Annotated in this window: 51 protein-coding genes, 2 tRNA genes and 1 other RNA gene (1 of these 54 running past the window's edge); 27 read left to right on the forward strand and 27 right to left on the reverse strand. The window is 29.5% G+C overall.

Going from position 1 to position 57,671, the window contains the following annotated elements; all coding sequences use genetic code 11:
* The first annotated feature begins 457 nt into the window (after positions 1-457).
* Positions 458-622, forward strand: coding sequence for a hypothetical protein (locus tag FZC35_RS02890; protein WP_172619024.1), 165 nt, complete (start codon positions 458-460; stop codon positions 620-622).
* Between the two features lie 289 nt (positions 623-911).
* Here the strand turns inward: FZC35_RS02890 and FZC35_RS01990 are convergent, their stop codons facing one another.
* The 4 genes from FZC35_RS01990 to FZC35_RS02005 all read right to left on the reverse strand — a co-directional run bounded on the left by FZC35_RS01990 (position 912) and on the right by FZC35_RS02005 (position 6,773).
* On the reverse strand, positions 912-2,771 hold the full coding sequence (locus FZC35_RS01990) for a hypothetical protein (RefSeq protein WP_148980982.1): 1,860 nt from the start codon (positions 2,769-2,771) through the stop codon (positions 912-914).
* 296 nt (positions 2,772-3,067) lie between these two features.
* On the reverse strand, positions 3,068-4,195 hold the full coding sequence (gene dnaJ, locus FZC35_RS01995; protein WP_148980983.1) for a molecular chaperone DnaJ: 1,128 nt from the start codon (positions 4,193-4,195) through the stop codon (positions 3,068-3,070).
* 18 nt (positions 4,196-4,213) lie between these two features.
* Positions 4,214-6,124 (reverse strand): molecular chaperone DnaK, encoded by a 1,911-nt coding sequence (gene dnaK / locus FZC35_RS02000; RefSeq protein ID WP_148980984.1) that lies wholly within the window; start codon positions 6,122-6,124, stop codon positions 4,214-4,216.
* A gap of 73 nt (positions 6,125-6,197) precedes the next feature.
* Positions 6,198-6,773 (reverse strand): nucleotide exchange factor GrpE, encoded by a 576-nt coding sequence (locus tag FZC35_RS02005; protein ID WP_148980985.1) that lies wholly within the window; start codon positions 6,771-6,773, stop codon positions 6,198-6,200.
* A gap of 159 nt (positions 6,774-6,932) precedes the next feature.
* Here FZC35_RS02005 and ybeY point away from each other — a divergent pair, with 159 nt between their 5' ends.
* Entirely contained in the window at positions 6,933-7,424 is a 492-nt protein-coding gene (gene ybeY / locus FZC35_RS02010; protein ID WP_148980986.1) for an rRNA maturation RNase YbeY, read from the forward strand.
* 400 nt (positions 7,425-7,824) lie between these two features.
* Here ybeY and FZC35_RS02015 read toward each other — a convergent pair whose 3' ends face one another.
* Positions 7,825-10,092, reverse strand: coding sequence for a hypothetical protein (locus tag FZC35_RS02015; protein ID WP_148980987.1), 2,268 nt, complete (start codon positions 10,090-10,092; stop codon positions 7,825-7,827).
* A 762-nt stretch (positions 10,093-10,854) separates the two neighbouring features.
* Positions 10,855-12,111, reverse strand: coding sequence for a M23 family metallopeptidase (locus FZC35_RS02020; RefSeq protein WP_148980988.1), 1,257 nt, complete (start codon positions 12,109-12,111; stop codon positions 10,855-10,857).
* A gap of 205 nt (positions 12,112-12,316) precedes the next feature.
* Between FZC35_RS02020 and FZC35_RS02025 the strand changes: the two genes are divergently transcribed.
* Entirely contained in the window at positions 12,317-14,149 is a 1,833-nt protein-coding gene (locus FZC35_RS02025) for a hypothetical protein (RefSeq protein WP_148980989.1), read from the forward strand.
* Positions 14,150-14,640: 491 nt separating this feature from the next.
* Here the strand turns inward: FZC35_RS02025 and FZC35_RS02030 are convergent, their stop codons facing one another.
* The 3 genes from FZC35_RS02030 to FZC35_RS02040 all read right to left on the reverse strand — a co-directional run bounded on the left by FZC35_RS02030 (position 14,641) and on the right by FZC35_RS02040 (position 17,590).
* A complete protein-coding gene (locus FZC35_RS02030) occupies positions 14,641-15,129 on the reverse strand; it encodes a GyrI-like domain-containing protein (RefSeq protein ID WP_148980990.1) in 489 nt (162 codons plus the stop codon).
* 73 nt (positions 15,130-15,202) lie between these two features.
* A complete protein-coding gene (locus tag FZC35_RS02035; protein ID WP_148980991.1) occupies positions 15,203-16,012 on the reverse strand; it encodes an enoyl-ACP reductase FabI in 810 nt (269 codons plus the stop codon).
* Positions 16,013-16,171: 159 nt separating this feature from the next.
* Positions 16,172-17,590, reverse strand: a complete 1,419-nt coding sequence (locus tag FZC35_RS02040) for a S49 family peptidase (protein ID WP_172619025.1) — start codon at positions 17,588-17,590, stop codon at positions 16,172-16,174.
* A gap of 221 nt (positions 17,591-17,811) precedes the next feature.
* Here FZC35_RS02040 and FZC35_RS02045 point away from each other — a divergent pair, with 221 nt between their 5' ends.
* Positions 17,812-18,279: a hypothetical protein gene (locus FZC35_RS02045; protein WP_148980993.1), complete on the forward strand. Its 468-nt coding sequence runs from the start codon at positions 17,812-17,814 to the stop codon at positions 18,277-18,279.
* A gap of 52 nt (positions 18,280-18,331) precedes the next feature.
* On the opposite strand, the gene FZC35_RS02050 is transcribed toward FZC35_RS02045, so the two are convergent.
* Together FZC35_RS02050 and FZC35_RS02055 are read right to left on the reverse strand one after the other, a co-directional pair.
* Positions 18,332-19,066 (reverse strand): ComF family protein, encoded by a 735-nt coding sequence (locus FZC35_RS02050; RefSeq protein WP_148980994.1) that lies wholly within the window; start codon positions 19,064-19,066, stop codon positions 18,332-18,334.
* A complete protein-coding gene (locus FZC35_RS02055; protein WP_148980995.1) occupies positions 19,067-19,705 on the reverse strand; it encodes a triose-phosphate isomerase in 639 nt (212 codons plus the stop codon).
* Positions 19,706-19,853: 148 nt separating this feature from the next.
* Here FZC35_RS02055 and dapF point away from each other — a divergent pair, with 148 nt between their 5' ends.
* Together dapF and FZC35_RS02065 are read left to right on the forward strand one after the other, a co-directional pair.
* Positions 19,854-20,552 carry a diaminopimelate epimerase gene (gene dapF, locus FZC35_RS02060; RefSeq protein ID WP_148980996.1) on the forward strand — a complete coding sequence of 233 codons (699 nt, stop codon included), beginning with the start codon at positions 19,854-19,856 and terminating at the stop codon, positions 20,550-20,552.
* 102 nt (positions 20,553-20,654) lie between these two features.
* Positions 20,655-22,220: a leucine-rich repeat domain-containing protein gene (locus FZC35_RS02065; RefSeq protein ID WP_148980997.1), complete on the forward strand. Its 1,566-nt coding sequence runs from the start codon at positions 20,655-20,657 to the stop codon at positions 22,218-22,220.
* Positions 22,221-22,353: 133 nt separating this feature from the next.
* Here FZC35_RS02065 and FZC35_RS02070 read toward each other — a convergent pair whose 3' ends face one another.
* Positions 22,354-23,082, reverse strand: coding sequence for a 2,3,4,5-tetrahydropyridine-2,6-dicarboxylate N-succinyltransferase (locus FZC35_RS02070; RefSeq protein ID WP_148980998.1), 729 nt, complete (start codon positions 23,080-23,082; stop codon positions 22,354-22,356).
* Between the two features lie 120 nt (positions 23,083-23,202).
* Between FZC35_RS02070 and FZC35_RS02075 the strand changes: the two genes are divergently transcribed.
* Both FZC35_RS02075 and FZC35_RS02080 read left to right on the forward strand, forming a co-directional pair.
* A complete protein-coding gene (locus FZC35_RS02075; protein ID WP_148980999.1) occupies positions 23,203-23,655 on the forward strand; it encodes a hypothetical protein in 453 nt (150 codons plus the stop codon).
* A gap of 145 nt (positions 23,656-23,800) precedes the next feature.
* Complete coding sequence (locus FZC35_RS02080) at positions 23,801-24,991, forward strand: leucine-rich repeat domain-containing protein (RefSeq protein WP_148981000.1); 1,191 nt, start codon at positions 23,801-23,803, stop codon at positions 24,989-24,991.
* Positions 24,992-25,080: 89 nt separating this feature from the next.
* Here FZC35_RS02080 and murJ read toward each other — a convergent pair whose 3' ends face one another.
* Both murJ and FZC35_RS02090 read right to left on the reverse strand, forming a co-directional pair.
* Positions 25,081-26,406 (reverse strand): murein biosynthesis integral membrane protein MurJ, encoded by a 1,326-nt coding sequence (gene murJ / locus FZC35_RS02085; RefSeq protein ID WP_148981001.1) that lies wholly within the window; start codon positions 26,404-26,406, stop codon positions 25,081-25,083.
* A complete protein-coding gene (locus tag FZC35_RS02090) occupies positions 26,406-26,939 on the reverse strand; it encodes a peroxiredoxin (RefSeq protein WP_148981002.1) in 534 nt (177 codons plus the stop codon). Before FZC35_RS02090 ends, murJ begins: the two co-directional genes overlap by 1 nt.
* A 131-nt stretch (positions 26,940-27,070) precedes the next feature.
* Here FZC35_RS02090 and FZC35_RS02095 point away from each other — a divergent pair, with 131 nt between their 5' ends.
* Positions 27,071-28,006, forward strand: a complete 936-nt coding sequence (locus FZC35_RS02095; protein WP_172619026.1) for a leucine-rich repeat domain-containing protein — start codon at positions 27,071-27,073, stop codon at positions 28,004-28,006.
* Between the two features lie 77 nt (positions 28,007-28,083).
* Positions 28,084-29,349, forward strand: coding sequence for a leucine-rich repeat domain-containing protein (locus FZC35_RS02100; RefSeq protein ID WP_148981004.1), 1,266 nt, complete (start codon positions 28,084-28,086; stop codon positions 29,347-29,349).
* A 556-nt stretch (positions 29,350-29,905) separates the two neighbouring features.
* Here FZC35_RS02100 and FZC35_RS02105 read toward each other — a convergent pair.
* The 5 genes from FZC35_RS02105 to FZC35_RS02125 all read right to left on the reverse strand — a co-directional run bounded on the left by FZC35_RS02105 (position 29,906) and on the right by FZC35_RS02125 (position 35,646).
* Positions 29,906-30,745, reverse strand: coding sequence for an acetyl-CoA carboxylase carboxyltransferase subunit beta (locus FZC35_RS02105; RefSeq protein WP_148981005.1), 840 nt, complete (start codon positions 30,743-30,745; stop codon positions 29,906-29,908).
* 244 nt (positions 30,746-30,989) lie between these two features.
* Positions 30,990-32,141: a leucine-rich repeat domain-containing protein gene (locus FZC35_RS02110; RefSeq protein WP_148981006.1), complete on the reverse strand. Its 1,152-nt coding sequence runs from the start codon at positions 32,139-32,141 to the stop codon at positions 30,990-30,992.
* A gap of 219 nt (positions 32,142-32,360) precedes the next feature.
* The gene (locus FZC35_RS02115) at positions 32,361-33,878 is read right to left on the reverse strand and encodes a cysteine desulfurase (protein ID WP_148981007.1); all 1,518 of its coding nucleotides are present in this window, start codon (positions 33,876-33,878) and stop codon (positions 32,361-32,363) included.
* Positions 33,879-33,889: 11 nt separating this feature from the next.
* Positions 33,890-35,236 carry a cyclic nucleotide-binding domain-containing protein gene (locus FZC35_RS02120; protein WP_148981008.1) on the reverse strand — a complete coding sequence of 449 codons (1,347 nt, stop codon included), beginning with the start codon at positions 35,234-35,236 and terminating at the stop codon, positions 33,890-33,892.
* A gap of 98 nt (positions 35,237-35,334) precedes the next feature.
* Complete coding sequence (locus tag FZC35_RS02125; protein ID WP_148981009.1) at positions 35,335-35,646, reverse strand: hypothetical protein; 312 nt, start codon at positions 35,644-35,646, stop codon at positions 35,335-35,337.
* 351 nt (positions 35,647-35,997) lie between these two features.
* On the opposite strand from FZC35_RS02125, the gene murB reads away from it, so the two are divergent.
* From murB to FZC35_RS02155, 6 genes are all read left to right on the forward strand, one after another.
* Positions 35,998-36,819 carry a UDP-N-acetylmuramate dehydrogenase gene (gene murB, locus FZC35_RS02130; protein ID WP_148981010.1) on the forward strand — a complete coding sequence of 274 codons (822 nt, stop codon included), beginning with the start codon at positions 35,998-36,000 and terminating at the stop codon, positions 36,817-36,819.
* 105 nt (positions 36,820-36,924) lie between these two features.
* On the forward strand, positions 36,925-37,815 hold the full coding sequence (locus tag FZC35_RS02135) for a TspO/MBR family protein (protein WP_172619027.1): 891 nt from the start codon (positions 36,925-36,927) through the stop codon (positions 37,813-37,815).
* Positions 37,816-38,231: 416 nt separating this feature from the next.
* On the forward strand, positions 38,232-38,792 hold the full coding sequence (locus FZC35_RS02140; protein ID WP_148981012.1) for a hypothetical protein: 561 nt from the start codon (positions 38,232-38,234) through the stop codon (positions 38,790-38,792).
* Positions 38,793-38,839: 47 nt separating this feature from the next.
* A complete protein-coding gene (locus tag FZC35_RS02145; protein ID WP_148981013.1) occupies positions 38,840-40,027 on the forward strand; it encodes a leucine-rich repeat domain-containing protein in 1,188 nt (395 codons plus the stop codon).
* A 311-nt stretch (positions 40,028-40,338) separates the two neighbouring features.
* Positions 40,339-41,214 (forward strand): leucine-rich repeat domain-containing protein, encoded by an 876-nt coding sequence (locus FZC35_RS02150; RefSeq protein WP_148981014.1) that lies wholly within the window; start codon positions 40,339-40,341, stop codon positions 41,212-41,214.
* Between the two features lie 67 nt (positions 41,215-41,281).
* Entirely contained in the window at positions 41,282-41,611 is a 330-nt protein-coding gene (locus tag FZC35_RS02155; protein ID WP_148981015.1) for a hypothetical protein, read from the forward strand.
* A gap of 69 nt (positions 41,612-41,680) precedes the next feature.
* Here FZC35_RS02155 and FZC35_RS02160 read toward each other — a convergent pair whose 3' ends face one another.
* Positions 41,681-43,435: a DNA translocase FtsK gene (locus FZC35_RS02160; RefSeq protein ID WP_148981016.1), complete on the reverse strand. Its 1,755-nt coding sequence runs from the start codon at positions 43,433-43,435 to the stop codon at positions 41,681-41,683.
* 1 nt (position 43,436) lies between these two features.
* The gene (locus FZC35_RS02165) at positions 43,437-44,069 is read right to left on the reverse strand and encodes a hypothetical protein (RefSeq protein ID WP_148981017.1); all 633 of its coding nucleotides are present in this window, start codon (positions 44,067-44,069) and stop codon (positions 43,437-43,439) included.
* A 61-nt stretch (positions 44,070-44,130) separates the two neighbouring features.
* On the opposite strand from FZC35_RS02165, the gene FZC35_RS02170 reads away from it, so the two are divergent.
* The 6 genes from FZC35_RS02170 (at position 44,131) to FZC35_RS02195 (ending at position 48,599) form a co-directional block, all read left to right on the forward strand.
* Positions 44,131-44,454, forward strand: coding sequence for a ribosome-binding factor A (locus FZC35_RS02170; protein WP_148981018.1), 324 nt, complete (start codon positions 44,131-44,133; stop codon positions 44,452-44,454).
* A gap of 85 nt (positions 44,455-44,539) precedes the next feature.
* Complete coding sequence (locus FZC35_RS02175; protein WP_148981019.1) at positions 44,540-44,725, forward strand: hypothetical protein; 186 nt, start codon at positions 44,540-44,542, stop codon at positions 44,723-44,725.
* Positions 44,726-44,894: 169 nt separating this feature from the next.
* Positions 44,895-45,764: a D-alanine--D-alanine ligase family protein gene (locus FZC35_RS02180; RefSeq protein WP_172619030.1), complete on the forward strand. Its 870-nt coding sequence runs from the start codon at positions 44,895-44,897 to the stop codon at positions 45,762-45,764.
* Positions 45,765-45,925: 161 nt separating this feature from the next.
* Positions 45,926-46,313, forward strand: an RNA gene (gene rnpB / locus FZC35_RS02185) — RNase P RNA component class A.
* 360 nt (positions 46,314-46,673) lie between these two features.
* Positions 46,674-47,162, forward strand: coding sequence for a 50S ribosomal protein L9 (rplI, locus tag FZC35_RS02190; RefSeq protein ID WP_148981021.1), 489 nt, complete (start codon positions 46,674-46,676; stop codon positions 47,160-47,162).
* A 42-nt stretch (positions 47,163-47,204) separates the two neighbouring features.
* Positions 47,205-48,599 carry a replicative DNA helicase gene (locus FZC35_RS02195; protein WP_148981022.1) on the forward strand — a complete coding sequence of 465 codons (1,395 nt, stop codon included), beginning with the start codon at positions 47,205-47,207 and terminating at the stop codon, positions 48,597-48,599.
* Here the strand turns inward: FZC35_RS02195 and FZC35_RS02915 are convergent.
* From FZC35_RS02915 to FZC35_RS02210, 4 genes are all read right to left on the reverse strand, one after another.
* The gene (locus FZC35_RS02915) at positions 48,596-48,976 is read right to left on the reverse strand and encodes a hypothetical protein (RefSeq protein ID WP_216362640.1); all 381 of its coding nucleotides are present in this window, start codon (positions 48,974-48,976) and stop codon (positions 48,596-48,598) included. The genes FZC35_RS02195 and FZC35_RS02915 overlap by 4 nt on opposite strands.
* A 434-nt stretch (positions 48,977-49,410) precedes the next feature.
* Positions 49,411-49,707 (reverse strand): hypothetical protein, encoded by a 297-nt coding sequence (locus FZC35_RS02205; protein WP_216362641.1) that lies wholly within the window; start codon positions 49,705-49,707, stop codon positions 49,411-49,413.
* Positions 49,685-49,915, reverse strand: coding sequence for a hypothetical protein (locus tag FZC35_RS02920; RefSeq protein WP_216362642.1), 231 nt, complete (start codon positions 49,913-49,915; stop codon positions 49,685-49,687). The genes FZC35_RS02205 and FZC35_RS02920 overlap by 23 nt, the downstream gene beginning before the upstream one ends.
* Before the next feature lie 21 nt (positions 49,916-49,936).
* The gene (locus FZC35_RS02210) at positions 49,937-50,566 is read right to left on the reverse strand and encodes a hypothetical protein (protein ID WP_172619031.1); all 630 of its coding nucleotides are present in this window, start codon (positions 50,564-50,566) and stop codon (positions 49,937-49,939) included.
* A 339-nt stretch (positions 50,567-50,905) separates the two neighbouring features.
* On the opposite strand from FZC35_RS02210, the gene FZC35_RS02215 reads away from it, so the two are divergent.
* A tRNA-Asn gene (locus FZC35_RS02215) sits at positions 50,906-50,977 on the forward strand.
* 140 nt (positions 50,978-51,117) lie between these two features.
* Here FZC35_RS02215 and FZC35_RS02220 read toward each other — a convergent pair.
* Positions 51,118-51,864 (reverse strand): hypothetical protein, encoded by a 747-nt coding sequence (locus FZC35_RS02220; RefSeq protein WP_148981024.1) that lies wholly within the window; start codon positions 51,862-51,864, stop codon positions 51,118-51,120.
* Between the two features lie 106 nt (positions 51,865-51,970).
* Between FZC35_RS02220 and FZC35_RS02225 the strand changes: the two genes are divergently transcribed.
* The 4 genes from FZC35_RS02225 (at position 51,971) to rpsI (ending at position 55,133) form a co-directional block, all read left to right on the forward strand.
* Positions 51,971-52,044: transfer RNA gene (locus FZC35_RS02225), tRNA-Arg, on the forward strand.
* Positions 52,045-52,095: 51 nt separating this feature from the next.
* Positions 52,096-53,889 carry an ATP-dependent zinc metalloprotease FtsH gene (ftsH, locus tag FZC35_RS02230; RefSeq protein WP_148981025.1) on the forward strand — a complete coding sequence of 598 codons (1,794 nt, stop codon included), beginning with the start codon at positions 52,096-52,098 and terminating at the stop codon, positions 53,887-53,889.
* 222 nt (positions 53,890-54,111) lie between these two features.
* Positions 54,112-54,591: a 50S ribosomal protein L13 gene (gene rplM, locus FZC35_RS02235; protein ID WP_148981026.1), complete on the forward strand. Its 480-nt coding sequence runs from the start codon at positions 54,112-54,114 to the stop codon at positions 54,589-54,591.
* A gap of 5 nt (positions 54,592-54,596) precedes the next feature.
* A complete protein-coding gene (rpsI, locus tag FZC35_RS02240; RefSeq protein ID WP_148981027.1) occupies positions 54,597-55,133 on the forward strand; it encodes a 30S ribosomal protein S9 in 537 nt (178 codons plus the stop codon).
* A 1,585-nt stretch (positions 55,134-56,718) separates the two neighbouring features.
* On the opposite strand, the gene FZC35_RS02245 is transcribed toward rpsI, so the two are convergent.
* Positions 56,719-57,671, reverse strand: the end of a protein-coding gene (locus FZC35_RS02245; RefSeq protein ID WP_148981028.1) for a KH domain-containing protein. Its footprint extends 1,222 nt past the window's final position; the window shows 953 of its 2,175 coding nt (coding positions 1,223-2,175); its start codon lies beyond the right edge, outside the window; its stop codon occupies positions 56,719-56,721.

The raw sequence follows: 57,671 nt of genomic DNA on the forward strand, positions 1-57,671 counted from the left end.
TGCTTTATCTCAATTTCACTACAACCTACTGTTTTTTAACTCATAATTTTACATATATCAATTTAATACATGCTTACATTAAACTCATTAATATCAAACTGCAAAATCTAAGTTAGAGCTTATGGAGAATTGCAGATATATAATTTTACTTCGAACTATTGCGATAGAGGTTATTTTTGCGCTTGTGAGCGTTGCTGTGTATGCATTATTCCCTGAACTTGCTGATGATGCACTGGAGATTGTGGTTGCGTTGGAAATTGGGATTGACTAGGATTCTGTTGCATCATTTGTTGCTGAGGTTGCATCATTGGAGGCTGTTGATGCTGTACATGATGCTGATGTTGATTTAGTTGTGGCGCTGGAGCTGCATATGGGTGTTGCGCTGGAGACTGTGGTTGCGTTGGAAATTGGGATTGATTAGAATTCTGTTGCATCATTTGTTGCTGAGGTTGCATCATTGGAGGCTGTTGATGCTGCACATGATACTGATGTTGATTTAGTTGTGGCGCTGGAGCTGCATATGGGTGTTGCGCTGGAGACTGTGGTTGCGGAATCATCTGATTTGGTTGTGCATGTTGATGATTCTGCGATTGTGGTTGCGTTGGAGCTTGGGATTGACTAGGATTCTGTTGCATCACTTGTTGCTGTTGAGGAGCTATATATTGCGGTTGTGGCATCATTGCAACTGCATACTGCTGATGAGCTTGCTGCTGTGTTGGAACTTGGGATTGATTAGAATTCTGTTGCATCATTTGTTGCTGAGGTTGCATCATTGGAGGCTGTTGATGCTGTACATGATGCTGATGTTGATTTAGCTGTGGCGCTGGAGGCTGTGGTTGAGCTTGCAGTTGTTGATATTGATGAGGTTGAGCTTGTTGAACCCCTATTTGATACTGTTGCTGCACTTGAACTTAAGATTGCTGTTGCATTTGACTCTGTTGAGTTGCTTCGCTTCCTATATTCATTCCTCCTGCAAAAAGATCAACCAATCCTTCTTGAGCAGGTTGCGAATTCAATTCTTGACGCTGACTTTGCTCTGATTGTGATGCAGAATCATCTCTTTTGCTCACTTCTGAAGATACATCTTCAACTTTCCATGCAAATGATCTTTCGATATGATTTTTCAAATTATTAGTTGAAATCCAATATGAGCATGATGAATTGCCTCCATCGCGCCCATAACTTGTCAATTGATTCGTAGAAAAATTAAACCTACCATTTGTTGATCCATCGCTTGTTGATCCATCGCTTGTTGATCCATCGCTTGTTGATCCATCGCTTGTTGATCTATCATTTGTCATTTTATTCAATTCTGCTAATCTTTCTATGATTTTTTTGCTATATTTATCTGTTGGATATTTATCTAAATTGTTTGTAACTTTGCCCACAACATATGCACTAGGAGCTTGGACTCTTTCTCCATGCCCATTCGAAGAAATGATTAATGCAGGTTTAAACAAGCTAATCGCAGAACATAATGAGCTATCTGCTCCATGATGTGGCGCAATAATAACTATGTGATGATTGTCTTTATTGAATTGCATTTCACTATTCATAACTGAATTAAAATTATTGCCAACAATTTGATGCAAAATGCTAGATCTGATTTTACCTTGCAATTCATCTTCAAAATGCACGTTAAGGGTTCCAATTTCAGACATCATTGCTATTCCTTTACTTTTTGCTTCACCTATCTTGCTCTGTTTTCCCAAATCTCTCTGTTGAGGCTTATATTCTTTTATAATATCTTCTACATTTTTTACAAATTCTTCACATGATTCCTTGTGAAACTCTTTGTTTATCAGCATTTGCGCAATTGCGTTGTTATCTGCATCTCCTGTGCATAGCACTGATACATATTGATCTTGATCAGGAGAGATTTTATGCGTAAATGAGATTAATGGACTAACAACATTTTGCTCATCTATATCTGCATATCTTGTATTAGCTGAAACAATATTTACATATCCAGCTAATACGCTATTAACTTCATCAAAAAGACCTAAATAACCTGAATCGCATCCTCTAGTGAAATTTTTTAAACTGTTTGCATTTTTAGCCAAATCAAATAATTCAGTCAAATTACCACTAAAGAATTGTGGGCTTTCTCCTGCAGCATTTTGCCAGAAATATGGCTCTGCAACAGGAATATCTCCTGTATTTATCAAATCTTCAGCTCTTTCTATAGAAGTAGGATCTACGCTAGGAACACGAATGGATCCAGGTCTAGTTTGGCTCAAAGATTTTTTAAAAGACCCCTCAATTCCAGTTTCTTTGCTCCAATCACCAAATGCAAATACTGCAATTTTGATATCGCCTTTGAACTTTCTATCATCCGTAGCGCTATAATATTTACTCTTTGTTACCACTGCTGCACTTGTTGAATTTTTAGGATATAAAATATGATGCAAGATATTAAAATGATCCATATCTGGGTGAGAAAGAAATATAGTCAAATAATCAAGCTCTTTCAGTTTCTCATGAACATTCTCACATAAATCTGGATATTCCTGATCATTAGCTTTAAAACCATTATGTGTTTTATTCAATCTTGCAGGATATTCACTGCTTCCGCAGTCATACATATATCCAACTTTTTGACTGAGAGAAAAAGCCTCTCCGCTATCATCTTTTCTATCACGATCAATTAAATCATAAATCATGATATTGCAGTTGCCCTGCCCTACATCCATGATCCCGAAGTGACTTTCCTCGACTTCAAATACACAAAATATTTTAGAAATACATAGTAAGAGTAATTTTTTATTCATATTATTCCTTTGAAACTTGTTTTACATTTAAAAAAGAAATATATCAATGCTCTAATGAATTATGAAAATATATAAATAAATGCTTTTTACTTTACCTCAATTCAGATTCAATTAATTTTTATTTATAAGAATTTAAAGTCATGTATTTTTATTTATCACGTTTTAAACTAAATTCACTTTTATTTAAAAATTTATTTAATAAGATTTTAAGTTATTTGATTAAATTGCATTTAACTATACTATTTCTGAAAATGACCTCTCTATAAATCAAATTTGCAAAATCTCTCAACGAATTATTAAGAAGCCCATTTATTGAACATTTTTTTTATATTCTCAAAAGAGCTAGCTCCATCTTCTCCATTAGATGTCAAACTTTCTAATTCACTCAAAGCTTTCCATAATTTCAATTGCTCATTGCTCATTGTTTTTTTATTCGGAATTCTAATTAAAACTTTCACATACAAATCGCCTTTGTATCTTCCAGAAATCATACCATGTTGTGGTATTTTTAATTTCTCTCCATATTGAATTCCTGAAGGGATCTGGACAGTAATTTTCTTATTGCTAATAGATTGTATTTCAACGGACCCTCCATTAACAGCTTGAGCAGGAGAAACATTAACAGCGCAATAAAGGTCTGATTTTACCCTAGTGAATATAGAATGATTTAGAACATTTATTCTCACATATAGATCTCCAGGACCTGCTTTTCCATCATTTCCTTCTCCAATTATACGAATTTCCTGTTTATCCAAAACTCCTTGAGGAATATTGATATCTATTTCTTTGTCTCTTTGCACATTTCCAGCACCAGAACAACTTTTACATTTGCTCTTTATGCGTTTTCCAGCTCCACCACAACTACTGCAAGATTGTTGAAGATTCATAAATCCATGCCTGACAAAAAAAGTTCCTTTACCATGACATTGAGCACAAGTTACTGGAGGCTCTGTAGATCCAACACCTTTGCAAGTATCGCATTTAGCTAACTTAGGAATTTTGATTCGTGCTTGATATCCATTATAAGCTTGATCAAGAGAAATATCTAATTCAAAGCTTAAATCTCTACCTTTTTGAGAAGCAGAGCTTTTACGCCCTCCTCCTCCAAAAAAGCTTGAGAACATATCTCCAATATCCATATCTCCGAAATCAAATGAGAATCCATCAGATCCACCGCCTGCAAATCCATCAGTTGATCCAGTAAAATCATATTGCTTTCTTTTGTTTTCATCTTTTAAAGTGTCATATGCTTCTGTGATTTCTTTAAATTTATCTTCAGCTTCTTTTTTTTCTTTCTGCGTGAATTTCTTTCCCGAAAATTTATCAGGATGGTATTTCATAGCTAAAGATCTGTAAGATTTTGTGATCTCTTTTTGAGTTGATGTTTTGGAAACACCTAATATATCATAATAATTTTTGCTCATAATTTCCTTTAATTATATTCAGTCTTTTTTATCATCTTCGTTAGTTGTGTATTCAGCATCTCTAACACTTTCCTGCTCAGACTCTTTATTTGCCTCTTCTTTGCTTTCTCCTTCTTTGTTGTTTTTTTCTTGAGAAGCCTTGTACGCAATTTCTCCTAATTTCATTGCATCATTAGAAAGAGCAGCGATTGAATCTTCTATAACTTTCAAATCATCTGAATCTTTTTTGCTCTTCAAATCATCCAAAGAAGCTTCAATTTTCTTTCTTGTTTCTTCGTCAAGCTCAGCTCCGTGATCTTTCAAAGCCTTTTCTGTGCTTGTGATTAATGTTTCAGCTTTATTTTTAATTTCAATTAATTTAACTTTTTGCTTATCATCTTCAGCATGCTGCTCTGCTTCTTTAATTTTTTTCTCAATCTCTTCATCAGACAATCCACCAGAATCTTTAATAGAAATTTTATGCTCTTTATTTGTTGCTTTGTCTTTTGCAGAGACATGCACAACTCCATCAACATCAATTTCAAATGTAACCTCTATTTGAGGGATCCCTCTTGGCGCTGGAGCAATTCCTGAAAAATCAAATTGACCAAGCAATTTATTGTCAGCAGCCATAGATCTTTCACCTTGCAAAACTCTAATTGTTACAGAAGTCTGACTATCTATAGCAGTAGAGAATACTTGAGATTTCTTTGTAGGAATAGTTGTGTTTCTATCAATTAATTTAGAGCAAATTCCACCTTCTGTCTCAATTCCCAATGACAAAGGAGTAACATCAAGTAATAAGATATCCTTTACATCTCCTTGCAAAACACCACCTTGAATTGCAGCTCCACTAGCAACAACTTCATCAGGATTAATTCCTTGATGTGGTTTTTTGTTAAAAATTTCTTGAACTTTTTCTGCAATCTTAGGCATGCGTGTCATACCACCAACCAAAAGAACATCATCAATTTCACTAGAAGAAATTCCAGCATCAGATAATGCCATCTTGCATGGATTTACTGTTCTTTCAATCAATTTTTCCACTAAAGATTCAAGCTTTGATCTTGTTACTGTAATGTTAAGATGCTTAGGACCAGATGCATCAGCAGTAATAAATGGCAAATTCACATCAACTTGCATAGAAGCTGAAAGTGAGATTTTTGTTTTCTCTGCTTCAATTTTTAATCTTTGCAAAGCTATCTTATCTTTTTTCAAATCAATTCCATCTGACTTTAAGAATTCGCTAGCTAAGTAATTTACAATCTCTTGATCGAAATCTTCACCACCCAAGAATGTATCTCCATTAGTTGATAAAACTTCAAAAACTCCATCATTAATTTCTAGAATGGAAACATCGAAAGTTCCTCCACCAAGGTCATATACAGCAACCTTTCCATTCTTTTTCTTTTCTAAGCCATATGCTAATGCAGCTGCAGTTGGCTCATTAATGATTCTTTTTACATCTAATCCAGCAATTTTTCCTGCTGTAATAGTAGCATTACGTTGCGCATCATTGAAATAAGCAGGCACAGTAATGACAGCTTCAGTTACAGTTGTTCCTAAGTATTTCTCTGCATCAGATTTTAGTTTTTGTAATACAATAGCACTGATTTCTTCAGGTCTGTATGTTTTTCCATCAACTTCAACACATGCATCTCCATTGCAATCAACAATTTTGTAAGAGCTTAAATTAGCGTGATCTTTAGTTGTTTTATCATCGTAACGACGACCAATTAATCTTTTCACAGAATAAAAAGTGTTTGATACATTTGTAACAGCTTGTCTCATGGCTTCAGCACCTACAAGTCTATTTGCATCTTTAAAAGCAACAATAGAAGGAGTTGTTCTTCCGCCTTCGCTATTAGGCACAATGACAACTTTCCCACCTTCAAGAACCGCAACACACGAGTTGGTAGTTCCAAGATCTATTCCAATAATTTTGTTCATTTAATCTCCCTTCTTAATAAAATGATAATTAATACCAATCTATTAAATTATATATTTAATAAAGCTACTTAAATTAGCCATTAATTCCAGATGAAACAGAAACTCTAGAGTGCCTCAAAACTTCATCTTTAATCATGTATCCATTAGATTTCACTTCAATGATTTTATTTTTCTCATATTCAGAGTTATTTTCTTCAATAATTTCATGCTTTTGAGGATCAAAATCATCTCCAACATTAATCAATTGCTGAGTAACACCCTTACTTTCAAGCAAAGAAAGTGTTTGCTTGTAAATCATTTGAATTCCCATATGGATATTCTTATCAGATTCAGCAGCTCTTAGAGCTAACTCTAAATTGTCCACAATTTCTAATACTGACAACATAAAATTGTTGACAACATGTTTAGCTCTGCTTTCTATGTATTCAGGCATCTTCTCGCTAAGACGTTTTTGCTCAGCTAAAGCAGAAGCCCAATCATTTCTCAGTTTTTTCTCGGAAGATTCTAATTCTTCAATTCTAGACTCTTTTTTCTCAATTAAAGATTCATGTTCCTTAACTGCGCCAGACAATTCTTTGGCATAATTAACCAAATTCTCATCACTTGAATCGAAATTCTCTTTCTCAAAATCTATCTCTCGAACAGACATTCAACCTCCGAAATTAAAATGCATCTAGCAAAACACTAGATATTAGAATCATATCATGAGCAACAAAATCTGTCAAATTAAATGAAATTTAAGACTATTAATATAAGTGAAAAAATAACAAACATTTAGCTTAATATAGTTATATGATAATATGCTTTTATGTCAATTGAAATCAAGCCAGTACCGAAATTTGCGAAGTATTGGAAAATAAACACAAGAAATATTCCTCATACACTGGAAACTGCAGCTGTATATTCTGCTAAAAAGGCAATTGGATTCAGAAGAAATATGCATAATCAAGAAGTATACTTGACTATTCATTGTGTAAGCCCAAGATATATGAAGTATTTAAGTAAAAAACATAGAAATAAAAATACTCTCACTAATGTGCTATCTTTTCCTGCAGATATGTTGCCTGGAGATGTAGAGGGACCTCGTGTTTTAGGGGATATTTTTCTATGTAACGATGTAATTAAGGCAGAAGCTGAAGAAGCTGAGAAAAGTTTCGAGGCGCATTTCCTGCATTTAGTTGCGCACGGCACATTACACCTAATAGGATACGATCATGAAGAGGAAAATGACGCATTGGTTATGGAAGATGTTGAGAAAAAAATCATGAAATCATTCAACATTGCAAATCCATACGCATAGCCCTAGTTGATTTATAAATTTACACAATTGTATTTTCAGCATTTACACAATTGTATTTTCAGCATATTATAATTTCTATTACAAATAATAATATTCATATACCTCATAAATACGATTTTATATACAAATTATATGTTTAAAATCTATGCGAACAGATGATTAATTCAATAAATATTACATTTTCTAGCGCATAATAATTTGCATTTATAATTAAATCTTATGCGACTTCAATATAATAATATTAATCCTAATTTCATTCATATGAATTACATTTTCTGAATATAAAATAGCTATTCAAATCATAAATAGCATATTTCAAATCCATATAAACTTATACAGCAAATCTATATGTTTGATTTTTGAATAGTTCTTTTTGAGTGATTTTGACAAAAGTTTATTTTTAACTGACTTGAGGTGGTTGAGATATTATTTCAACACCTTCGGGCTGTTGACTTCCTGCTCGCGCACCATCATGAAGCAATGCACTAGCATCATTTGCAACTAGGACTGGCTGCATTGATGATGAAACTTGTGAATGAGTATCATTTGCAGCTAGAGCTGATTGCTGCGATAATAAAATATTTTGTATATGATCATTCGCTGCAACAGCCATAATCGCACTTGCGCTCACAACACAGCGCGTTGCAAGAAGATCTCCTTCTGTAGAGCATGAATATATCTGCCCTCTCAAAACATCAACATCCAGAAACTCTTGAGAGCCAGAAAATGCATTATACATTGCTAATGGGTTTCTTTCTTCTGAACATGCAATCCTAAGAGATCCATGATCATTTGTAGAGAAAAGCCATATAGAGCAAGGTCTTTTTTCTCCTTCATCTCCCTTTTTCTGATAAACTGTTATTTTTTTACCCCAAGTAATTTCATCTATATCCTTAACACTATACTGACTTTCAAAGGTAATTTGACTATTTCCTTTAAAAAACTCACCAACAAAATCTAGGCGTGGATTAAAAGCATTGGTCAAATTCTTAAAGAAATTAGCATGTATATGAGGCTGCTGACCTCCATGACCATTTGACACATAAAGAATATTTGCACAAAATAATCTAGCTAAACTAATTGCAACTTGCCATTGTTCTTCAGATCCGTGATGAGGAGCAACTAATGCAACTTTGTCATTTTTGAATCTGCTTGCCACGGAATCAATAATATTTTTTCTGTAATCTGCTCTTGTTACAGGGTGAGATGCAATTCTTTTTCCCTCGTCTGCAAAAAATTTCATTCTTTCGAACATATCATTTCCACTTGCAGGGTCATTTAATTTTTTCATTTTCTCACATAATTCCAACGCTTCTTTCTCATATTTCATTGTTATCAATCCTTGCAACATATCAGAAAAAGTTGAGTCCTCTGCATCTCCAGCGCAAATTACTGAATAAGCTTTAGATGATCCATCAACTGTTCCTGTAAATGATATTATTGGACTTTGCGCATTTGGATTTCCTGTAGTATTCATGGACCAAATGTAAATATGATCTTTTAATTCTTTAATTATCGCATCAAATCCTGAAATAAAACTTTTTTCTGCAACAAATTTACTAAACATAGATTTAATATCTCCTGAGAAGAATTCCGGTAAATTAAATTCTTGTTTTTGAGCAAATGGCTCAATCAAAATATGAGATCTATATTTCAAGCATTTTAGTATTTGCCCTGCTACACCTGATACCTTTCCCCCTGAATCACTCTTACGCCAATCTCCACATAAAATAGACATAATCTTACAATTTTTAAAATCTTCCGCACTATCATTATGCTTATCAGATCTGGATCTAGAGTTACACTCACATCCAAACAATTTGCTTATAAAACTAATATGATCTCCTTCTGGATGAGATAAAATTATAAATAAATAATCCAAATTTTGCAGTTTTACTCTCAAATTATGTGCCATAGTAGAAATGGAATGAGATTGATTTGACTTGTCAGATTCTTGCTCTTCTTTCACTAAACTTTGATGATAAATATACCAAGATATTTTTTTAAGCAATTCTTTTTTGTCTTTGTCAGATAACTTATCAAATTTCTCTCTATTTACTTCTTTCAAAATAGGAAAATACTGATGAATTTTTTTGCATTTAAGCATTGCTTCAATCAATTTCTCGCCTACTTCTTTGATTTCTTTTTTAATGTTATTCTCACATTCATCTTTACCTAATCTCCATCTTGTATAATCTGCGCTAATTTCTTTATTACCCCATTCTTTCATTTTATTTTCCCACTCTTCTATCAAGCACAAGAGCTCTCCAATTTTTCCTCTACGTATAGTTTCAATTTTATTTTGCCGCCCTTTTATCTTAAATTCTACTTCAATTTCTTTATTAACAAACTCCAAAATCCCTTTGCTTGCTTCATCTTCACCCAATTTCGTTCCCAAATTCTTAGAATATTCAGTTTTTCCACAGTCATATAGGAATGCAACTGTTTTTCTCTCAATTACATCGCACATGCCAAGCAACACCTTGCTTCCATCTTCTCCTATTGAATCAATTATTGGCTTTCTGAACTTTGCATCAATAACATACTTCATAATCTGGCAATTACCCTGCCCGACGTCCTCGATTGAGAAATCATATTCAACTATCCCAGCGTATATATTCAGAAAGGTAGCTAAATATATAAATGGAATCCTAAAAAACTTATACATAACTTTATTTCTACACTAAAAATGATTAGCATAATAGCTTCTTGTGCATTTTTGATACTTATTTCTGTTTTTGCTATTTTTGCTATATATTATTTGTCGATCTCTATAGTTTTTCGCTTCACTATAAATACAATAATTTAACTAATCTTCTAATAATCTTATAATAAAGAAATTCATAAATTTTTTAAAAGATTCATTGCTTCTAAGATTTTTGCGATTTAATTACCAAGCGCTTCCATTGGAATTTTTTATGATTTAATTGCTAAGCATTTCTATTAGAATTTTTTTAGCTTTTTCTTCTCCTATTCTTTTGTTATTTAATAGTTGAGCGCTTCTGTTAGAATTGAAAATAATAAGATATTTCCACGAAAAATTCAATTGGAATTATTAAAGAAACTTCTTATCAAATTTTGCTTTAAATTATTAATCACATCGTGCCATTTCTGCTAAAATAAAATTTACGCTATTTTTCCTAAAATAAAATATTTGCATGAAAATTATATGAAAAATATTAATTATAACAATGCCAATAATGCTTACCTACTTTTCTTTAATTAATACTATGTTTTCATTTTTTTAGCACTTTTCTTTTGAGTTCTATATTTTGCTTTTAAATTATATCATTTTTAGTTTTTTTTATATTTTTTGATATATTTCTTTCAATATGCCTTTTTAATATATTGTCATATTTTTTAGCGCTTTATTTTAGTAATTTTCACCATGTTTTTTAAATAATACTTTGCTTGATTTGGATTTCTTTGATTATTTTAGTGTTTTATAAACTGCATGACATTTTTGTACTTTTCTCATTTCCGCATCTTTCATTTTTTTGTAAAATGATTTTATCGAATGAGGATGAACAAACTTTCCATTTACTTTAATTTCATAATGAAGGTGAGGAGCTGTAGCCATCCCTGTTTTGCCAACATATCCAATTATCTCGCCTTGTTTTACTTTTTGATTTCTTTTTACAATCAGTTTAGTCATATGACCATATCCAGTTGCAATTTTTTTATTATATGCATTATGAACAACTTCCACGTAATTTCCATATCCAGCACAGGCTTGAGATTTTGATATAACTCCATCAGCTGGAGAATAAATTGGAGACCCCATTGGCATTCCATAATCTATTCCAGTGTGCATTTTTCTAACCTTCAAAATTGGGTGAATTCTCCATCCATAATTAGATGTAACCTTTCCTCCATTTATTGGCCTTTTCATTACAGTTATATCATTGTAAGAATAATTCTCATTTAGATTGTATATTTTGTTTTCCATAGAAAGAATTGATTCAATTTTTCCATTTTTTCTATGCAACTCTATAAAAGCAATTTTTGGTGCCTTGCCTGATTGCGCATGACAAGAATATCCAACATATATATTAGAAATACCAATGGTTGATTTATTAGCTTTTTGCAAAGTATTTAAAATTTCTTTTACCATAGGATTCGGCAAATTTTTTGATAGAGAAACTGATAGATTGCCATTAATTTTGCTTTGATATATTTCCCTGGAATCTTTTTGCATCCATTCTGTCATAATATCTCCATGATTTGATTTTAGATAAATTTTAAATCCTCGACCAGAAATATAACATTCGTCAAACTCATATGACCCATTTCTCTCAAAAACTTTTGTTGAAATATTAGCATTATAAAGCCATGAAGATGGGATCACTTCATTAATTTTTTTAGTAATTTTAGAGACTTGATCAAGGGATAATCCTTCTTTAGACAAAGAAATCGACAGACCTTCATTTTCTATTTTATGTTTAATTAACACACTTCTTGAGGGAGCAATTACTTCATGAATAATCGATGTTTTCTGCGGAACATGAAGAAATTTTAAAAATAATACACACCCACCTAAGAACATACAAATTCTGAATAAAGATATCAGCTCAAGAAAAACATAAGTAAAATTAAGTGCAAAAGGAATAAATCTAACAAAGCCAGCAACATATCTGCTCCAAAAACTAATTTCATCTACGAAAAATTTTACTACAATAGATACCACGAAAGTATATTACCATTTTTTAACTATTAATCTCTAGTGATTATATTGCCGAATGCAATTCATTTGAGCTAACTATTTTATTAAAATAATATATTTTATTCAAAATGCGAAAATAATTTTCATAAATTTCTATAAACCTATAAAATTGCATAAAAAATACATAAAAAGCTATACTACTAATCATTTTTGATGTAGAAGTAAAATTATGTATAAGTTTTTTAGGATTCCATTTATATATTTAGCTACCTTTCTGAATATATACGCTGGGATAATTGAATATGATTTCTCAATCGAGGACGTCGGGCAGGGTAATTGCCAGATTATGAAGTATGTTGTGGAATTAAGCACAGTGTCAGAATTTGGGGATAGTCATGGGAAAAAGCAATTTAAAAAAGAAGATGGAAAAGTTGTAGAATCAAGTGAGCAGAAGCAATTTGAAAGGAAAATTGAGAGAAAAACAGTTGCATTCCTATATGATTGTGGAAAAGTAGAATTTTCTAAGAATTTGGGAACGAAGTTGGATGAAGAAACATATAAACTTGCAGAAGAATTGAATAGCAAATTTAAAGAATTGAATAAACAAAAATTCGAATTAAAATCTAATGAAGATAAGATGACCAAAGCAGATAATAAGGGGAATTCATCAAAGAACGATGGAACTCCAACTAAAGATTATGCTAGATGGAGTAAAAATATAAAGCAAAATGAAGAAAAAATTAAAGAAATAAATAAAGAAATTAAAAAGCTTTCAAAAAATCTTTTTGCATGCAAAAAAATTCATCAGTATTTTCCCATTTTGAAAGAAGTAAATAGAGAGAAATTTGATAAGTTATCTGACAAAGACAAAAAAGAATTGCTTGGAAAAGTATGCAAATACATCAATGACCAAAATTTAGTGAAAGAAGAGCAAGAATCTGACAAGACAAATCAACCTTATTCAATTAATACTATGGCGCATAATTTGAGAGCAAAGTTGCAAAACTTGGACTATTTATTTGTAATTTTATCTCATCCAGATAAGGATCATATAAACTTTATAAGCAAATTATTTGGATGTGAATGCGCTGCAAACGCAAACGCAGATGATATTGACAAGCACAGCGATTCAAAATATCTGAAAGATTGCAAGATTATGTCTATTCTTTGCGGATATTGGCGTAAAGGTGATGAAAATTCAGATGAAGGCAAAGAAGATAATTCTAATGTTATGAAGCAGGCATTAGGATGTCTTAAAAAAAGATCTCATATTTTGATTGAGCCATTTATTACAAAGCAAAAAAACTCTCATTTACCGAAATTTTTCTCTGGAGATATTGAATCTATGTTTAATAAATTTGTTGCAAAAAAAAGTTTGATTTCAGGATTTGATGCGATAATTAAAGAATTAAAAGATCATATTTACATTTGGTCCATGAATACTCCAGGAAATCCAAATGCGCAAAGTCCAATAATATCATTTACAGGAAAAGTGGATGGAGAATCTGATGAGCAAGCTTATTCAGTAATTTGCGCTGGAGATGCAGAAGATTCAACTTATTCAAATATGGTAACAGAATTAGCAATAAGAGAGCAGAAAAATATAAGATCTGTTCTTGATCTAATAGAAAGCAAATTTGGAGATAGCAGAATTGCATTAGTTGCCCCTCATCACGGATCTGAAGAGCAGTGGCAGATTACTTTTAATCTAGCAAAATTGTTTCAAGCAAACATTCTTTACATATCAAATGGACACGGAGGAATGTATCCCCATATAAATCCAAATTTCTTCAAGAATTTAACTGCTGCGTTTAAAGTATGGCCTGAATCCAGCGAAAAATTCTTCTTAGGAGATTGTCAAATTTCTTTTGAAAGCCAATATAATGCTAGAACCATAAATGCAATTAACGAAGGAAAAGAAGTTGATGGGGAAAATGAAGGAAAGAAAATAACTGTTTATAAGCAAAAAGGTAAAAAGGGAGATAAAAAAGATTGCCCACCATGGCTTTTCTCTACAAATGATCATGGATCTCTTAGAATTGTACGCCATTCGCGTTCATAATAAGGTTTGTGATAAGCTGTTATTTAGAATTGCAATGCATCTTTCTAAATTAAAAATATATTTCTATATTTCTTATTAGAATTTCATAACCTTTGTTCGTTTTTATTTTCTTGTTAATATATAAAATTTTTCATTTTTTAATAGGAGTTTTAAATTACGCAATTTTTTTGTAGCAAATTTAACTTTTTCTAATAGGACCTTCAACTTAAATTTATTTTAATGGAAAATTATCATTATAAAGCTGAAGCAAATTAATTCAATCATTAATTCAATTATTTGTATTTATTCTAGATCAATATTTCACAATTAGAGAAAGAAGTCGCTCAATTGGTATAAACACTACACAGCTGAAATGAGAAATTCATACTTCAATAAATAAAAAGGCAATTTAAATTTCAATATAGATTATTCAAATTTTATAATGATTCATTTTATTGCTATTGTGCAATTTTATAATTATGCATATATATTATTAATTCCGATGCAATGTATTATTTAATTCCAATGTAAATATTAAAACCTTCTTTTTCTATAGCTTCAGGTGTTTTGTCATAAATTTCGAAATCTGCAACAAAACTTCTCTCTCCACCAAGCGAATTAGAATCCATGCTCCAAATTTCCTTCCAAGCATTTATACATATCTCTGGCATTTTTCCTGGAGCAACTTCAAATTTGACATATTTTTGTTGAGGAATTGTATGTGTTTTTAGAGTAGAATCAACATTATCAAAAGAAATTACTTCTTCTCCAACAAAGTAAGTGTATTCTCCATTATGATCACCTTCATAATCAGCATACACACAATACATTGCTCCTGGATTTTTTCTATTGGAAATCTTTTCGTTAATATTATTACTAAAATACTTATTTATAGTTGGCATTATTTTTCCTGTATCTGGATTCATTTCTGCTGCATTGTTTGTCTTTACAGAAATTCCAACAAGCTTTATTTCATTTAATTGGTTTTTTGATTTTTTCATATTTCTCCCTATTACGAGAAAATATACCCTCTTTTGCCTAATTTTTCAAATGATTTAATTGCAATGATTTAAATTATTGTTTAGGAGCTTTATTTTCTGGACTTCTAACTCCAATTGTATGGTAACCACTATCAACATAAATAATTTCACCAGTTACACCTTTGGATAATTCACTAACCAAGTATGTTGCAGTTCCACCAACTTCTTCTATAGTTGTATTTGACTTAATCGGTGAATGAGTTCTATGCCATGAAAGCAATTCAGGAAAGTCTCTTATTGCAGAAGAAGCTAATGTTCTAATTGGCCCAGCAGAAATACAATTAACTCTTATATTATCAACACCAAAATCATTTGCTAAATACATAACACTAGCTTCCAATGCTGCTTTTGCTACTCCCATAACATTATAATGAGGGATGAATTTTTGCGCACCATAATAAGATAATGTAATCATTGATCCGCCATTTTTCATCAAAGGAGCGCATTCTTTAGCTGCTTCTGTAAATGAATAGCAAGAAATATCCAAAGCTTGCGCAAATGCATCTTTTGTAATATCGGAATATTTGTCTTTCATGTATGTTTTGTCAGCAAATGCAATAGAATGTATCAAAAAATCTATATTATCCCATTTTTGACCAACTTTATTGAAAAATGAAGCAATTTCTCCTTCTTTTTCAGCATCGCAGGAGTGCGCAAAAGAAGCTCCAGTGCTTTCAGCAATCTTCATTGCTCTGCTCTCTAAAGCTGGATGATAACTTATACCAATCTCAGCTCCATGATTAATAAAAGCCTCCGCAATCCCGGAAGCTATTGATCTATCATTAGCAATTCCCATGATAACGCCACGTTTTCCTTTTAGTAAATTACTTTTACATTCATCCATTATATTAAACCTCTATGGAATTCTATCATCATGAAATATCTAATTCAAGAAAAGCTATAATTATTTATATAAATTCTATATTTATATGAATCATCAACGAAAGCAAAGCATGTCAAATTTATAACAATATTTATTAATTTTAAGCATTTTTACAATAATTTAAGCAATCCAAACAATTTCATAATCAGACAATTTTTGCTTATTTTGCACAAAATTCAATGCATCCAATAATGTTCCTTCTTTGTCAATTAAACGCAATTTTGCAGCATCTTTTCCTGCATAAACCTGACCTAGGCTAATTTGTCTAGAATATTCAAAAGTAAAACTCCTTCTATCCGCAACTAACTGTCTAAATCTATTCATAGAATCTCTTATGTCTTTAATTAAGTCTTTCTTCAATCTATCATCCAAAGGAGAATTTCTATTATTTATATCAGGGATATTATGTGAATTAATTGACTCTATATTTACTCCAGGCTCTTTAATATGAGCATGTTTCATATAAACACCTATTGATCCAACTACAGAAACAGAAGGGGCAAAAATCTTATCAGCGCTCAATGCAATTAAATATGCTCCAGATGCACATGTATCTGATATTGAAGAGACTAATAATTTCTTCGCACTTAACGATTTTAGAATATTATATAACTCATAAGACAAACCTACAGCTCCTCCTCCACTATCTATTCGCAAAATCACAGCCTTTATATCTTTATTATTTGCAATTTTTTCAATTTTATTCATAAATTCTACACTGCCTAAATAAGATTCATTGCTTATCGTGCCAAAAATATTAATTATTGCAATTTTATTTCTAGATGATTTATTAGAATGCATTGATACATACTTATTAATGCTAATTTGTTTTTTGTATTTATTTCTCCATTCAGAAAAACTATTCCCTTTTTTAAATGACATTAAATCACATATATAATCATTTTTCCTCAATCCCATAATAGTATCAATATCATCAACTTTCTTAATCAATTTAATTTTATCTATAACGATATCTGATAAAACTTTTATAAGCTGCTCCAATCCTTCTCTATATTCATCACTCATTTCAGTTCGTGATTCTGGATCAGGATTTTTAAATTCTCCTGTCGCGATAGTAGTTATATCGATTCCCTTTCTTCTTAAGGCATCACGAGCAAATGGCATATAAACATGTATTCCAGATATATAACTAGATGCACTTTCGCATAAAGTGGAATTTACATGAGACGCCAAATACGCTGTTTTAGAATCTAATCCATCAATATATAAATCCACAAATTTATTATTCTTCTTGAATAAATCAAACACATCTATTAATTCTTCAATAGAAGTTAGAGAATCTCCATTTATGCAAATTCCATTACGATAATTAATGGCAACCCCTCTAATTTTAGAATCATTAGCTGCATTCTTCAAAGCTAAAATCAACTGATCAAATTGGTAATAATGAACATAAGAATCATTAAACCCATACGTCAAAACTAAATTATTACTCAATTTGCATTTCAATAATTCATATGTTGATTTAAAAGAAAGCAACCCCAATAAAACAAACAAAAAATTTCTAATAAATCTCATTAGTTGCATTATATATTGAGTGATCAATTTTATCTAGCAATCAAATTTCTTGCAAGTCAAACACATAAAAAGAGTCGAATACATTAGTATTTTCATGTAATTTATCACGCAAATCGCTTGGTATAAAAATTTATCATGGAAAATGCTTGGTATAAAAATTTATCATGGAAAATGCTTGACATAAAATATTTCATTCATAGAATGATTACAAAGAGAGGTTTATGTTAAATTTAGTTAGTAATATTATTCTACATTTAGCTTTTGCAAGTTCAGTAAAAGCTATTGATCCTGGATACCTTAGAGCGAACACTCAAGATCCATGGCAATTGATTTGTGGGAATGATCACATCTTCAGTGGAACAAGTCATAAAGTATTTGATCATATTATAGGGCCTGTTAGCTTTCATGGGAATTCAGACGCGACGCTTATTATGTCTTTTAATTCTATTGAAGAAATAAGCGAATTCGAGAAAAATATTGAAAAATTAATCACAAGATTTAAAATAACGCTAAAAAATTATGAAATTTCTAACATTCATGTAAATATAGATGAAAATTTATTAATCCATCTAAACAAAAGTTGTAAAATAATTGAGTTGAAAAATGCTTTTCAAAATGCAAAATGGATAATTAATAGCAATTTAAACAAAAACAACTTAAAGGCAATGCAGCACAAATCCTCTCTATAAGAAATTTGCATACAAAGACTTGTTTGCATATAGAGGCTTGTTTTTGAAAAATCTAAAATGAAATTGATTTCGCAATCGTAATGCAATATACGCCTTTTACTCCAGCATCTTTCAATACTTTTGCGGCTGAATTTAAAGTTGCTCCTGTAGTTGTAACGTCATCTAGAATCAAAACATTCTTCCCTTTAATTTTATTCTCATGAGCATAGTTAATTTCAAATGCATTTTCCATATTTTTCTTTCTGCCTGCCTTATTAAATTTGCTCTGACTATATGTCCATTTCGTACGCAATAACCCATCTCGCAAATGAGATATTTTTGCAATCTTTGACAGTTGTTTTGTTAAAATCTCAGTTTGATTATACCCCCTCCAAAACAATCTCCAATTATGCAAAGGAATTGGAATTATATAATCCACATTATCGGCCCACTCTTTAATTGAATTATTCATTAAATTAGCAAAGAAATTAGTCAAATAAAAGCAATTATGATTCTTATAAGACATAATCAATTTCTTGGTATTTATATCATATTTCATAATAGATTTCGCATAGTCTATATAATATTTCTTATTTTGTATGCATTTTCCACATGAAATTGACTCTCCCATATCATATGAAAAAGGGTTTCCGCATGTCTTGCATGCTGGATCCTGTATAAATCTAATTTTATTCCAACACTTATGACACAATCCATTCTCTTGCAAAGGAGCATTACATAAATAACATATCTTTGGATAAAATAAATCAGTAATCTTGTTCATACATTTACTTACAATTGAATTCATTTATACCTCAATTGTTTTTTCAATATCTTGATTTATATTTTGTATAATTTGGTTAAATATTTTCTCTCTACTCAATCTTCCGAAACATAATCCATCAAGAAATCCAATAAATTGCTGGTAATTACTTTCATTTAGCGATCCTCCATAGCAAATTGGCTTATTTGTAATTTTCCTAATTTGCATTACTTTATCAGCAATAATATTCGCGCCTGGAGCATCTTTTTTTCCTATATATTCATGTGGCTCATAAACAATTATTCCACTTTTAGATAAATTGCTTAATTTCTCAGCTTCATATATATCTCTCACAAAAATAATAGGAATGATATCATTCTCATCGCATGCTTTGATCATACTTTTTGGATTATAATTACTTTGATAATGATCTGCATGATTGCATAAACAATGCTTAACATTAAATTGCTTTAATAATTCTATAGATATACTTCCAGTTAGTGTATTTTGTGTAAAATTCTGAGCACATAATGATATGTTTTTCAAATTAGATAACTTAGATATGGCAAAATAATTTGGCGCAACAATATACTTTACATTCTTCTTATGATTATACTCATAAATATTTTCCATAACTGATGCATTTTGAATGCCTTTCCAGTTTGCTATTACGAAAAAACTCACTAACTATTTTAATATATTTTTTATCATTTTGTTAGGAATTTTTTCAATTGTTTGGCAATAATGCAATTTATATAAACGCTTCCATATCAAATCATTCAATATGTATGCAGCTCATTTTATATTACATTATGATATCATATAATTAAGTATGAAATTCATTAAAGCGCATGGATTAGGAAATGATTTTGTAATGATTTTTGAAGAAATAAATCATAAGCAAATATTAAAAATTAGCGATAGAAAGCTAGGAATTGGATGCGATCAATTAATTCAAAATATTCAAAAAAATGGCAAAAATTATGTAAGATTTTGGAATCAAGATGGGTCAGAGGCGAATTTATGTGGAAATGGAATTAGATGTCTAGCTAAATATTACACAAATACTAGAAATAAATTTATCACGAAATCAGGAACAATTAATACTGTAAAACTGGAAAATCAAATAGCATTCTCCTTGCCAATTAAGCCAATTATCAATTCTATAAATCACAATAATATATATGATGTAAATATTGGAAATGAGCATATCGTAATCATTGAAAATAAAGCGCCAAATTGGAATGAAATTACTTTGCAATTTGCAAACTATTTGCAAGATAAAAACATTATGTGCATTTGGAATGATGGAAAGTGGAATATTCAGTCATGGGAAAGAGGAGTTGGAAGAACATTAGCATGTGGATCTGGAACTATAGCAGCTGCATGCGCTGGATGGCATAGCGGTCAAATTTCTCAAAAACAAGTCAAATTTTACACAGAAATAGGTGAATTATGCATTGTTCAAAAAACAAAATTATGGCAAATCGGAGAAGCAAACATAGTTGCAGAAGGTGATTGGACGAATTGATGCTAATTAATTATTTGCAAACTTTGCAGAAGAATAGTTAAACTTATATATCATTTTACTTATCTATCTTGCATTAATTCTTTCCTATTTGTAATATAAACTATGAATTTATTAAAAACACTATTATTATTTCCTATAATTATATTTTGTGGATTGGAAGAAAATGGATACCTTGAAACAAAAGATGTTTTAGAAGAAAATTCAAGTAGGCCATCCTATCTAGCACAAACAGATAAGGCTTTATTTGATAGAGCGATGCATGATTTTGAAATTTATAGAAAACATTCAACAAAACAAATAAATAATTTTATTTCCTTTATTAAGCACTCAAAAATATTTCTACTTTATCTTCGAAAAACAAAATTACTTCCAGTTGATTTAGTTGATCATGTAATAATGCCTTTTATGATAGGTGAAAATAGTCAATTATTTGATTTAAAATATCCATCTGCATTAAAGCAATTATGCTCAATAAATACACAATGTATTGCAAATATATTGACAGGAAAGTATGAAATTAATCGCAATGATTTCTTTGTAAAAAGATATTTTAGTACATATGTAGAAAAGATAATTCATGAAATGGAAATGGAAACTACTTTAGATCTTACAAAATCACTTAATAAATGCAATAAAATGGTGGAGAATTTTCTAGATCCATATAAAAATATCAAGAAGCTTGATCTATCTGGGAATCAAATTTACATAATGTCTAAATTTGCATTCAGTAAATTAACAAAATTAAAAGAGCTTATTATTTCTGATAATTGCATTATAAGCATTCCCAATGAATCATTTTATGGCATGCATAATTTAGAAAAATTGATCTTATCTAACAACAAACCAACTAAAAAGAAAATATTTTATGGAAATAAATTACTTGGAAATAAAAGCAAAATAATTCAATTGCATTTGAAGTCATTTGTGAATTTGATAAATTTAAAAATACTACATCTAACAAATAATGCAATGCATCTACTTCCAAACATTCCATTATTCGCTAATTTTTCTAATTTGCAAGAACTTAATTTATCTGGAAATAAATTTACATCAATTGGAGACCAGATTTTTAGTGACAATTTAAATTCATTGGCAATTCTTGATTTGTCAAATAATGAATTAGATGAATTAGATGAGAATGCTTTTCTCAACTTGCATGGCCTTCAAAAACTTTCTCTTAAAAATAATAAACTAACTTTCATACATGAAAACACATTCAGAAAACTAACAAAATTAGAAACTTTAGAATTAAGTAACAATGCATTATACAATACATTATGTGATAATTTATTTGCAAATTTAATCAACTTGCAAAGCTTAGATATTTCTTCATGCAACATATCAATCTTAAAAAATTGCCATTTCTTAAAAAAATGCACTAAGCTACAATCTCTAAATTTAAATAATAATGGAATACCCTGCATTGACCAATATTATTTCTGCGATTTGCCAAACTTAGAAGTGTTAAAATTGAATCATAATAGAATAATGGCATTTCCATATGAGGCGCTAAACAAATTGCAAAAATTGCAAAAAATAGATTTATCTTACAATAACAGATTTGCATTACGTAGAAAACTTACACTGTATAACCTAACTTCATTAAAGATACGTAACAATGATCTAGAAACATTCAATTGGGTAGAGATAGTAATGCTTCTAGTTTAACTTCATTAATTTTAATGATTTATTTTTATATGCTAATTTCAATACAAAGAGATTTCTCTGTATTTATATAAATTAAGAATGATTTGGATAAAATCATAAAGAGTAGAGATCATCTTTTTTGGATTATTTCAAATTAACCACGCAACAAATCATTGATTGAAATTTTGGATTTAGTTTTTTCGTCAACTTTCTTAATTATAATTGCGCATTCAAGCGATATATTTTTGCTTATGGAATATGATCCTGGAACAATAACGCTATATGAATCAATTTTATCCATTTGCAATCCATCTCTATTGAATATTTTTGTTGATGATGTGATTTTTGTTCCTGCCCCTAATACACATCCCTCTGGAATCATAATGCCTTCCGCAATAATGCATTGAGCTCCTATAAATACATTATCTTCTATAATTACAGGCATAGCGCTTGAGGGCTCCAAAACTCCAGCAATCACTGTATTAGAAGAAATATGACAACGCTTTCCTATATGCGCGCATGACCCAATCGTTACCCCACTATCAATCATTGATTCATCATCAATATATGCCCCAACATTAATAAATGAATTACTCATTATCACGCAATTCTCTCCTATATATACCCCTCTTCTAATCCATGACCCTGGAACAAAACGAGAATTTTTATCTAATAAAGCTTGATTATTTATATTATTCTGCAAATCCACTTTGTCATTCCATTTTGTTAAATTATCTATTCCAGTAATTTGCTTCTCTGATTTAAAAATATTATTAATTTGCTTAAATGCATTTTTATTCAATTCCCATTGATTCTCTTTGTTCACTATTTTAACTTTCCCAGACTCTAAATCTACTAGCAAAGATTCTACTTTTTCATTCATAATTTAACCCTACAACGTGATATCATCAATATCAACACAATAAATGAAATAAAAAAATATAAAATAGAGTTGCATTAAATTTTTTTTGCCATCTATACATATATATTGTATAATGAATACATGACATTATTTAAATTAAGTAAAATTAAGAATACAATTTATGCGACAGGAAGAGTTGCAATGCTTTCTTTGCCTATCTACTCATATTGCACAAATATAGATTGTTTATTGCAAAAAACACAACAACAATGGGGGGAGAATGTATCATGTGAAGAATTTAAAACCATTATTAAAGATGAGTGCGAAAGAAAAAGCATGCTTAGATTGTCATGCAAAAAAGCAAGAAGTTTGTCACAATTGAATCAAGAGCCTTACTTAATTGACAAAATATCCTCTTATATATTTAATGAAAATGATCTTGTGATTGGGCTTTTAAAATATGAATTATCAAATAATTATTTTTATTGTAATGCCTACCCTTTAAGCAGCGTAATAAAAAACTTTATAGAAAGATGTAATTCTCAAGATTTATTGAAAAATAAACATAATAAATGCATTTCAAATATAAAATAAAGATTTTTAATCTTATTAAAACTGAAATAAGCCTCATTATGCAATGATAGCTTGCACTTCACTTGTTATTTCATATAATTAGACCATGAAATTAAAAAACTGCAAAATATATTTGCATTGAACGCTTTATATCTCTAAATACACATTGTATAATGAATACATAACATTATTTAAATTAAATAAAATTAAGAATGCAATTCAAATAACAGGAAGAGTAATCATATTTGCTATTCCTATCTGTTCATATTGCACAGGATTTGCACTAGATAAACTGCATTATCCTATGTATTTCTGCGATGTGGAAATAGAATCTTATGAGCAAAAAGAAATACTGCGGAGAGAAATAAGCAACGACATTAAATTGTATAAAAAGACAAATGAAAACGAGTTTGTAGAATTTATTTATACTAAGCATGAAAGAATAGCAACTAATGCATTTAAATTATTATGCAGAAAATCAAATAGTCTGTCAAAATTAAACAAAGAACCTTATTTAATTTATGAAATCTCCTCTTATATATTTGATAAAGAAAAATACTTTCAATTCTTATTAAAATATCAATCTGCTTGCAAAATTATGCATACAGATTTTCTATTCAGTTTGGATCCTTTTGAAAAAGGTGGATTATTTCAAAAAATGTATGCGGCAACTCATGTCAAAAAATATAGAGAAAATATGGAGAAAACATCAAAGTTGCGCATAGGTTATTGTGAGCATTTATGCCCATTTGTATCCTTTCTATATAAAAACCTAGAAATGCTAGAAATTGATTACAATCAAGAAATTGACAAAAAAATACTTTATGAATTTAAATTATTAACAGAATTAAACATAAGAATATTGCATGATTACTGCATACCAAAAAATACTTTTAATCATTTAATCTCATTAGTGAAACTTAATTTATCTTTTTGCAAGCTCAAATCAATTCCTAATTTATTTAATCTAAAAAATCTAAAAGAACTAGATCTTTCAAACAATGATATATCAAGAATAAAAGAAAATGACCTTAAAGGATTGGAAAGCCTTGTGTCATTAAGTTTGAATTACAATAGTATTAAATGCATTGTTTCAAAAGAAGATCATGAATATTTTTCTTCAATTAAAGATGATGAAAATGCATCATATTGGGAAATTGAAAGTTTGTCATACTTGCCAAAACTTAGACAAATCTATCTAACAACTTATACTAATTGCTTATATATATCAACAAATGCAAAAAACATCTTAGAAATCCAATTGCTAAATTTAGAAATTTACCCTAACTTTCAAGATGAAAATACAATGCCACATGCGCTGCTAAAAGAAGTAATTAAAAGCATAGCAATTCAATAAATTAAGCGGTAGGATTTTGCCAAATATTATCTGGCTCAATCATGCAATCATATAAATCATAAATCAGGCAATTATACAACTAATCGAAATCATAAAAATCTTTCTTTTCTTATTTCAATAAACAAATACAATGCATAAATCCATGCTGATATTAGAAATGATATCGAGATTCCGAAAGATCCCATATGAAATAAAATAGGCATCAAAACAAAATTAGAGGCAAATTGTGCCATTGCGCCTCTTAATGGGATTTTCGTATTATCATATGCAAAAAATACTGCATTCATTATTTTGCTTAAGGTGTATGCCGGAACACTAAGTATATATATTTTCAAATATGAGCTTATGTGCATAACATCAATTAGTGTCATTTTTCCTCTTAGAAATAATATTTTACATATTGGAAGCGAAAGAAAAAAGATCAATATGGATATCACTGAAGATCCTACTAATCCATATATCCAAACTTGATTATACAACTCTTTTGCTTTATAAATTTCTTTCTCTTTTATATACTGAGTCAAATATAGCAAAAATGTAGTGCTAAACACAATTCCTATTAAGCTTAATGGAACCTGCATAATACGATCTGCAAAAGCTAAGTATGATATATTTCCTGTAGGTAAAAAACTTACGAACCATGATGAAAACATAATCATGATTTGGGAAATTCCTGATGAGAATGAAATATTTATAAATTTCTTTTTAAATACCATAAATTCTTTTTCATACATATCATCAGAATTTATTTTTTCATACAATGGGATTAGATTATTTCTCCACGCATGAAAAATAATCCATATAAATTGCACAATATTTCCCAATAAAATGGCAAATCCAATTAATGAAAATGGCAAGTTAAATTTATAACAAATCAATAATGTTGCAATCGCAATAATATTACATATCGCACTAGATACAGCACATACTGCAAATTTTTTATTGAAATTCAAAGAACTAACAAGCACACTAGATAATCCCATAAAGAACAAGCTTGGCAAAATGAAATAAGAAAATTTTATAAAATATAAAGCTGCTTCACTAGATAAATTTGGAAATATAAAATATGTTCCATATTTAATGAAAAGTAGAAAAATTATCATAACTATAATAATGCATTTGCACAGTTTTACAATTAATTTCGCAAGAAAAGCGTTTGGATTTTTATTTTTTAACTTCAAGTCTTTCAACATAGGTATAAGCAAATTATTCATACTCCCATCTGATATAACTTTTCTGAATAAAGATGGGAATTTAACAGCTAATATATACGCATCCGTAATAGCGCCTACTCCTGCCCAATTTAATATAATAATATCTCTAAAATAGCCCAATACTCTTGATATAAGAGCAAAACAACTAACACAAGCGCTGCTCAATATAAATTTCTTATAAATAGATTGAGATTTACTCATTATGCATCCGGATTTAGAGTGGATTCACCTTTTTTCCAATTTACAGGGCACAATCCACCATTTTGCAATGCATCCAATATTCTCAACACTTCTTCAGGATTTCTTCCTACATTAAGATCTGTAACGCTTGCATATCGAACAACCATATTTGGATCTATTATATATGTTGCTCTTTGAGACACGCCTGCATCAACATCCTTAATTCCTAATTCGCTAGATAAATTTCCACCTATATCTGCAAGCATAGGAAAATTAACTTTCCCAATTTGAGCATTATCTTTTTTCCATGCCAAATGAACAAATTCTGAATCCATGCTAGCCCCTAAAATTTGCGCACTACGATCTTCGAATTCACTTTGCAAATCTGCAAATCCACTAATTTCAGTAGGGCAAACAAATGTAAAATCTTTAGGCCAGAAGAAGAAAACCATCCATTTTCCATTATAAGAAGAAGAATTAACAACTTTCATTTCATTATTGCCTAATACAGCAGTCAAATTAAATTCAGGAAACTTAGAACCAATACCTAACATAACAACCTCCAATAAACACATTCTATCTCGATTTATATAATTTGCAAAGTTCCACTACTTGTGTTGGAGCTGCTAAGTAAATATTAGATAAGTTGATTTCTATAGAGCAATAATATATAAATTTAATTATGATGTTATTTAATATAGTATTTCTATTATTTTCTTCAAATATATTTTGCATGCAAGATAATATTAGTCGCGCAAGCAATGATGGAGTAGGCAGAGTGTTTTCTCAATATTTTGGAAAAGATTCATTGTCAAAAAAAATGAAAATGGATATAGAGTTTTATCGAACACTCTCAAGTAAAGAATTTGCAACTCTCATTAATTCCAAGCCTTTTCTTATATTTTTATTTTGCAATAAGAAAAAAATGATGTTTTCAGATCATGAAATAATTGAAATAATTACCTCTCATCTCATTGATGAAAAATCATATTATTCAATGAAAAATCAAAATATATCATTGGATAAATTCAATTATCCAGCAAGTTCATTAAAATATTATTTTGCGAATGGAATAAATGATGATTCATTGAAATATGAAGATAAATATTACTTTGAATGCTTGCATATATGTTCATATGCTTCATTACATGATGATAAATTGAAAAAATCGCTTGAATTAATAAACAAAGCATCGTATATGCCATCGAAAAATATAAATATAAATTTATCGCAGAATCTATTCATTCTTATTCCAAATGCAACAGTAATCTACTCAGCTTTCTCCGAGATGCAAAGAATTGAAGGAGGAATTTATCACAATAAACTGAAAAAACTTATTGTAACAAAAAGTGAAATCACAAGAATATTGAAAGGAACGTTAAATCTTCCAAACCTTGAACATCTTTGCTTTGCTTGCAATCAAATTGATCATATTGATAGAGAAGCATTTGCAGGAATGCCAAAGTTGAAAGAACTAAATCTTGATGGGAATCAAATAACAAGATTTGGATCCAATCAATTGATAGGAATAAATATTGATGAATGTAAAATAAAACTTAACAATAATCCTTTGAACTCAGAATCAGCTAATTATTACAATTATTTAAAAAGTAAAAAATAATTATAATATTCTAATCATATGTTTTCTTATCATAATGTATAATTTGCAAAGCTCAATCGACTAAGATAAAATAACACATGAATAATATTATTGCAGCAATTCTTTTTGCATGCACATTTGGATTGAAAGTTAATTGCGCTCAAGCAGGTGCTAGAAGTTTGACCTCAAGCCTAAGAGGAAAGATAGGATCTTTTTCAAGCTCATCAGGTTATAGCGCAGGTTATAGCAGTGTACCATATGTAGATCAGCGAGTAGAAAAGTTAAAGCATGATATTGAAATATATAGACAATTCAACGAAGAGGAAGTAAATACTTTTGTAAATTTACCTCTATTGAAAACATTTCTGCTTTACAATAATAGAAGAAGGTCTGAAAATGAATTATCTGGAAATTCAATAACATTCTCAAAACATGAAATTACAGATATTATAGCTCCATTTTTTGTAGATTATGATTTGATTGAAAAAGTGCTTGATAAATCATGTTCTTTTCATAAACTACATCATCCTGCAAATGCTTTGAAATGGTTCTTTGCGCAAAAAATAGAACATCTTGATTTTTATCCTCCTCATTATCATAAGTTCAGAGAGCATGATCATTCAATCAAATCATACTGTGCATTGTATGGTGATGAAGTAAGGAGAAAAGAATTATTTGATGGGAGAAAAATAAGATTTGGCATAGTGGAAGGATCATTAAATCAAAGATTATTTTTAGTGAAAGGAGCATTAGAGCAAAGAGTATTTGCTTTATGTCCTAATGTCCAAGAAATTGATGGATCAACAAGAGCGCTTGTATCAGAAATTAAACCTCTAAATTTGTCTCAATTGAGAAAAATCTCTTTATGTAGCGAAAACATGCTCGCATCACTTAAAGCAAATACATTAAATCTCCCAAATCTAGAATCTATATACATTGGATATTCTGGAATTACAGAAATAGAAGAAGGAACGTTTGAAAAGTGCCCTAAATTAAAATCTATATCCTTTGCCAATAACAAAATAACAGAATTTGGATCAGCGCAATTAAAAGGAGTTAATTTAAATCAACTGGAAGAATTAGATCTATCTGAAAACCCTCTTGATCAATCTTCCAAAGATTATGTAAACAACATTAAAAATCAAATTAAAAATAGAAATGACCTTAAAGCTGAAGAAGAAAAATGGAGAAAAGCAATAGAATTATCAGAAGAAGGTGAAATTGCATGCATTCATTATCAGTTCGACAAAACTTTCCCATACACAAAATTGTTCCCATCAAATCTAGCAACATATCAATTCACCCCAAACCAATTAAGCATTACAGAGCAACTAACAGATACAACACTTGATGAAATAGATTGATTATATCAAACCATATATTTATCTTATTCTTCTCATAGCTTATTTCTGCAATATGATGCCATATTAATAGAAGGTCAAAATTCTAATCATGAAAAATCTAACTAGATAACATTTTATAAATTTGAAGTGATCCTAACAATAATTTTAAAATAACCCTAATATTAAAATAATTCTAATTAACAATGAATTAGTTTATAAAAAACACTGAAATAGCGCTAATAATTGCGAATTTACAAAAATACAAATTAAGCAGCTATATATTATTTTCATGAATTTTTTAAGTTCAAAAAAATAATTCCTTTGCAATCTAAATAATTCCTTTGCAATCTGTTTATTAAATGTTTTTCTTATCATAATGCATATGATAAAATTGTTTCAATAAAATCCATTTGTTGAATTTATGCTACAAATCACCAGGAGCACTTTCTGATCTTTTAAATCTAATTTTAGAAATCCAGCTTGTTAATCAATTATAGATATGCCCTACTATAATGATAAATTTAATATTGTATGAGATATTTCCTTGGCAATTTATATGAAATAATTTCCTTAACAGTTACTTTAATATATTAATGATTCTGTTAATTTCTAATGCAATTTTTGATCTATGCACTATTTTATCTACGAATCCATTTTTAAATTGGAATTCTGAGCTCTGGAAATCCTTTGGCAATTCTTCTCCGATTGTTTGTTGAATAACTCTTTTTCCTGCAAATCCTACTAAGGCTCCAGGCTCTGCTAATGTCACAGTTCCTAACATGGCAAATGAGGCTTGAACTCCACCAGTTGTCGGATCGCATAGAACGGAAATATAAGGAATTCCTGCATCTTTCACTTTCTTAACAGCAATAGTTGTGCGAGCCATTTGCATTAATGAAAATATACCTTCTTGCATTCTAGCTCCACCAGAAGATGAGAAAAGCACCAATGGAATCTTATTTCGTATAGAAATTTCTGCAGCATGCACAATTGCATTTCCTAGCGCTCTCCCCATTGATCCGCCAATAAATGCAAAGTCCATTGCTAATGCAACAACAGAATTCCCTTCTAATTTACCAACTCCAATTTCAAAGCAATCATCCATATCACATTTTGCACGCGCTTTTTTTAATCTAGATTTATAAGACACTGTATCAGAGAAATTAATAGGATCATCTTGCAATCTCGGAGGAATTTCAGTCTTAAAATTACTTTCTGAGCCAAAAAATGACACCAATCTATGATGGGCACGCATTCTTTCATGATGATCACAAATAGTGCAAACCCACATATTATCTACCATATGTGATCTAAAAATCATTTCCTCGCATTTATTACATTTATGCCATAGATCATCAGGAACACTCTCTGACCTTTCAGATCTAATTTTAGGAATCCAACTTGTTAGCCAATTCATAAATACATTCTACTATAACGACAAGTTTAATGATAGAAATTGAATAATGGATTTTTTCTTGATTTAAGATTCAATGTGATGCATTTATTTTCATTCAAGAGCAGCTTCATAAAACTTTATTGCTACTTAATATTTCTCAACAATTTTAAATTCATTTTTAGAATTGTATTTTAAATTCATTTTTAGAATTATGAATTGTTTTGTTTAACAAAATAATGCATTTTTAGAAAAAAATCATGCTATATTATCTTTTTATGCAGCTTTGGTTGATTTTGTCTAATATTTCATCGCCTCTTAAATCTATTTGTTGTCCTAATGGCACTTTTCTAATAATTTTCATTATATGCTGCAACTTAATTATATATTCTTTGGAAAGCGCATTTAATGAATTCTTTGACAAATCTAATGCCCTTAATTTTACCACATCTATCCCTTTCAGTTGTTCAAAGCCAAATTCTTTTATTTTGCAATCTTTCAAATATATCTCTTTTAAATTAGGGCATTTCTCAAATGCTCCCGCTTCTATTTCTTCAAGACTGCATGTTAAAAAAGATATACATACTAGATTTGGCAAATCTAATATATTTGCTTTGAGAGATTTAAAACTTGCATGATGAAATTTCATTTCTCTCAATTTAAGTAAATTTAAAGGCTTTATATCTGTAACAAATGTTGTCTTGCATGATTGAATTGTTAGAGCATTAGGGCAAAAAGCAAATACTCTTTGCTCTAATGCCCCAGAAATTGAACTTAATCTAATCACGCGCTTATTAAGCAATATTTTTCTCATTTCATCGTCATGCAATGCACAGTATGAACTAATTGCGTGATCATGATTTCTAAACTTATCGTACCTAGCAGGCTGAGAATATAAACCAGTCAAAAAATTGCCATTTTGTGAATAATCATTACGCCCTCTAATTTGTTGCGCAAAGAACCACTTAAGAGTATTTGCAGGATATTTTAGCTTACTCAATGAGCATGAATTATCATGTACTTTTTCAATTATTTTGTCATCTACAAAAAATGGAGCTATAATATCTTCAATTTCGTGATTAGAAAATATTATATTTGAATTCTTAGACGATGATTTTTCATGCTTGATTTTTCTATTATTGCAAAGTATAAATGTTTTTAGCAAAGCAAGGCTAGCAAAAGAATTTACTTCTTCTTCGGTGCATTTTTGGTATAATTTTATGTCATGCTTTAACTCTGCAGTTAATTTATCATCTTTCAAACCAAACATTATTGAATCCAATAATTCCTTGCAAATAGGATCCATTGAATCAAATCCCAAATTCTCATTATTTGCACAATTAACCTGCAATACAGATGCATATGTAGCAATAATCGCAAAACATCTAATCGCTTCTATTATATTAACAATAAATTTCATGCACAAACATAACATATACTTCAATTTAAGTTTAGAAAAATCTTACAAACTTAGCGATGCATTTTATTTTTCATGCAATTCAAGCAATGCAATGCTGTCTTATTATTTTAACAATTTGCAATTTTTTATAAATTATTCTATAAATCAACTTAATGAAATTTGCATAATAAACTTAATTAGATTTGTATGGTATTTTTGAATAATGAATAATATTTGCCATCAACGAATTTTTCTCAATACATCAATAAATTTATCAACTTCATCATGCGTATTATAAAAAGCAAATGACGCCCTTACAGTCCCTTCTATTCCAAATGATCTAATAGAAGGTTGAGCACAATGATGTCCTGTTCTGACTGCAATTCCTTCTTCATCTAGCTTCTTTCCAACTTCATTGTTATCAATTCCATTAACTATAAAAGATAAAACCCCGACTCTATTAACAGGATTTCCAATTATCTTTACATGATCCAAATTTTTCATTTGCTCATACGCATATTGCACTATATCATGCTCATGATTCTCCACATTATTCATATCTAATTTATTTAAATATCCAATAGCAGCGCGCAAACCTTCTATGTCAGCCAAATTTGCAGTCCCAGCTTCATATACATACGGAGATTCTGCGTATTTTACTTGCTCATATTTCACATCATGAATCATTCCTCCACCAACTTGATATGGAATGCTATTTTTCAATAAATCTTCTCTTCCAAAAACAACTCCGGTTCCAGTTGGCGCAAACATTTTATGTCCAGAAAATACAAAAAAATCACATCCTAACTCTTGAACATCAATTTTAATATGCGGAATTGATTGCGCACCATCTAATATAGTAATTGCCCCATGCATTTTTGCTTGTTGAATCATACTTTCTACAGGAACTAATGTTCCTAGCGAATTTGCAATATGTGCTAATGAAACAATCTTAGTTTTCTCACTAAGCATATTAGAATATACATCCATAACAATATCTCCATTAGAATCAATTGGTATAATCTTTAAATTTGCATTTTTTTCTTGAGCTAATTTACGCCATGGCAAAATATTTGAATGATGCTCTAATTGCGTAATTAAAATATCATCTCCAGCATTAACTTTTTGCATTCCAATTGTATTAGCAAGCAAATTTAATCCTTCAGTAGCGCCTTTTACAAATATTATCTCTTTTTCAGACCCATTAATAAAACTAGCAACTTCTCTGCGCGCTTTATCAAATAATTCTGATGCTTCTTGAGACAATGTGTGCACTCCTCTATGAACATTAGAATTATATTGTGAATAATAATTTGATATAGCATCAATTACAACTTTAGGTTTTTGTGATGTAGCTCCATTATCAAGCCAAATAAGTGGCTTTCCATTAATCAATCTACTTAAAATCGGAAAATCTTGCCTAATCTGATGCACATCGAATAAATCACGATTAATAATTTGAGAATTATCTCCAGTTATATAGTTGGCATTATTGTAATCAAAACTTGAAATATCATCCATTGTTTTGTGATTTTCAAATTCACTACACTCTTCATAAATACCACTTACTTCTCTATAATTTCCTAATTCATGCATATCAAAATTTCCAAATTCGTTCATATTGATTTTTCTTTCATTAGAATGCATTGTACTCAACCTATCAATATTGCGCTTATCTCTTTCACTGCAATAATTCTGACTTTCAAGCAAATTATTGGAATTATAATTATGCATATTATTTGTAATCTTTTTGCTCATAATTTTCCTCTTTAATCGTGGTAATGGCCAATTTCTATATTACACAACATAGCTAAAGCATCTGGAACTAAAACTGCTACATTATAGTATTTAGTAATCAAATAATTAATCACTGACATATCATCTGTATTCATTTCTCTTACGCTCAAACTTGGAATTCCTCCATAAGAAATATCAGGTTTATTTAATCCAACCACTCCTTGTTTGTCCATTCCTAAACGAATAGCCATCATATTTGTAATTGCCAAGCCATCATGACGTTTTGTAATACCAATTTTATCACATGGAACCAATGGAACCCCTCTCCACGTAATTAGATTGCTTCCAAACATTCTTACAATTACAGGCGGAACCCCTCTTTTTGTACATTCTCTTGCAAATGCAGAAATAGCCCTTGGATGCGCTACTATAACAGATGGATCTTTCCATAACATGCCAAGTAATTCATCCATATCATCTGGAGTTGCAGGCCCAGTTCTAGTGGTAATTTTTCTATCGTGAGAAACCTGATTAATCAATCCATGACTTGCATTATTGAATATTTCCCACTCTTCTCTTTCTAATATATTTTGAATTAAAATCTTCAACTGAGATTCAAATTGAGGGTGTGGGTTATTATACAATTCATGTATTCTGCTATGTATTCCAAGCACAGATTGAATCACATCTAGCTCAATTTCTTCGGGAGATTCATCATACTCTGTATAGCTTTTAGGCATCATTGGTTCATCAGAATAAGAAGAAATTAATTTAGCTTTATGCTCTCCGGTATTATATTCATTTTCATAATTCATAATTGAAGATTTTACATAATATCTGAATTCATCTTTTTGAAGCAAATCTTTAAATGAATCATTTTCAACAACCAGCATAGATCCTGGAACAGATGTTCTGATTTTAATTTTATCGTAATTTTCATATCCCAAAGCTTTAAACCCTCCAAAGAATTTTCCAGCTTGTAAATTAGCTATTACAACAGGCTTTTCATTATGATTTAACAGAACTAATTCATATTCACCGCTTAATATTATATAAAACTTATTCTCAGATTGATTTTGCTCAATTACCTCTCCTAATATGCAACTTTTTTTAGATGAATTGCCAATAAGTGAAGAAATTTCCTTATTATTTAAATAACTCATCAATTCAATTGATTTTACTGATTCTTCATTCAAAGCATGTGGATTGTTTTTATATTTTTTAACTCTATTGATTCTAAATATACCAGTTTCTAAATTTACACATGGAAGCATCTTCATAAATAATCTAGGAGTAATAAATTCTGCAAAAGCATGTGTATTTTGCACTGCAGATAATACTTTAGCATTTTTAAGGGAATTAATTCTTCTTTCTTTCATTTTATCTCCTATTCAATGACCATAATATTATGAGGAAATTATTACTTAATGGTTAAAAAATGAGCCTAATTACAAGTTATTTGCTAAGCATATATATCTTATTGTTGATTATTGAAAAAATTATTATTCATTTCAAGAATGATTTCTCTATTTGATATTCTTCTATTTAATATTTCCACCATTTTTTCAAAAGAAATATCGTCATCCAACAAAGCAACTCCATTGCTGCATAAGCGAAGATTTCCATTTAATTTTGCAACAGACCATTCTCCATGAACATTTTCTTTATTAGCATTATTTTGCATCAATTGAGCATAAGGCAATTGAAGTGCATTATCTACAATTCCTGCATCAATGTTCATTGAAATAAAAGTGGATAAAATTATTGTAGTATTTAATATTCTATTCATATTTTTATTATGACATGATATTATTTGATTGCAAGTATTCTTATAAATTCCAATATAATACTTAGTAAATAGATGAAATATATGACAAAAATATCACAACAAATCAAATCAGTTGCAAAATAATCTATTATGATCTATAAAATAATCAGGCTCTTATAAGTGTTTTGTCTGCGAGGCACAATAATACTCACGGGAGTCGTCACTGATTTGTTCTGTGGAACATTTTATACGACACCCACCTATACATATAGGCCCCGTGAAGGTGGAATATTTATATGAGTCGCAGTATTTATTAATATTATTAACAACTTACATTTTAATTGCTTAATAGATAAAATTCATCGAGACAATATGATAAAAAAATTAGGGAAAGACATAACATGGATACGAACTGGTGGAGAAGTTGACATATTTGAACCTAATTCAATTTATGAGCTAAAGAGTTTTTTGAAAAATAACAAAAAAGTGATCCCTGTAGGATTTGGATCCAATATAATCATTCCTGATTCAGGATTAGATAAAACTATAATAAGATTAAACAATATGCAAAATGATATACAAATAAATAGCGATCATCTAACAATTAATGCTGGAACTCCAAATATAATTGTATCTAGATTTTGCACAGAAAATAATTTATCAAACTTAGAGTTTTTACATACCATTCCAGGAACAATTGGAGGGGCTTTATATATGAATGCAGGTGCATATGGGTATTGCGTATCAGATTATTTATTATGGGCAGAATTAATCGATCTAGATGGAAATATCCACAGACTTAATAGATGTGAAATTAAATATGAATATAGAAAGAGCAATATTCCCGATGGAATGATTTTTCTCAAAGGATGCTTTAAAGTTGAAAATTGCAATAATGTCAAAAATAAAATCAAACAAATGAAACAATATAGAAATGATAAACAGCCTAGAGTAAATACTTTTGGAAGCGTGTTCACTAATCATGCAAAATATAACGCATGGAAGTTAATTGAACAATCTGGATGCTATGGGATGAAAATTGGAGGGGCATATATATCAGAATTACACTGTAATTTTATAATCAATGATGGGTCCGCTACAAGCAAAAATATAAAAGATCTTATAAATCAAATACAGCAAAAAGTCTTTAATCATTCTGGAATTTTATTAGAAGAAGAAGTGATTTTTCTTTAAATTTCTCATAATATTATAAATCATAATATTAAATCTAAAATGCATATTAATTAGTAAATTTATCTCTATTTAATAAATTAATGCATTAATTTAACCATGCTATATATGTTATGCAATATATTCACACCAATACATGAAGCAATAATTCATATTTCTAGAATTGTTGAGCGTTCATTTGATTTTCATATGTTTAAATATTTGTATAAAATGGGAATAAGTTCTATTAAACACAATATTTATACGGCAATATATATTGCAATTGTTATAGCATTTGCAATGATTTTATCGCATTGTACATATCAATTATACAATCTGATATCATTAGGGAAAATAACAGGGAGATGGACTAAAGCATTTCTATATATAATGAATTTCAATGTTTATATAAGATTATTGACAACATTATTAGTAGCATTCATATATGAAAAAAATGAAGCAGATAAAATGGTTCATATAACAATGGGGCTAACATATTCATTTTCCATATTGAAAAGAGCTGCGCTATATACAGCATTGATGTTTCATATAAGATTTACTCAAATAATGCATTATATGTTATCTCTTAATGTAGCATTTGCAATATTAAATCCAAAGAATCATATATTATTCTCATATTTTACATATTCTAAATATGAAACTTGGAATAATTCATTAATTAAATCATCATTGCATCTATCTAGCAATATATTTGAACTAATGTGGATCATATCATATTGTATATTGGGATATATATGGTGGCACATATCAAATAAAAACAGCATGTCTAAAACTATATTTAACATACACATTATTCTTAATCTTGCATGGTATCCAATATTTTGCATATTACAAAGACCTGGAATATCATTAATGCATATCACATTATTGATAACTTCTGCTTTATATATGATGATTAGCTTGAGAAAAGCAAAACATATATTGATTATTCTTATTCCATATATAGCGTTATTAATGACTGAAGCATATCTTAATTTATATATATTTTTGAATAATTAATAATATTCTATTCAGGTTAATATGTTCATATGTATATTCTGTTCAGGTTAATATGTTCATATGTATATTCTGTTCAGGTTAATATGTTCATATGTATATTCTGTTCAGGTTAATATGTTTATATGTAATTAATATATATTTTGCTTAAATTTGCTTATTAATCATATATTGCCAATGCATTACTTAAGCATCTTACATATTTCATAAATTTTGATAGAATAAAATGTGATATTCTTGTCAATCATATTTTTACTTTCTTTATCTTTATTCAAAAAAAGATGGGACTCTTTCATAGTTATAGATAGTCTTTTGCCTGTCATATGCATGTTATGGTTGTCAAGAAACATACGCATTGAATATTTATTTTTCTTTTTGATAAATTTATATTTAATTCCAAAAATTTTAAAGGAGACCACATGAATATTTTAAAAAACATTCTACACTTTCATAATAAAACAACCAATTACATACATGATAAATACATGTGTATTCTTTGTGCATTTTGGATTGTTCCATTTCTAGCAGGAATGACAATAGTATGGATTAGCGCGCTAATAATTTTATTTGGATTAAGTCTTTTTATTCCATTTTTCATGTCTATGTTTGTATTGCTTTCAATTGCATTTGCTTTAGTTAATATAGTTACTCAAGCCCCATTATTAGGAATCTTATTTATAGGAGCATTATTTCTATTTAGGGATCAAATCAACTATATATGGAATCAATTATTTATTGCAAAAAGCTATTCAATTCAAAAGCCATCTATATCTGGACACACGCCAATGATTTTATCTTTATTTATAATACATGCCCTTATGTATATTATGCCAATTCCTACTATGTGGAAATTCGGAATTTTAGCGCTAATGTCAGCATATATGTTTAAGAAAACTAATCATGATAATTGTGATCAATCAAACCATATACATCATCATTGTTGCGATTCAAATCATAATAATAATTGCAGTAAAAAATAACAGAGGCAATCCTTTACTAACATACTAATTGTTATTACAATGCGCATATGAATAAAATAATTTTATCTCTTATTACTTGCAATATATTTGCAGTTGGAGAGATATCGCATAAACTTAGCGCTTCTGAATCATATTCACAGCACATAAAAGCAATTAAACATGATGAGGAAAATCTAAATGCATTTAAAGATGAAGGGTATTATCAATTAGCTTGCAGAAAAGATTCAAATAAAGCTCTTCTTGGATTCTGCGCTTATAAAATTCTTCAAAGAGAAAATAAAGGCTCTTTATATAGCCTACGTTACGATTCTTTGATAAGAGAGCCTCAGCATTTTTTCTTCTATCTAAAGTATATGTCTGAATATATTGATGAATTTAAAGAAATATTGATGAATTTGAAAGAAATATTACTACATGATGAATTCGCAACATATTTACCACACAATACATTCAACGGATTAAGCAATATAACGCATCTTATTATCAACGGAAATCCATTATTATCCACATTGCCAGCAAGTATATTCAGTAAATTAAGCAATATAACACACCTTAATATCAACAACACTCTGTTGTCCGCATTACCAAAAAACATATTCAATGGGCTGGTCAATTTAATAGAACTAAATCTATCTGTAAATAAAATAAAATCATTGCACTGTGATATATTCAAAGGTTTGGTTAATTTAGAAGAATTATATATAGCTAATAATGAATTCTTCACATTACCAGTAAATATATTCAGAGATTTGCATAGCCTATCAGAATTATGCGTGTCTGGAATAAAATTGACCCACCTTCCTAATAATATATTTATTGGTCTAGATCAATTAACAGATTTAATGTTGTGTGAAAGTTCATTATCCACATTGCCATCTAGTATATGCACATTAGAATCATTAAATTCATTGCATGCTAGAAGAAATAATCTTGATAAATTACCAGGAGCAATAGGAAATCTAAAAAATTTAACAGAATTATGGCTTTATAAAAATCAATTAACAAAACTGCCAGATTCTATAGGAAATTTAACCAATCTAATAGAGTTATCCTTGGGAGAAAATCCATTAATTCGACTTCCACATACAATAAGCAAATTAGATAATTTAGAAGAATTAGACCTTCCCATTGAAATGCTTGAACCTCTTTCAAAGAAATTAATGAAGTATTTAATGAGCTTAGAATCCGTATCATTATATGGATCAAATCCAAGATTTGCACATTTTACACAATAAAACTATTAAATCTCTTACAGAGAAATTAATGAAATGCTTAGTCAATTTGCAATGCTTATATATAGAGAAAATCCTAGAATTTTCAGATGGATAGGGCTGCTAGAATCATTAAATACACTATGCATATCAGCAAACAGCATGGAATATATTCCACGTAATATTGAAATTTGTTCAATCATACAAAGCATAAATGCATATGAATTTTCAGTAAGTATTTTAGGCTAATAATAATCTAATAAATGAGATTATTTCTAATAAGAAATTGTAAAAATCCCATTTACTTCCTAATCCGTTAGGATTACAATTTTGCCATGAATAAAATAATATTATCAACATTAATGGCTATAAGTGTATTTTCACTGGACTGCGCCCCTCCTACAAATATAGAAAGATATAATAATTGCATAACAGCAATAAGAGGAAATGTAGAGCATCTATCTCAATTTCAAACTGTTGAAGGATATAATGCAGAATTAATATCAGGCAGCACTCAAAGCGCACTTCTTGGATTCTGCGGATATCAAATCTTAAAAAGCGGCACAAATCAACCTAGCTATGACGATGTTTTAAAAAGCGTAAAAAGTGACAAACCACATAATAAATATAAAAACTCAATATGCATTGCAACATACTTTCATGCAGCGTATGTATCTAACATAGCCAAACCTATCGGAGCAATTTCAAGAATATTCGTCAATATTAAGCAATTAAATTTGCAGGGCGCAGGATTAACATATTTGCCTGATGGAATATTCAGTGGATTAGACAAATTAACTGAATTAAATTTAAGTGGCAATTGTAGTGCAAAGCAAATTGAATTTCTTTCTCCTGCTGTTAATCAATTAGAATGTCTCCCTGATGGAATATTCAGTGGATTAGACAAATTAACTAATCTAGATTTAGGTGGCAATAAATTAACAAGCTTACCTTCTAGCACATACAAGCTAACCGCATTAAAAGAACTAAGTGTGCGTAAAAATAAACTAACTTCAATATCAGATGGAATAAGCAGCTTAAAAAATCTAGAAGAATTATTTCTTGATTCCAATGAATTAACAGAAATTCCATATTCTATAGATGAATTGAAATGTTTGAAAGATCTGTCTTTATTTCCCAATCAAATATCAGCAATTTCATTTAAAATGAATAGATTGCTGATAGAGAATAACCGAAATCTTGGAGAGTAATTTCAATAGCAAATTGAATGCACAAGTGGAAAATTCCAAATCATAACAGCAGAAACTTCCACCTAGCATGAAAGAATTAACTAATTTGACAGCTCTTAGCATATCTAGTATGAGATTAAAAGGATTTCCAGAAGCAATAATATCTTATTTAACAAAACTAAAAGAATTACATATAAATAACAATACATTTAAAAGATTTAGAGGAATAGATAAATTAAAAGACCTGAAAACATTGACGATATCAAGAACACATATAGGTCTCTTACCAAAAAATGTCGAAATAACTTCAAATAAAATCTCTTATGGAAATAACCCTACCATCTCAGTTCAAGTCAATTATCCTAAAACACCAAAAGCTAAAAAGTCAAAAACCAAAAAATTCAATATTAGAAAATAACCCAGCTTTATTGCAAAACCTAAGATATGCAAAAAACTAAATATAATAAATCAATTGCAATTGATTTAATTAAACCAAGATCTCTCTTTTTCCTGATCGGTCTGGTTTGCTAACAATTCCCTGCTCTTCCATAGACTCAACAATTCTTGCTGAACGGTTGTAACCTATCTGTAATTGCCTTTGTATGTAACTTATCGAAACCCTCTGATCTCTTAATACTATCTGTACAGCCTGCGTATACATAGGATCATCGCTAGCATTTTCATCTATATTTTGATCCTTCACTTCCAATTCTATATATGAAGGCTCTCGTTGGTCTCGTAAGAAATCTGCAATCATATGAACTTCCTCATCAGAAACAAATGGAGCCTGTATTCTTCTAGCGGGATATCCTGGAGAAATATAAAGCATATCCCCTTTTCCTAGCAATTGCTCTGCCCCGCTATTCTCACCCATAATTGTTCTACTATCTATCTTAGATGCTAATTGAAATGTAATTCTAACAGGGAAATTCGACTTAATTGTTCCAGTAATAACATCAACAGAAGGTCTTTGCGTCGCCATAATAATATGAATTCCAGCAGCTCGTGCCATTTGAGATAAGCGCTGTATAGAAACTTCAATTTCCTTGCCAGCAGTCATCATTAAATCTGCCATTTCATCAACAATTACAACTAAATATGGCATTTTTTCATATTTCTTTTCAGACTTTGCTTTAAAAGACTCTTTAATAATTTTCTCATTAAATCCAGATATATTTCTTACCTCAACCTCTGATAACAATCTATATCTTCGTTCCATTTCTTGCACAGCCCATTTTAAAACTTTTACAGCTTCTTGTGGATCCGTAACGACTGGAGTTAGCAAATGAGGTATTCCATTGTAAACAGACAACTCTAATTGCTTTGGATCAACTAAAATAAACTTACAATCATCAGGATCTTTAGCATAAAGCAAAGAAAGAATCATACTATGCATAGCAACAGACTTACCAGATCCAGTAGTTCCAGAAACTAACAAATGAGGCATTTGAGCTAAATCAACCACAATTGGCTTTCCAGTAATATCGCACCCAAGAGCCAGAGGAAGATTGCATGAATGATTCTGAAATACAGAAGAATCCAAAACATTGCGCAGTCCAATTAGATTTCTAATTCTATTTGGCAACTCTATTCCTAAAAGATTTTTTCCTGGGATAGTTGAAATACGAGCAGATAACGATTCTGTTGACCGAGCTATATCATTAGACAAATTTACAATCTTGGATGCCTTAATTCCAGGAGCAGGCTTAAATTCAAATAAAGTGACAACTGGCCCATTATGCTGATTTAACAACTCTCCTTCAACTTTGTACTCATTCAAAACTTGCTCCAGAGATTCTCTTGAAATGCTTTCTGATTTCTTAGATTTTGGCAAAGAAAGAAATGATACTTTTGGCATAATAAATGAATTTATAGTTTTTTCTGTTTTTCTCTTGATTCTTTTAGGTTTTTGAACAATTTTTTCTTTGTTTTTAAATTTTACATATAAATAATATGAAGAATAAAACGCTATAACAACCCAGTAAATATAAGATGGAATAATTTCAGCATTAATAATCCCAAACATCCCTACATTAAAATTAAGATATTTCATAAAATAACTAAATATAAATATAGAAGGAATAATATGCAATCTTAAAAATAAGACAAAAGGGATAATCAGCATATTAATCCCAAGAAAATCAACAATCCAAATCATGTAAGATTGAGAATTCCATGGAAGATTTAATAAATACAATGAATAAGCAAATAATGTAATTGATGTAATTAATTTAGAAAACATATTAAATCCTATAATGGGCTGCAAATCCTACTCTGCTTAACGAAGGCTTAAATTTAAAAAATTCAGAATCAAATTCTGATATGCTTTTTATCCCAAATGAGCTACTTTCTAATCTTTTTTTATCTGAAAAACCATAAGTATAATAAATATCCAAGCTCAATTTAGAAATTGTCATAAATGATATTCCGCCTCTAAATCCAAAAAATGGTGTCAAAATATTTTTCTCAAGTGTATCGATATGCTTATTTAAATAAACAATCTTAGGGGAAAATCTTGTTGCGCAAATCACAGGCCCTAAATATAATTTCGCCCTATTATTTCCTAACCCTGCTTTAATGCAAAATTCTAAATTTATATTGTTATTTCCAATTTTTAAATCTAAATTCTCGTCTTTATGAGTTAGTTCATTTTTCACAAATCCAAGATTAATATCTCCACCAATAAATATGTTTGATTGAATTTTTCTCCAATGATTAAATGATAAACAAATATTAAAATTATTATTATGCTTCATATCAGTTTGCTTTGTGCTCTTTGATTCAATCGTAGAGTTTTTCATATTCTTAAATCCATATGCAATTCCAATTCCAGTATCTGCACTAAGGAATGCAAATGAGAATAAATATAAAAACATTTTTAACATAGCAATATTATAAGGCATATCAAACTATAAATTAAGATGTTAAAATAACTTAATGTCTAATAAGCCTTATAAACGCAATGAAAGATTAGCATGCAGATTGCTAGATATGGTCAGAAAAGAAGTTTGGATGATTCATGGAAATATATGCAATATTACTTATGTAACATTAAGCAAAGATTTTAAATATTCTGATGTTTACTTGCAAACTGAAGATGAAAATAATATAAAATTATTACAAGATTCAGAAAAAGAAATAATGAGACAAGTAAGATCTAATTGGAGCGCTAAGTACATGCCTACTCTGCGTTTTCATATAGACAAAAAGGCTAATCATATGGATAAAATGAGAGCAATCATGGAAAGCGAAGACTTTTAATTTGTTTTTTTCAAATATTTTAAATATATTTTCATATATTAATTTAATTCTTATGCTTTATACAATGACCGCATGGCGAGGAAAAATGTTACTGCATTCCAGCACTTTTGGATGGATAGCATTTTGGTCATATTTGCTATCTAATCCTAGCTCAGTAAAAATCATATTATTTTTCATATCTGCAATCTCAGTAGCATTAAGTTCTGGATTGTGGCTGTCATTTTTATCAAAAAAAAACAACTTAACCAAAGAAAATTACAAAAATAAATAAAAATATAATATTAAAGAATTTTATATTGAAAATATGCTGAAAAATAAAAAGTATATTAACTTATTTTCAACTAATTATTACTTATTAATAATATTAATGAATTTAATAATCTCTAATTTCATCAAATACATGAATGCATAAAATATTACAATATGTTATTATTCTAAAAATGAAAAATATAATTATATTATCTGGTGGATGGACAGAGCCTTTTGCATCATTAAAGAGCGCTAAAACGGTTATCTCCCTACTTAAAATAAAGCATTCTAATGCGCATATTGTCAATTTAGATCCAGCAGATGGCTTATTAAATCTTAGAAAGCAAATTCTTGATATTTCTCCAGATGTTATCATAAATTTAGTTCATGGATATTGGGGTGAAGATGGGTATGCGCAAATCTTTTTAGATAAATTAGGATTTCCATACACTGGGCCAAGCTTTCAAGAAGCTCACACATCAATGAACAAACATATAATGCATGAATTATGCAAAGAATTGAGCGTTCCAATTCCTAAAAGTGGATATGTATCAGAATCTAAATACATTGAAAAAGTTCACTGCTACCCTCATATAATAAAGCCTATTAGAGGTGGATCTTCTTATGGAATAGACGTAATAAACAATGAAAATGAAAAAATTAATCATGCAGCAAAAGATCCTATTTTGATTTATGAAGAAATAATTGATGGTCCTGAATTGTGTATTGCGATTAAGAAAGGGAAATGCCTTGGAACAATTTTAATAGATCATGATGATCAAATATATACTGTTCATGCTAAAAATACTGATGAAAATGTGAGATTTATAGATCCAAAAATTTATGGCGTAAGCGATAAAATGCTTGAAGATGCAAAAAGCTATGCTTCAAAATTATATAATCACGTAAATGGAAGGGGCATTGCAAGAATTGATTTTAAAGTTACAGATAAGCCTTATTTTATAGATTATAACTCAATACCAGGAATGGTTTTAATTCCAAGAATATTAAAGTTAAATGGATACTCTGATGAAGATATGATTGATTTATTGATCAATTAATATATAAAATAAATAACTTTTTTTCATTTTAATCAAATTTTCAGATAAATCCTTTGTATCTTAAATTAATAAATCCCCAGGAAATCCTTTGCTTATTAAGCTTATACTTCAAATCAAACTAACAAATTATTTGACTATTCAGTTTAAATTACCTAATATTTTCTTGAAGCTGAGTTGTCGCTAGACTTTTGTCGATCATTTGATTGATAGATATTTAGAGGAAAGTCCGGGCTCCATGAAGAAAAAGTGCTGGTTAATGGCCAGCGGGTATATAATTGCTAATTACTAGCAGCAATATATCTAGGGAAAGTGTCACAGAAAATATACCGCCTAGGAATTAATTTTTAGGTAAGGTTGAAATGGTGCGGTAAGAGCGCACCGCTGTTTTGGCAATGAAACAGGCATGACAAACCCCACTTGGAGCAAATTCGAGCAAAGGGTTGCATCTTCACTAATGCCCTTGGGTTGAATGCTATAATTTTGCAGCAATGTAAAGTAGAGATAAATGACAACATAAAACAGAACCCGGCTTATTGGCTTCAATTAATAATTCAATCAATAAAAATTGTAAAAAGAGCATAAAAATTGTAAAATTACACTTCAATAATAAAAAAACATTTACCTATATATTCATAATAATATCTGCAAAGACAATCAAAGAGCATAAAAATTGCAAAATTACACTTCAATAACAAAAAAATATTTAGCTGTATATTCATAATTATTCATAATAATAACTATAAAGACAATCAAAGAGCATAAAAATTGTAAAATTACACTTCAATAACAAAAAAATATTTAGCTGTATATTCATAATAATAACTATAAAGACAATCATAATTCCATAAATCTCTCTCAACCCTTGATTTAAAAATCATTTTTGACGAAAATATCTTTGAGAGAAATTATATGAGTAGCAAGAAAAATAAAAAAAATAAACTAAATAAATTGATAAGTTTAGTTTTAAAGGTCAGTTTAAGAGGCAAAGGATCTCCTGGAGATTTGATCAAAGTGAAAAAAGGTTATTCCAATTATCTGATTTTATCTGATAAAGCCATGATTGCTAATAAACCTAACTTAGAAACTATGGAAAAGCAAAAAGAAGAATGGCTTAAAGTTGACTCTGCAAAGAAACAAGAAGGTAAAGTTGCAAAAGAAAAGATAGATCAAATTGTAATCGATATCGTACACAATACTGTTGATGGATTTAGACTTTACGGATCTGTTTCTAACAAAGATATAATGGAACAACTTGCTAAAAAAGGCTTTGAAATCAAAAAAGAAGATATTGTTATGAAAGCAATTAAAGAAGTTGGAACTTTTAATGCAAATATATACACATATGGAAACAAAGCTAACATTACTATTAATGTAAAAGCTCCTACTGTTGCTTCATAAGCATTTAAATTTGACTAATAATTTATATTGATGGAAATAATTATGACCGATGAATCTGAGAATAAAATAGTATGTGTTCTGCCCAGTGCTATAGAGGCTGAGAAAGCTTTATTGGGAGCATTATTGCATGAAAATTTACTTTTCGAAAATGTATCTGAATTTTTATTGCCTCAGCATTTCTTTGACCCCTTGCATCAAAAAATATTTGAGCATATATCTTATGTAATCAACAAAGGTCAATTAGCTAACCCAATTACAATATGGCCTTTTTTCCTTAAGGATGAGTCAATAAAAGATTATGGTGGAGAAGACTATCTTAAAAACTTAGAATCTTATATTATATCACTTTCACATACAGAAGATTATGGAAAACAAATATTTGATAGATACCTTAGAAGGCAATTAATTTTAATTGGCGATCAAATTAAAAGCGAAGCATATGATATGAAGCTGAAGCAAAATGCATTGGATCAAATTGAAGGTGCGGAAAATAATTTATTTTCTTTAGCGACTTTAGGAATACAAAAAAGCAATGTAAAATTTGGACAAGCATTAAATTTAGCTGTAAAACAAGCAGAAATCGCTTTCAGAAGCACTGATCATGTAGTTGGAGTTGCAACAGGATTGCATGGATTGGATAGAGCATTGGGAGGATTTCATAAATCAGATCTTATTATATTAGCTGCTAGACCATCGATGGGTAAAACTGCATTGGCTACTAACATTGCATTTCGAGCTGCTATGAGAAAACAAAAAGTTGCATTTTTCTCACTCGAAATGTCTTCAGAGCAACTTGCATTGCGTATTCTTGGTTCTGAAACAAATATACCTTCAGATAGAATAAGACGAGGAGCAATACAAGAACATGAAATGCATATGTTAACTAAAACATCGCAAAAATTGCTTGATATACCTTTATTTATTGATGATACTCCTGGATTAACTGTTTCTGGACTACGAACAAGAGCAAGAAGATTGCATAGGCAAGAAAAACTAGACTTAATCATAATAGATTATTTGCAATTAATGCATGCTGGGACCAACCAAGATAATAGAACTCAAGAATTATCTTTTATAACTAGATCTCTAAAATCATTAGCCAAAGAATTATCTTTGCCTGTCATTGCATTGTCACAGCTATCTCGTGCAGTAGAGCAAAGAGATGACAAGAGGCCTCAATTAGCTGATTTAAGAGAATCAGGAACAATTGAGCAAGACGCTGATGTTGTAATGTTCATTTTTAGAGAAGCATATTACGAATCACGCAAAAAACCATCCGAAGGATCTGACAAAATGGAAGCATGGCAAGCTAGAATGGAAAAAATACACAATCTGGCAGAAATCATGATTGCAAAACAAAGACACGGTCCAATCAAAAATGTACAAGTAGGATTTGAGGATGCAATGACTAAATTCTACGATCTAGATATTGCTTAAAATCCCAAACAACCCAAACAACCCAAACAACCCAAACAACCCAAACAACCCAAACAACCCAAACAACCCAAACAACCCAAACAACCCAAACAACCCAAACAACCCAAATAATCTGAATAATCTGAATAATCTGAATAATCTGAATAATCTGAATAATCTGAATAATCTGAATAATCTGAATAATCTGAATAATCTGAATAATCTGAATAATCTGAATAATCTGAATAATCTGAATAATAATTGAATAATCTGAATAATCTGAATAATCTGAATAATCTGAATAATCTGAATAATCTGAATAATCTGAATAATCTGAATAATCTGAATAATCTGAGCATCATAGCAAGTGCTATTTGATAAATACTGCTTGACTTCAACTAATTTATTTACAAATAGAGAAAACAAAAATGTTGTAAGATATAGGGAAGTAGTTCATAAATAATTGAAATTCTATGAATTTAATGAAATAGATGGTTAAATAATTTAAATACATAAATTGAAATATCAAAACAATTAAATCTTGCAAACTAATGCAATTAGATAACAAGCAATTTATAGCAAACTGAATATGGTAAATTTGAATGATTATTTTCAATGAAAATATAAAATCTTTATCTTGCAAAATGGGAAATGTAAAATATTTATTTATCTTATAAAATGAGAAATACAAAACATTGATCTGGAAATATTAAAAATGAGAAATAAATAGCGAGAGATAATAAATTAAAAAAACTAATTCTATATATTTATGGCATAAAAACTGTAAAAGTTAGCATAAAATTCAACATATCATTTAAAATGAAGAATTATTTCACCCTCCTCCTATTTCTTCCTCAGATACTTCAGATTGCCCTCCATTATGTTCATTTATACGTCTAGCATAGCTCATAATCCATTCTTTTATTCTTGCACCAGAATTAACTAGCAAATCATCACCATTTCCTGAACAAATAAATGAATTCAACGATAAACTACAAATTTCCTCTGGCAATATGGTTAGTCTATTATTTGATATATTAAGCGATACCAATTCATTCAGCGATTCTATTTCTTTTGGCAATGTAGTTAGTTCATTATTTGACACATCAAGTCTTGTTAGATAATTCAACCCTCCTATCCATTGGCAATCTGCTCAAGTTATTGTTAGATAAATTCAATATGCTAAATTTAGGAAACTTTTTCTTCAAAAAACTCGCGTCAGTATCATATATCTCAATCGTATTTCCTTCTATTTTTAACGTTATTACATTTGGATAATATACATTTAAATCATTGTTCAAATTTAAACCACCATTCAATAAATTATCTTTTATCACAACCTCTTCACATTCTTCAATTTACAAAGCCTTGCACCCACGATCAAACCATTCTTTTACTGCTGGATCAGAGTTAGCGATCAAATTCTCATCATTTCCTCCATGCCCAATATAATTAAATGACCGCAATGATAAATTGCATATTTCCTTTGGTAATTCAGTTAATTTATTACCTCCTATATAAAGTGATATTGATTCTAAATTTTTTAAACAATTTAAAATAGCGCCTGGAATATATTCGAGTTGCAATTCATGCAAAGAAATATTGTAATCTCCACATTCAGTATTAGCTTTAATAAGAGTCATGTGCTTGCGAAAATCAAAAGCATCTTCTAAGATAACGTAAAATATATAAAACGCATCAATTCCAGATGATAGCCCAAACTTTTCGTCATGTTTTTTTATATCATTATATATCGTATCAAGATCGGACTTATTATATCCATACGGAGACGGATTATTTTCTATTTTCCTAATTTGATAAGCATAATATCGCTTTAACGCCTCTTCTCGACCTGCAATCTCTAAGCATTCTTGATAGCCTTCTTTAGTACGAAGTTTTTCTAAATTTGCCATATTATAAGATTTTATCTCACTTGCACATTTATCAAATAATTCCTTTCTGGATCTGATATCTGCAATGCATATCATGGAAAATAATTGGAGGATTTTACTGTATTTCATCATTGAAACTTTTTTAGCACAATGTACATGGCAAAACAAGTATTTAAAAAATATATAAAAGCAAAGAATTTATCAATAAATTTTGCATAATTTTGCCAAAACAACACAAACTGCATTTTTGCACAATTTGATTAAAGCAATACAAGCTGCAAATATACTTCGTTGCCTTATGCAACTTACTTATCTTGTCATAAATTTTCCTAATAATTCTTCCTAATATTATTAACCATTCTATTTAAAAAATATCAAAAATTTAAACTCATGAAGACTTGATTTTTTCCTCAATTTTTGTAATAATTTTTTTATTCCTCGGTAGCTCAGCGGTAGAGCAATTGACTGTTAATCAATTGGTCGCTGGTTCGATCCCAGCCCGGGGAGGTTTTTCAAAAAAGCAATTTTTTATTTTTTATTGTTATTTTTAATATTCTAATTACTTTAAGTTATTATAAATTTAAAAATTTAAGTTATTTTATCTATAATTTAAATTTAATTACTTATATATCTTGATTAAATTTAATCTAACTTTTGTATATCTCTGGATGAATTTTATTGATATTATTACATCTTCCAAAAAAGTCTCCTATTATTTTACAAAATCTGATCAGACAAAAGCTTTTTTGATTTTCTTGTGCCATTTCCATATCAACTGTAATTTCGTTTGTTTTTTGTTCATTTGCAGACAAAGCATCAGAATTCAAATTGGAATTTTCAATAAAAAATAACAAATTGTTCAAATGAAAATCTAATGCGCTACAGTAATATTTAACTCTAACAATTGAAACATCTTCCTCTTCATTTTCTTCTTCAACAAACGCATAATTAATTGCATTACATATCATTTTACTGCTTGCGCTTAACTGATTAATAAAACATCTTACATCACTCTCAATATCATCTAAATCACAAGAAAAAACATCTACTTCTGTAAGGTTTGAGCTTGATTCATTTTTATCAAAAAAATTCTTCTTCAATATGCGTAAAAAATCAATCATAGAATGTATTTTGCGCATACTATTCAATATTTCTAACCTCTTCTCGTTATTCATTAACCCACAATTAGATTCAATGCTATTATAGTAATTATGCAGTGAAGATTTCATATCTATCATGCCGAGAACGATAGATTGCAGGTTATCCAAATAAAACTCATTTATTTGACCACAACTATCCTCCAAGTGAAACGAAGGCTCACTCTTAACAACCAAATCATCATTATGCGAATAAATTGCAACACAACAAGACAAAAACAATATTTTTAATTTCATTACAAGTAATTATAAATTAATTAAATTAACAAAAAACATATAATTATTAAACTTTTTACCCTGATGCACTTGCAAAGAATTTCAATTTATGAGATCAATTCTATACGCGCTCTTAGCTCAGCTGGATAGAGCAATAGCCTTCTAAGCTACAGGTCATAGGTTCGAATCCTATAGAGCGTGTTTTCATTTTATCAATTGACTTCATTTTGAAGGTTTATTAATATACTTATAGTGTTCAATAAAAATAATAGAAATAATAGAAATTTAGTTTTATGGTTTGTTTTTATGGTTTTAGTAATAGGGATAGCCAACTTACTTAAAAACTCCGAGCAAACTGATGTGCAAGATATAGCTTTTTCAGACTTTGCAATTAAGAATGATATTTCATCTGTGGTAGTGAGAGGTCCTTATATAAAAGGATTTCTAAAAAATGGAAAGCAATTTTCTACTATAGCTCCATATATTGATAAAGATCTAATTAAAGGCTTGATAGACAATAAAGTTCATGTTGAGGCTTCCTACTCTCAAGACAGCTCTTTGATCACATGGATCGGACTTCTTTTATCATGGATTCCTTCATTGTTGATAGTTGGAATGATGTTTTATTCTATGAGAAAAATGAGCGGGAAAAATGGAAAAGCTGGAAATATGTTTGGAGGAACAAAAGTTCGACTCGCAACCAAAAATGATAAAAAAGTTACATTTGCAGATGTTGCTGGAGCAGAGGAAGCAAAAGAAGAGTTAAGAGAAATAGTAGATTTCCTAAAAAACAAGAAAAAATTCGTTAACTTAGGAGCAAAAATACCTAGAGGTGTATTGCTTTCTGGGCCTCCAGGAACTGGTAAGACACTTCTTGCAAAAAGTGTTGCTGGAGAGGCTAATGTTCCATTTTTCTACACATCAGGATCAGACTTTATAGAAATGTTTGCAGGCATTGGTGCAAGCAGAGTAAGAGATATGTTTGAAACTGGGAAGAAAAATGCTCCTTGTATAATTTTCATAGATGAAATAGATGCAATAGGAGCCAATCGAAAAGGTGGAGTTGGTAGCGGATGCGAAGAAAGAGACCAAACTTTAAATCAATTATTAGTTGAAATGGATGGATTTTCTCATAATGAAGGAGTAATCATACTTGCATCTACAAACAGAAAAGAAATCCTAGACCCCGCTCTATTGCGCCCAGGTAGATTCGATAGAATGGTTACATTTTCTTTGCCTAATTTAGAAGACAGAAAAAAAATACTAGAAATATATATCAAAAAAATAGTTTCAGACAACTCTATTGATATTTGCCAAATAGCCAGAGGAACATATGGATTTTCTGGAGCAGATCTGAGCAATTTAATCAATGAAGCAGCTATTCATGCTGCGGTAAACGATAAATCTAGCGTAAGCCAAGATGATATTGAAAAAGCAAAAGATAAGGTCATTATGGGATCTAAGAAAAAGTCAATTACAATCAATGATGAAGAGAGAAAGCTAACTGCATACCATGAAGCTGGGCATGCGCTAGTAGCTATAAAAAGCAAATATTCCGACCCTATACACAAGGCTACCATAATACCTAGAGGGCATGCCTTGGGAATGGTAGTTAGATTACCTGAAAAGGATCAAGTGTCTGTCACCAAAGCAAGATTACTTGATGATCTTTCTGTTGCAATGGGTGGATTAGCTGCTGAGAAAATGATTTTTGGAGAAAATTATGTAACCACAGGCGCGTCCTCTGATATAAAATATGCAACAAATATAGCAAGAAACATGATAACCAAATGGGGAATGGGAGATGCAGGATATGTTCATTATTCATATAGTGATGGAGATTATTCTAATTCAACATCTGAAAGCATGTATCAAATCATTGATCAACAAGTAAAACAAATAACCTCTAATGCATTTAACAACGCTTATCAAATACTTCAAAGTAATTTAGGTCATTTGCATAAATTAGCAAATGCTTTGCTAGAAAAAGAAGAATTAAGCGGAAAAGAAATTGAAAGTTTATTAACAGACAAAGCGATTATTTAAAAAATACTTTACTTCATTTAGCTTCATTTAATTAATTAAATTCCTAAGATTTCTATAAATATAACACAACAATCAATGCGATTATGCTTAATATATAATATAGAAATCTTTAATAATTTTACTCAATGAATATTTTCTATTTTTTCACTAAAATATTCATTTATACACGCTAATAAACCTAATATCTATTTACATTTTCTTATTTTTATTTTAAATTTAAGAGTGTTTACATTTGTACCTAAATCGATTGATATAAAGAATAAAACTTGGTGGTTGATTGATGCTAAGGATTTGGTTCTAGGAAGATTTTGTACTCAGGTCGCTTCCTTGTTAAGAGGAAAGCATAAGCCTATTATGACTCCTGGAGCAAATTGTGGCGATTTTGTTGTAGTAATCAACTCTGATTACATTGCTTTGACCGGTAAAAAAGTAGAGAATAAAAAATTCTATTGGCATACTGGATACCCAGGAGGAATAAAGCATAGAACAATTAAAGAAAGACTTGAAAGAGATTCAACTGAAATTGTTAGAACTGCTGTTAAAAGAATGCTTCCCTCAGGACCTTTGGGAAATTTGCAGTTAAGAAACTTAAGAATATTCAAAGACAACAATCATAGCTATGACAATCACAAGCCTGTTGTGTGGGATTTCTTTAAAGATAATGCTAAAAGCTATAAAATTAGCTCTAAAAGGGAGGCGTAATTCTTATGGAAAATAATATAGATAATATTGAATCTACAGATTCTATTGAAGCTGTAAAAACTGACATGGATTCTTCTGCAGAAACTACAGAAGCAGAATCAAAACAGTTAAAACCAATGGTAAGAGAAAGAAAAGTTGACAAGCTTGGAAGATCTTATGGAACTGGAAGAAGGAAAACTTCTGTAGCTAGAGTTTGGTTCAAAAAACAAGATTCATCTAAAGCTAACTTCACTGTTAATGGAAAAGATGTTAATCAATATTTTTCAAGAGAATTTTACAATGACGAAGTTAAAAGCCCTTTAGATCTTTTAATAACTGAAACTGAAGGATATGAAATAATGAGCACCGTAAAAGGTGGAGGTCTTACAGGTCAATGTGGAGCTGTAAAGCTTGGATTAAGCAGAGCATTGCTTTGTTTTGATCCTGAATTACATGGAATTCTAAGAAAAAAAGGATTGCTTACAAGAGATTCTAGAAAAGTTGAACGTAAAAAATATGGTCACTTGAAAGCTCGTAAAGTTACTCAATACAGTAAAAGATAAAGCTTTTACTTCTTGCAATTGTTTGTTTTTAAACAATTCACAATTATTTTTATTACAGATCATTTTAATGCATCTGTTTCGCATTTTTAGAATTTTATATTACTTAAAAAATATAATAATTTACTATCAAATTATTATTTTCAATCAATAGAAAAAGCAAAGAAATATATGCTTTTGCTTGATAAATAAAAAATGGACTTATAAATTCATAACTTTAACATTATAAATTTACATTTTTAATGCTTTAATATCACAGCTATTCACTACTTTATTAATAAATTAGCCTGTTAAAGAGACTTTAAATTTATAAAATAATTGATGAAAATGCAAATTTTGTTTTTAAAAAGCTAATTAATTGTCACAATATAAAATTACAAATAAATTTTAATGCGTTAGCGTGTTAAATTCCATTTTATAACTTAAGAGAAAAATAAATCTTAAATTGTTTGGAGATGCTTTCAAATGTATTGAATAAAACAATGCGTAAGAATTGATAAATTAATTATCTAAAGCTTTCAAGCGAATAATCGTTTAATAAAATATGCAAATACTTGAAAATCAATTCAATAAATAGCACAAACTTAAAAATTCAAAAGAATTCAATATTCTATTTAATTTCTATAAAGCATTAAATTTTCAATTAATGCATCTTCTGCCATTCAAAAACTTAATCTCTTCATTTTTTTTAATCGTCTCACTTAATTATTACAAAGTATTAAGTTCTTAATTAGTGTATCTTTTGTCAATTTAGGATCATCACAAGCAATTAAGACATTATGCAACATAATTATTTATTGCGCTTTATTAAAGTCATTTGTCAGCTTAAAATCAATGATTTATAAGCGTGCCATGTCTTTTTCGATCTCAAATCATTCTTCTTATCTTAATGATTAAACTATGCAGCATAAAGCTTTTTAAGATCATTTTTCTATTAGTTTGACAGCCAATAAGATGCTTTTATTAAAATTATTGCGTCAAAGCTCTTTGCTCAATACATATTAGAATTATTTCTACCTCATCCTTAATTTTTTCTGCATTTTTAATATTATTGCATTTAGATAAACCCTTTCTTCATTTAACAAGGAACATGAAAAGCATGATATATGTTTTGGATTTAATATTATTGCATTTAGATAAACCCTTTCTTCATTTAAAAAGGAACATGAAAAGCATGATATATGTTTTGGAAATTTTTCTATCAAATTATCTTTTGAATTTTTATATCAAAATTACATTTATCTTTAAGTTTGTTTTATTTATTAATCCAACTCATCTCTAACAATAAATTATAACAATTTATCGATTATAAAAAATCTGCCTCATAATGCATTTAATTTATGCTTTATAAATATTATAAGTGAATATAATTTTAATGTTTTTTGAAAATCATCTTTTGAATTTTTCTATATATTAATACTGTGAAGATTTATTTTACTTGAAAGCTATTGCAAATTATAATAATTTAAAAAATTCCTATAAAAAGATTTTTGCAAATAAATTGCATGAAAAGTAAAGCAGAAAACTTCTAAATAATATAATTTAGAATTTAGCTAATAAATACATTGTAAGATATACAGTATAAATATCACTGCAAAGATATATTATCTATTACTTCTTTTAAATGGCCAAATCTTCCAACAGTAACCTTAATGAAATCTCCTACTTTAATGTCAGAAGCTCCATCCCAAGGAACATTTTTCCTCTCTCCATCAAATGTAATAATTTTTATTTTATTGTCAGTTAATTCAAAAACTTGACCAAAAGTGATTTTTTCATCACCTTTCATAATTTGAAATACTCTACTCAAAGCGATTTGTATGCTTTCTCTTTTACCAGAAATTGATATAGAGTTATCTTGCTTTCCAATGTCTATTTGCGCACCAGAAGATTCAGACACATCATTAATCACAACGCCTTTTCTTCCAATTAACGAAGGAATTATTTCGCTATCTAATCTAAACTTAATAACTCCATCGCTTGGTATGTCTAAATTGATTTTGCCTTTCTTTTTTGCATCTTTTTTTGGAGAGCTATCATTATCAGAAGGAATTATCTTATCTAGTTGAGTTGCATTATTTTCTAAAATCTTGCTTTTTCTATTTTTCTTTTCGCTTTTCTGATCATCAGAATTGTTATTCAACTTATCTCTTTCTAATGCACGCTCATCTTTTTTTGCATAACTCTTCTTATTATCTGATTTATTTTGCTGAGACTGTCTGCTAGAATCATCTCTTTGATAATTCTTTAAATTCTCAGGATACATATCAATTATTTGAGAAATACCTTTCATTCCTAATAACATGGCATCTTCAAACATATTCATATTAATATATGGAACTTTTATATCCATCTGTATAGAAGTTATTCCATTTTTTGTTCCAGCTATTTTGAAATCCATATCTCCCCAAGCGTCTTCTTGAGCATTTATATCCATCAAAAGATAATGCTTGTATCCTTCAGCAATCATTCCAACAGAAATTCCAGCTACAGGCTCTATATTAATATCAGCATCACGCATAGCCAAATAGGAAGCACACA

The sequence above is a fragment of the Candidatus Cytomitobacter indipagum genome (assembly GCF_008189285.1).
Lineage (GTDB): Bacteria > Pseudomonadota > Alphaproteobacteria > CAJXXZ01 > 1604HC > Cytomitobacter > Cytomitobacter indipagum.

What these genes read in the sequence shown, in the direction of transcription:
- FZC35_RS01990 (WP_148980982.1), bottom strand. Translation starts at nt 2,771, where the DNA reads ATGAATAAAAAATTACTCTTACTATGTATTTCTAAAATATTTTGTGTA.
- dnaJ (WP_148980983.1), bottom strand. Translation starts at nt 4,195, where the DNA reads ATGAGCAAAAATTATTATGATATATTAGGTGTTTCCAAAACATCAACT.
- dnaK (WP_148980984.1), bottom strand. Translation starts at nt 6,124, where the DNA reads ATGAACAAAATTATTGGAATAGATCTTGGAACTACCAACTCGTGTGTT.
- FZC35_RS02005 (WP_148980985.1), bottom strand. Translation starts at nt 6,773, where the DNA reads ATGTCTGTTCGAGAGATAGATTTTGAGAAAGAGAATTTCGATTCAAGT.
- ybeY (WP_148980986.1), top strand. Translation starts at nt 6,933, where the DNA reads ATGTCAATTGAAATCAAGCCAGTACCGAAATTTGCGAAGTATTGGAAA.
- FZC35_RS02015 (WP_148980987.1), bottom strand. Translation starts at nt 10,092, where the DNA reads ATGTATAAGTTTTTTAGGATTCCATTTATATATTTAGCTACCTTTCTG.
- FZC35_RS02025 (WP_148980989.1), top strand. Translation starts at nt 12,317, where the DNA reads ATGTATAAGTTTTTTAGGATTCCATTTATATATTTAGCTACCTTTCTG.
- FZC35_RS02030 (WP_148980990.1), bottom strand. Translation starts at nt 15,129, where the DNA reads ATGAAAAAATCAAAAAACCAATTAAATGAAATAAAGCTTGTTGGAATT.
- FZC35_RS02035 (WP_148980991.1), bottom strand. Translation starts at nt 16,012, where the DNA reads ATGGATGAATGTAAAAGTAATTTACTAAAAGGAAAACGTGGCGTTATC.
- FZC35_RS02040 (WP_172619025.1), bottom strand. Translation starts at nt 17,590, where the DNA reads ATGAGATTTATTAGAAATTTTTTGTTTGTTTTATTGGGGTTGCTTTCT.
- FZC35_RS02045 (WP_148980993.1), top strand. Translation starts at nt 17,812, where the DNA reads ATGTTAAATTTAGTTAGTAATATTATTCTACATTTAGCTTTTGCAAGT.
- FZC35_RS02050 (WP_148980994.1), bottom strand. Translation starts at nt 19,066, where the DNA reads ATGAATTCAATTGTAAGTAAATGTATGAACAAGATTACTGATTTATTT.
- dapF (WP_148980996.1), top strand. Translation starts at nt 19,854, where the DNA reads ATGAAATTCATTAAAGCGCATGGATTAGGAAATGATTTTGTAATGATT.
- FZC35_RS02065 (WP_148980997.1), top strand. Translation starts at nt 20,655, where the DNA reads ATGAATTTATTAAAAACACTATTATTATTTCCTATAATTATATTTTGT.
- FZC35_RS02070 (WP_148980998.1), bottom strand. Translation starts at nt 23,082, where the DNA reads ATGAATGAAAAAGTAGAATCTTTGCTAGTAGATTTAGAGTCTGGGAAA.
- FZC35_RS02075 (WP_148980999.1), top strand. Translation starts at nt 23,203, where the DNA reads ATGACATTATTTAAATTAAGTAAAATTAAGAATACAATTTATGCGACA.
- murJ (WP_148981001.1), bottom strand. Translation starts at nt 26,406, where the DNA reads ATGAGTAAATCTCAATCTATTTATAAGAAATTTATATTGAGCAGCGCT.
- FZC35_RS02090 (WP_148981002.1), bottom strand. Translation starts at nt 26,939, where the DNA reads ATGTTAGGTATTGGTTCTAAGTTTCCTGAATTTAATTTGACTGCTGTA.
- FZC35_RS02095 (WP_172619026.1), top strand. Translation starts at nt 27,071, where the DNA reads ATGTTATTTAATATAGTATTTCTATTATTTTCTTCAAATATATTTTGC.
- FZC35_RS02100 (WP_148981004.1), top strand. Translation starts at nt 28,084, where the DNA reads ATGAATAATATTATTGCAGCAATTCTTTTTGCATGCACATTTGGATTG.
- FZC35_RS02105 (WP_148981005.1), bottom strand. Translation starts at nt 30,745, where the DNA reads ATGAATTGGCTAACAAGTTGGATTCCTAAAATTAGATCTGAAAGGTCA.
- FZC35_RS02110 (WP_148981006.1), bottom strand. Translation starts at nt 32,141, where the DNA reads ATGAAATTTATTGTTAATATAATAGAAGCGATTAGATGTTTTGCGATT.
- FZC35_RS02115 (WP_148981007.1), bottom strand. Translation starts at nt 33,878, where the DNA reads ATGAGCAAAAAGATTACAAATAATATGCATAATTATAATTCCAATAAT.
- FZC35_RS02120 (WP_148981008.1), bottom strand. Translation starts at nt 35,236, where the DNA reads ATGAAAGAAAGAAGAATTAATTCCCTTAAAAATGCTAAAGTATTATCT.
- FZC35_RS02125 (WP_148981009.1), bottom strand. Translation starts at nt 35,646, where the DNA reads ATGAATAGAATATTAAATACTACAATAATTTTATCCACTTTTATTTCA.
- murB (WP_148981010.1), top strand. Translation starts at nt 35,998, where the DNA reads ATGATAAAAAAATTAGGGAAAGACATAACATGGATACGAACTGGTGGA.
- FZC35_RS02135 (WP_172619027.1), top strand. Translation starts at nt 36,925, where the DNA reads ATGTTATGCAATATATTCACACCAATACATGAAGCAATAATTCATATT.
- FZC35_RS02140 (WP_148981012.1), top strand. Translation starts at nt 38,232, where the DNA reads ATGAATATTTTAAAAAACATTCTACACTTTCATAATAAAACAACCAAT.
- FZC35_RS02145 (WP_148981013.1), top strand. Translation starts at nt 38,840, where the DNA reads ATGAATAAAATAATTTTATCTCTTATTACTTGCAATATATTTGCAGTT.
- FZC35_RS02150 (WP_148981014.1), top strand. Translation starts at nt 40,339, where the DNA reads ATGAATAAAATAATATTATCAACATTAATGGCTATAAGTGTATTTTCA.
- FZC35_RS02155 (WP_148981015.1), top strand. Translation starts at nt 41,282, where the DNA reads ATGAAAGAATTAACTAATTTGACAGCTCTTAGCATATCTAGTATGAGA.
- FZC35_RS02160 (WP_148981016.1), bottom strand. Translation starts at nt 43,435, where the DNA reads ATGTTTTCTAAATTAATTACATCAATTACATTATTTGCTTATTCATTG.
- FZC35_RS02165 (WP_148981017.1), bottom strand. Translation starts at nt 44,069, where the DNA reads ATGTTTTTATATTTATTCTCATTTGCATTCCTTAGTGCAGATACTGGA.
- FZC35_RS02170 (WP_148981018.1), top strand. Translation starts at nt 44,131, where the DNA reads ATGTCTAATAAGCCTTATAAACGCAATGAAAGATTAGCATGCAGATTG.
- FZC35_RS02175 (WP_148981019.1), top strand. Translation starts at nt 44,540, where the DNA reads ATGTTACTGCATTCCAGCACTTTTGGATGGATAGCATTTTGGTCATAT.
- FZC35_RS02180 (WP_172619030.1), top strand. Translation starts at nt 44,895, where the DNA reads ATGAAAAATATAATTATATTATCTGGTGGATGGACAGAGCCTTTTGCA.
- rplI (WP_148981021.1), top strand. Translation starts at nt 46,674, where the DNA reads ATGAGTAGCAAGAAAAATAAAAAAAATAAACTAAATAAATTGATAAGT.
- FZC35_RS02195 (WP_148981022.1), top strand. Translation starts at nt 47,205, where the DNA reads ATGACCGATGAATCTGAGAATAAAATAGTATGTGTTCTGCCCAGTGCT.
- FZC35_RS02210 (WP_172619031.1), bottom strand. Translation starts at nt 50,566, where the DNA reads ATGATATGCATTGCAGATATCAGATCCAGAAAGGAATTATTTGATAAA.
- FZC35_RS02220 (WP_148981024.1), bottom strand. Translation starts at nt 51,864, where the DNA reads ATGAAATTAAAAATATTGTTTTTGTCTTGTTGTGTTGCAATTTATTCG.
- rpsI (WP_148981027.1), top strand. Translation starts at nt 54,597, where the DNA reads ATGGAAAATAATATAGATAATATTGAATCTACAGATTCTATTGAAGCT.